The sequence below is a fragment of the Parabacteroides sp. 20_3 genome, assembly GCF_964238835.1.
Classification (GTDB): Bacteria; Bacteroidota; Bacteroidia; order Bacteroidales; family Tannerellaceae; genus Parabacteroides; species Parabacteroides distasonis.
Map to the genome: position 1 here is coordinate 403700 of NZ_CAXSNO010000003.1, position 57671 is coordinate 461370.

Sequence of the window (57671 nt, forward strand, 5' to 3'; positions counted from 1 at the left end):
CTGATGGGAGGAACGGAACGGGTGATTGCCGATCTGGATACGATGTTCGACAAGACGCCTACGGATTTCCTGTGGAACGCTTATTACAATCATGCGAACGAGCCGGTTCATCATGTGCCTTTCTTGTACAATCATTTGGGACAGCCGTGGAAAACCCAGAAATGGTCTCGTTTCATTTGCGATAAGGCGTATAAGAATAAGGTAGAAGGCTTGGTTGGAAACGAGGATGTCGGTCAGATGTCCGCTTGGTATGTATTGGCGGCATGTGGTTTGTATCCGATTTGTCCGGGAGATACTCGCTATGAGATATCCAGCCCGGTTTTTGAGAAGACCGAGATTCAGGTTGGCGAAGGGAATACATTTATCATACGAGCCAACCGAAATACCCCGGAAAACACCTATATCCAATCCGCTAAATTAAACGGGATGGATTATACGAGATGCTATCTTGATTATAGGGATATCATGAAAGGTGGCGTACTAGAATTGGAGATGGGGCCTACACCGGACAAGACTTGGGGCATCGAGTAGAAATCTGTATATTTGTCCCCGTAGTTCCTTGAAAACAAGGCTACGGGGAATTAATCATTAATATTCACTGATATGAATTGGATGAAAAAGGTAGCGGTAGCGTTGGTTTGTTTGCTTCCGCTCGGTTTACAGGCAGCGAAGGTAGATACTTTGCAAGTGAAAAGTCCTTCGATGAATAAAAGTATAGAGGTAGTTGTGGTAAGTCCGGATGTGGCCGCGACGAAAGCGTGTCCGGTGATTTATTTGTTACATGGCTATGGCGGTAACGCTCGTACATGGGTCAGTATCAAGCCGGATCTACCTAAGATCGCTGATGAGAAGGGCATCTTTTTCGTATGCCCGGATGGTAAGAATACGTGGTATTGGGATAGCCCTTTGAACGCTGATGTACGGTATGAGACTTTCATCTCGAATGAGTTGGTGAAATACGTGGATTCCCATTATAAGACAGTGGCCGATCGTAAGGGACGTGCTATTACCGGCTTGAGCATGGGTGGACATGGCGCTATGTGGAATGGCCTTCGTCATAGCGATGTTTTCTCCGCTGCGGGAAGTACCAGCGGTGGCGTGGATATCCGCCCTTTCCCGAAAAACTGGGAGATGAGCGTGCAAATAGGCGAGAAGGCGAAATATCCGGAAAACTGGGAGAAGTACACGGTTATCAATTTGGTTCCAACCTTGAGGAAAGACCAGATCGCTTTGATCTTCGATTGCGGTGACAGCGATTTCTTTTTGGAGGTGAATAAGAACTACCACGAGGCGTTATTAAAACAAGGCATCGACCACGACTTTATCACTCGCCCGGGTAATCATGATTCACAATACTGGAATAATTCTATTGATTACCAGATCCTCTTTTTCTGGAAGCATTTCCTGAAGATGAAGGCCTTGTGATAAGACCGTTTGGCGATTTGACATTCTGACATTTTGTAAACTAAAGTCCCGGAGAACCGATTTTTCCGGGACTATGTACGACTCGTTGCCTAATACGCAAGAAAAAAACAATAATTCGTTCATTGATAATACAATACCGAAAAACCGCCTTTCATTCTAGCGAAAATAATTCATCCTAATTCATATCCATTGACTTCTTCGGGCTATCCGATAGGGTTACGACTGGGTTCTAACCGGGTTACGATGCCTATTCACGACTACTGACAACCCTATTCGTGACTGTTTATAATGCCTAACGGCAGTATTGGCGTCGCCCAACGCGACTATACGTGTAGGCTTTTGTCGCCTTTCGTGCCTGAAAACGGGAATATTCTCACTTAAAAGGGCGTTTTATTGCCCTTCACGTCTACTGGTTGGGGCGATTCAAACGAATGCCTTGTCACGATTCGCATTCGAAAAGAAGCATAAAGAAAGTTTCCCGCTGTTATACTCCATATGTACGCTAATTTTCGTACTTTTGCCTCTTGAATCTTGAATATACGAAAGCGATGAATTATCAGATAGATGCTCCGGGTTCCGCTATCCGGACTACCGTAAAGCTTCCCGCTTCTAAAAGTATCAGTAACAGGGCATTGATCTTGAATGCGCTAAGTTATAGCGCATACGATGTGGAGAACTTATCCGATTGCGATGATACAAATTTGATGGTAAAGGCATTAAACTCGAACGATCGGGATTTTAATGTGGGTGCGGCGGGTACGACGATGCGTTTCCTTACTGCTTTCCTCTCGAAGGTGGTGGGCGAATGGACGATTACGGGAACCGAACGCATGAAGAACCGTCCGATCAAGGTGTTGGTGGATGCGCTGAACGCTTTAGGCGCCCGGATCGAGTACATGGAGAAGGAGGGTTATCCTCCTTTGCGTATTTTCGGAAGCGCCTTGCAAGGCGGAGAGATTTCGCTACCGGGAAATGTTAGCTCTCAATATATATCCGCTATCTTGATGATCGCCCCGTTAACAGAAAATGGGGTTACGTTGCATTTGGAGGGCGCTATTATCTCTAGGCCCTATATCCATATCACCTTGCAATTGATGGAGCAATATGGAGTGAGAGCCTCTTGGACGGAGAATACGATCAAAGTACTTCCCCAAGAGTATAAGCCGATTCGTTTTACGGTGGAATCCGATTGGAGTGCCGCTTCTTATTGGTATGAGATCATGGCGTTATCGAAAAATGCTGAGATCGAATTGTTAGGTTTATTCAAGAATAGCTTGCAGGGAGATGCCGCCGGAGCGAAGTTGTTCGCTCAATTGGGAGTGGGCACTACTTATACGAAACGTGGAGTCGTGTTAAAGCATACTGGAAATATCTGTGAGAAGTTGGTTTATAACTTCGTGAATGAACCGGATTTGGCTCAAACCTTTGTGGTGACTTGCGTGTTATTAAATATCCCTTTCCGCTTTACGGGACTTCAATCATTGAAGATCAAGGAGACGGATCGGATCGAGGCATTGAAGACAGAGCTTCGTAAATTAGGTTATGTGTTGACGGATCGCAATGATAGCATCTTGGAGTGGAACGGTGAACGCAGGGAACCGGAGTCGCATCCGGTAATCGCCACTTACGAGGATCATCGGATGGCTTTGTCATTCGCTCCCGCCGCTTTGGTACGTCCCGAGGGGATAGAGATCGCCCACCCGCAAGTGGTCAGCAAGAGTTATCCCCATTATTGGGAAGATCTTAAGGCCGCTGGTTTCTCTATTAGGGAATCAGCCCTTTAATTTTCAGTTTTCAATTCTCAACTTTCAATTGAATTATGTGGTACATTGTCATAAGTCTTATAGGTCTGGGTGTCGTAGCCGCTATCGCCGGGTATTTCCGGAATAAGAAACTTCAGAAGATGCTGGAACGGGGGGAGATCTCGGAGATCCCCGAGGCACAGGAGATTCCGGAGGTTTGCTGCGGACAACATGAGACTTGCGAGCGGGATAGTTTATTAGCCGCCGTCAGCAAGAAAATCGAATATTATAACGATGAGGAACTGGATCGGTTCCAAGGAGTGGAAGCGGACGCTTACGATGAGGAAGCCGTTGAGGAGTTTAGTGAAGTGCTTTATACCCTCCGGGAAGTGGAGGTGGCCGGTTGGCTCCGTAGCCTGCAATTGCGAGGGATCAATTTGCCAGATGCCTTGAAGGATGAGGCATTCCTGATCATTGGCGAACGCCGTACTCATTAATTTAGGAAACGAATCATATGGATTTATTGCAATATGCCTTTTTTCAGAATGCCTTGATCGGGAGCTTGCTAACCGCTATCGCTTGTGGGATTGTCGGGACTTACATCGTATCCCGCCGGTTGGTATTTATCAGCGGAGGGATCACGCATGCTTCGTTCGGAGGTTTGGGCTTGGGTTTTTATCTGGGAACAAACCCGATCTTGATGGCGATGTTGTTTTCGATCCTCTCTGCCTTTGGCGTGGAGTGGGCGAGCAAGACGCAAAACGTAAGGGAGGATTCCGCTATAGCGGGCGTATGGTCGCTGGGTATGGCTTTGGGCGTGATTTTCATCTTTCTTACCCCGGGGTACGCCCCGAATCTATCCGCTTATTTATTTGGCAATATATTAACGATCTCTACGGCCGATATCTTATGGATTTTAGGGTTGGTGGTATTGTTGATACTCATATTCTCCCTTTTCCTCCGTGAGATTGTTTACGTGGCGTTCGATCGTGACTTCGCTGTCACGCAAGGCCTACCGGTAAAATGGATCGAGTATACGATGATGTGCTTTATCGCCATGACAATTGTTCTTTCGATCCGTTTGGTAGGGATTATGCTATTGATGAGTTTGCTGACCTTGCCTCAAATAACGGTAAACCTGTTTACTTCCGACTTCAAGAAGATCATATGGGGAAGTATCGCGATCGGCTTTCTGGGTTGCGTGTCCGGACTGGTTCTTTCTTATTTCCTGAACGTGCCTTCCGGTGCGTTTATCATCTTGTTTTTGGTGGTCCTCTTTTTGGCCTTGAAAGCAATAAAACCGTTGTTACGGCGTTAATTAAAGAATGAAAAAAGGGTTTTATTACATAGTGGCGTTATTAACGGTACTCTTGCTTTGGTCGTGCAGCACGAAGAAGAACACGAAAGCGAGCCGTTTTTATCATGCCTTTACGACCCGTTATAATATTTATTTCAATGGAAAACAAGCCTTTGACGAGGCACTGAAAAGCCAACAGGACGGATATAAAGAGAACTATTCCGACAGGATCTATATGTATCCGATTAGCGCCCAGCCTAAAGACAAAGCCGAGCCGGGCGGCCCTTTCGACCGGACGATCGAGAAAAGTAATAAAGCTATTAAACTACACTCCATAAAAGCGAAACCGGCCAAGAAACCGGGCTGGCGGAATAATCCCAAACTACGTGCTATCCAAGAACAAGAGGAATATAACCCTTTCTTAAAGAATAGTTGGCTGATCATGGGACAGGCGCAATTCTACAATGCCGATTTCCTGCAAGCCTCCGCTACCTTTTCCTATATAGCCCGTCATTACGCGAAGGACGAGGAGGTCGTGGCCGAGGCCCGTTTGTGGCAAGCCCGTTGTTATTCCGAGATGGGTTGGTTCTATGAATCCGAGGATATCTTGGATAAGATGAACAAGAACGGTATTCCTGCTTCCGCCTTGAAGCAATATGCGGCGGTGTATGCCGATTATTTGATCAAGAACGGGCAGTTCGAGGATGCCATCCCTTATCTGAAGACCGCTATCAAGGCGGAGAAAAACCGGAAGCAACGTACCCGGATGAAGTATCTTTTGGGACAAATCTATGCGGATCAAGAATTAGATGGCTTGGCTTATAAGACCTTTGGTGAGGTAGCCCGTTCGAATCCTCCGTATGAGTTGGAATTTGCCTCACGTATCCGTCAGACAGAAGTATTCTCGGGTACGAATTACTTGAAAGTGGTGAAGATGCTCGAGAAAATGGCGAAAAGCCAGAAGAATAAGGATTATCTGGATCAAGTATACTATGCTTTAGGAAATGTATACCTCAGCCGGGAAGATACGGTGAATGCCATAAAGAACTATCAACTCGGTATCGATAAGAGTACATTGAATGGAATGGATAAGGCGATCTGCCAGATAAAGCTGGGAGATATCTATTTTACGATGCGGGATTACGTGAAAGCGCAACCTTGCTTTAGCGGGGCCTTAGCCGGAATTCAAAAGGAATACAGGGATTATGAACGGGTTTCTAAATTGTCGGCGATTCTGGATGAATTGGTCGTGCATGTAGAAGCGGTCCATCTTCAAGACAGTTTGCAAGCCTTGGCTAAATTACCGGAAGCGGAGCGGTTAGCGATTATCGATAAGAAGATTGAGGAGGTAAAGAAAGAGGAGGAAGAGGCGAAAGCCTTGGCTGAGAAGGAGGCTTATCTGGCCGAGCAGGAAGCGAAAGGCACCGGAATCGACCGTCCCGGTACGGAAACCAACGCTGTTGTCTTGCCGAACGCGTCCGGTGGAGCGTCTTTCTATTTCTATAACCCTCAGACCGTAGCGCAAGGAAAGACACAGTTCCAGCGTAAATGGGGACGTCGTCCGTTGGAAGATCACTGGCGCCGCCGTAAGAAGGAACTCTCTACCTTTAATGAGAATCTGGATGAGGAGATGTTGGCTGAAGGAGATTCCACTGTAGGGCCGGACGGTGAGCCGTTGCCGACCGATTCGATAGGCGGTGACCTGCCGGCTGTTGCCGCCGATGATCCGCATACCCGTGAGTATTACCTACAGCAGTTACCTTTCACGCAAGAGGATATAGACGCCTCTAACATTATTATTATAGATGGCCTTTACAATATGGCGATGATCTATAAGGATAAGTTGGAGGATATCCCCTTATCTGTCGAGGCGTTCGAGAATTTGGAACGCCGTTTCCCGGATAATGAGCACCGTTTGGAGAGCTATTATCAAGTATATTTGATGGCCCTGAAAACCGGAAATACAGCGTTGGCTACCGAGTATAAGAATAAACTAATGAACGCCTTCCCGGAAAGCGATTATGCGGTAGCTGTGGCTGATCCGAATTACGAGTATAATATCCGCATGATGGATGTGGTACAAGACTCGATCTATCAAGCTACTTACGGCCGCTATCTGGAGAGCGATACAGCGTATGTCCGTAAGAGTTTCCGGTACGTAAGCGAGAAATATCCATTGGCTACATTGATGCCTAAATTCATGTTCTTGGATGCGTTATCATATGTGCAGGCCGGGGATGCGGAAGGCTTTAAGAATGCCTTGAAAGCGCTGGTCGAGAAGTATCCGAACGCGGATGTCACGGAACTGGCCGGGGAGATGTTGAAAGGTGTTCTTCGGGGACGTGCCTTGGTGCAGGGCGGTGTGAAAGGTATGAGTTGGAACTTACGATTCGGTTTGGGCGAGGATGGTATGTTATCTGCCGAGGATTCGGCCCGTGTATTTAATCCGGAACGGAACACGCCTTATCAGATGCTTTTGGTATATCCTACGGGTAGCGTAGATCAGAATCAGTTGCTATTCGCCGTCGCCGCTTATAACTTCGCGAACTTCATGGTGAAAGAGTTTGATTTGGCTTTGGAGCAGGCCGGCCCGATCAGTATGCTGGCGATTAAAGGATTCATTAGTTTTGAGGAGATTATCCAATATTATAAGATGATATACGGTAAGGATGGCTATGCTACGGCCTTGAATAAAGCGGTTGCCGTGTTACCGATCTCTGATGATAATTATGAGACCTTGATGCGTGGCAAGACCTTGGATGAATATATCACCTTCTTCGATGAGAGCTTCGGTGAGGAATTACCGGATCTGGCAGGTCGTTGGAAAGCCCGTATGGAAGCCGCTAAGGAGGAGGAGGCGACTGAAGATGAAATGATCACGGAGGAAGAAGCCGAAGTTCCGGAAGAGGAACAACAGCCTGTTCAAGAACCTGTCCGACAGCCCGAGATACAGCCTATACCAGTCGTCCCGGATACGATTGAGGTCCCTGCGTTTGACAAGCCGGAAATCCAGCGTGTCGATACCCTTCGTAAGGATACGGTTCCTGTTGTTCAGCCGGCGGTTGAGGATCAAGGCATGACCTTGAAAGAAATCCAAGAGATCCGTAAACGGGAAGCTGCCGAAGAAGAAGCCCGCAAGGAAGAGGCTCGTAAGGCTTTCGAGGCTCAGCAAAAGGCGGATAAGGAATTACGTGAGCAGAAAGCGAAAGAACAGGAAGAACTTCTCAAGAAGCAAGCGGAGGAAGAACGTGCCCTGTTGAAAGCGAAGGCTGATCGAGAGAAACAGCTGGAAGCCGACCGTAAAGCCAAGCTGAAACAAGCGGAAGCGGATCGTAAGGCGAAACTGAAAGCTCGTGAGGACCTTCGTAAGGAAAAGGAACGTGCTTATAAGCAACGCTTGAAAGAGAAAGAAAAAGAACGTAAGGAGAAGGAACGCTTATACAAGCAAAAATTGAAAGAGAAAGAAAAAGCCCGCAAGGAAGCCTTGCGGGAAAAGGAAAAGGCCGCCCGGGAAAAGGCCCGGAAGCGTTAATTGCATTAGATATTAATAGGTAAGAATTTCCAATCCTGTCTCTGTCATCAAGAAGGTATGTTCCCATTGGGCGGAGGGTAGTTCATCCTCGGTGATGACTGTCCAACCGTCTTCCTCGTCGATAAATACTTTCCAAGTACCCATGTTAATCATAGGCTCGATCGTAAAGACCATACCCGGAACTAAAAGCATCCCAGTTCCTTTCCGTCCGAAATGACAAACTTCCGGTTCCTCATGGAATTCCAGACCGACGCCATGTCCGCATAAATCCCGTACGACAGAGAATCCGTTTTTCTCCGCATGCTTTTGAATAGCGTTGCCTATATCACCGACGAATCCGAACGGCTTCGCCGCTTTTATACCGATCTCCAGACATTCCTTGGCGACCTGTACCAATTTCTGCTTTTCCGGAGATACGTTCCCGATCATGAACATGCGGGACGCATCCGAATAATAACCATCTAAAATCGTTGAGACATCCACATTAATAATGTCACCGTCTCTTAGGATCTCCTTCTCACTGGGAATACCGTGACAAACGACCTCGTTGATAGAGGTACATACACTTTTAGGGAACCCCTCATAGTTTAAGGGGGCTGGAATCGCTCCATGCCCTACCGTATAATCATACACCAATTTATCGATAACAGCTGTAGACATACCTTCTTTAATCTCCTTCTGGATTAAATCCAGCACCCCTGTATTGATCACGCTACTTCTGCGGATGCCCTCAATCTGCTCTGGAGTCTTGATAAGCTTGCGGGTGGGTACTAAATGTCCTTTATTTTGGATATATAGGATTTTCTTGTCTAATTCGGTGAGAGGTTGCCCCTTGATAGGCTTCCAATTGTTTACTGTTCTACGTGACATATTAATTCGTTTTACTCAAAATGTAGTGTAAAGGTATGACTTTTTAAGATACCCTGTCCTGTAGATACTCTTTATTTATCCAAATAGCTCTTCTTGAAGATATCTATACAAAGAAGGAATAAGGATAATAACAACGGCCCGAAGATGATCCCCATAAATCCGAATAAGGACAACCCGATTACGACTCCGAAGACGGTGATTAACGGATGTATATCCGCCAACTTCTTTTGTAGGATAAAACGAATCAGATTATCGACGTTCGTAATGACAAGCAAGGCATAAATAGCCAATCCCAAGGCATGTACCCAATCTCCGTTTAAAGCCATATAAGCCGCCAACGGAACCCAGACCAATGCGGTCCCTACAATGGGAATGATCGTAGCGATACAAGTGAGAAACCCAAATAACAGCGGATCGGGAGTCTGAAAGATAAAGTAACCGATCACCGCTACGATACCTTGTATAACCGCCAAAAGAGGGATACCTATGGCGTTTGATTTTACGATCATATTGATCTCGTTGAGTACCTCATCCTTGTTTTGATCACTGAAGGGGAATAAGGTGTATAGATAGTTTTCCATTTTTCTTCCGCCTATCAGCATGAAGTACAGAATGAAAATCAAGACGACGACATTTACGGCGAAACTGCTTATGCTACCCACTAAAAACTGTCCGATTTGTGGGAGTATAGAGGCCGCTTTTAATAAGTTTCCTCTATCCAGTACATCAAACCCGGTCTTTTCCTGAACTAGATCCGCTATATGTTGGCCTGTATTTAGCAGTACAGTCGGGTCTAAATTAATATTTTGAGTTTTGTTGATTACCAACCAGATCGCCAATGTGATTGGGATTAAGAAACATAAGATTGTTTCCCCCAGTAACAGTAAAGCTGCAAAAGCCGGTCTCATATTTAGCTTTTCTGTCAGATGGAACATCTGTCCACGCAGCAATATATAGATGGTGAATGCTCCAAGTATACCTCCAAGAAACGGGGTAATCTTAAAAAATAGAATTACCCCTAGTCCTAATATAATGGTGATCAATGAGTATCTCCAGTAATGTTCTTTTACGTTTTCCATATACATTCATGCCCTTATTTATCTAAAAACAAGATAGGAGAAGTCATTGTTTATTGGATTTCTTATTCTTTGGAGAGCCGTTTACCTTCGATGAAGGTCTCTTGAATCTCTATATCGTTGTTGAAAATGATGATATCGGCATCCTTTCCTTTCTCCAATGTTCCTTTACGGTCTAAAATACCCATTAGGCGGGCCGGGCTTTCGGAAGCCATACGAACAGCGTCGTGCAATGGAATTTCCGCTTTCTCGACTAGGGTACGGATCAAACGGATTCCGGTAGCTATACTTCCTGCGATAGCTGAGCGATCGGCTAATTTACATACGCCTTCCTCAATAATTACCCGGGAGTCCGGAAAATGTTCCGTACCGTTATCGCAAGTGGCGGCAGCCATTGCGTCCGTGATTAAGGAGGTACGTTCTACCCCTTTGATTTGATATACCAACTTTAAGATTGCTGGTGGTACGTGGATACCATCGGCTACAACTTCAACGGTCATATCTTTCATGAGATAAATACCTTCTACCGTTCCTTCATGTTTATACTCACGGTCTTTATGGACGGAAGTCATGGCATTGTAGAAGTGGGTAGCATGGGTGAATCCGGCTTCGTATGCTTTTTTCACTTGGAGATAATCGGCTGTGGTGTGGGCTAGTGAAACCAACACACCATGAGCTGACGCATATTTACCGAATTCCAAAGCTCCGTCAAGCTCGGGGGCGGCGCTCCAGCGTTTAATACATTGGGTACTGTTTAGTAATTCCTTATATTCTTGGGGATCGGGCGGGTAAATATAATTAGGGTCTTGTCCGCCTTTCATAGCCATATTCAAATAGTTGCCTTCGAGATGTAATCCCATGATACGGGCCCCCTGTTCCGGGTGGTTCATGATGTGCTCGCAGGTCTTGATCGCTTCCCGGAAGGTCTCGATAGGGGCCGCTGCCAATGTAGGATATAAAGTCGTTGTTCCCTGTAAAGCATGTGCTCTTGTGATCGCATAGAACGCTTTCGGGGTAGCTTCCGTGAAATCATGTCCGTTGCCGCCGTGTACATGCGTGTCGATACAGCCGGGAGCCACATAATATCCTTTTGCGTCGATGATCTCCGCATGAGGAATCTCCCGGTTTTGCCCGGTGATCTCCACTATTTTCCCATCCGAGATGATGATTTGCCCGTTTGGTAGGAGGCCCGAAGGAGTTAATACTTTTGCGTTTATGATTTTAAGAAATGCGCTTTCCATATATTTTGTTTTTAGTCTTTTGGAATCAGTAATAAGTTATCCTTATAGGACAACGGGGGATTATATTGGATTTCCCGGTTGCCCCTCGGGGTAGCGGATCGTAAGAGTGGTGACTGGCCGGTTATCTCGTAAATAGCTTGTCCTAATAAAGGATCCTTCAAATCTCCGAATTCAGCTAGATCACTCTTGAATTCATCAATAGCTATATCGGGATGAAATCCGTCTTCATAATCAGCTTCCCGATCCTTATTATAAATATGGAAAGTGACGGGAGAAAGTATCCAGCCATATTTTTTAGATTCATTGTAGATCGTCATACCGACGGTCTTGCCAAAAGTATGCTTACCGATAACCCGAACGTCTAGATAAGATCGTAGCGAGTTAATGATAAGTTCGGAGGCAGAAGCCGTAGTTGAACCTGTCAAAACAAATAGCCGTTGTAGGTTTAAGTTTCCCGCCATGACCTCGGTCGTTTTGAGTAAAGGCAAGGTCTCATTTTTATTGGAGTTTTTATCGTTATACTCCATGATACATAAAGGTTCTCCTAAAACGTTTTCACGGACTAATAGCGAAGCCAGTAATTGGGCGCAATTGACAAGCCCACCCCCATTATAGCGTAAATCAAGTACGAACTCATTGACGTTGCGGCTTTTGAATTTTTCGAAGAGTTGTTGCAAATAAAGATTATAACTTGTGTCGCTATAATCGTATTCATCCGGTCCGGAGGCGAAATGGTTGTACATCAAATAGCCGATTCGCTTATTGCCATATGTGTATACGGAATCTTTTAGGAATGGGGTGTCTTCTACCGTTCGGGATGCGTTCAAGGTAACTCTTCGGGTGGAGACGAATCCCTTGGTGTTTCCTATTTCTTTTCCTAGTTGGAGGGATACGCTGCCTCCGCTTCTCAATACATCATAGTCTTGGATAGAACCCAAGGAGCCGTTTACGCCAAGTATCCAGTCTCCCCGTTTCAATCCGGCTTCTTCGGCGGGTGAATCCTTTAATACATAAAGGACAATGGCTATTTTATAGGTACTGCCTCCGTCTTTAAGGTTGGAAGTCGCGAAATCGAATCCATATGAGTTGTTCGCGTCGTAAATGCTCTTTGTTACGGTCGCTTTCTCTAATTGGGAAAAGTAATGATGGCCTTCAGGAAGATCTTTCCCGTCTTTATCGGATAACAGGCCCTTGAAGAAGGCCTCCGGATCAAGACTAATGTCCAAGGAACTTTTATCCGGTAACTCGGAATACCAAAGATAATTCTCTCGCATTGTTTGCTCGATCCATTGATTCACTTCATTGTCGGTTGCCGGAATGTCAATATCATCTTTCTCGCAAGCGGAGAATGCTAAAAGGCCAAGGATAACGATCGTATAATATTTATAATTCATAGTGGATATATATTAAAAACAGCCCTTCTCTCAATAACGGAAAAGGGCTGTTGATATTGTTAAGGACAAATATACGCTATATTTTCTTCTCGATAACCGCTTGAACAACATTTAATACATAATCGCCCAGCTTTTCACTTTCACTAACCATGTCCATGTAATAAACGCCATCTTGATATTGGTACAGCTTATTGTTGATATCTTCGATATTCCGGCTCTTCAACTGGTTACGATAGTTGTTGATCTCGTTCTCTATGTTATAAGAAGGATTGATGTCATCATGTACGAGTTCCGGTTTATGCAAAATTAGGTTCATGCGATTTAACGCCCCGGATACCAGCTCGAACATATGATCCAAGTGCTTGTTTTGCTCCTCCGTGAATTCGGATTTGAACTCGTTTCTGCGTTTGATACTTCGGGCAAGGTTATTACAAGAATCCGCTATACTCTCGATTTCCGAGACGGCACGTAGCATGATACGGATTTCTTCCTTACTTTCAGAACTCAAACGGCCTTCCGATACTTCAGTCAAGTAATTCGCGATCTCGATCTCCATGCGGTCGCTGATATTCTCGTATTTCTCGACGCGGCTATAAGTCTTGAGGAAGGTCTCCTCATTCTTCTCGTAGAATAATTCTTTCACCATATTAAACATCCTAGCCGTACGCTCGGCGAATAATGAGATTTCTTTATGAGCTTGTAGGATGGAAAGCTCGGCGGTGGATAACATACCTCCCGTGATATAGCGAAGGCGGTACTCCTCGTCTTCCACCTTGGGCTTGATAAGCGTACATACGGTCTTTTCGATCAAGCTTACGAACCAGATCATAATGAAAGTATTACTGATATTGAATGCAGTGTGGAACGCTGCCAGTTTAAAGGATACCGCCACAGCCGGATCACTGACCTTCATTACGTGGGTAACAAACCATGAGACGGCATTCGTGAAAGGGTAGAAGAGCACCAAAACCCACATGACACCGAAAACGTTGAAAACAAGGTGCGCTAATGCGGCTCGTCGTGCTTGTGTGTTTCCGGTTAATGCGGCTAAGTTGGCCGTAATCGTGGTTCCGATATTCTCGCCTAATACCAAAGCGACTCCCAAATGGTAATCGATCCAGCCGTTGGCGCACATAATCAATGTAATAGCCATCGTGGCGGCGGAGGCTTGTACGATCATGGTTAAGATCGCTCCGATAAATAAGAACAAGATGATGGAGAAAAATCCCATATCCGTATAATTCTGCACGAAAGCCAGCATTTCCGGATTCGCTCCGAGGTCCGGGGCGTTTGCCTTTAAACTTTGAAGACCCATGAACAGGAACGCGAAACCAAAAACAAATTCACCAATTGATTTACGAGAGCTTTTTCCTGAGAAGAAGAGTGGGAGAGCGAAAGCTAAAAGGGGAAGGGCGAATGCGGCGATATCGACCTTGAAACCGAGGGCGGAGATAAGCCATGCCGTTACCGTGGTTCCGATGTTGGCACCCATAATGACTCCGATGGATTGGGTCAATGTCAAGAGTCCGGCATTCACGAAACTCACGACCATAACCGTCGTAGCCGATGATGATTGGATAAGAGCCGTTATTAACACCCCGGTGAGCATACCGGTTACTCTGTTCGTGGTCATCGCGGTTAGTATTCGCCGTAAACTGTCACCCGCAAATTTTTGTAACCCTTCACTCATGATCTTCATTCCGTACAAGAACAGCGCCAAGGAGCCGATCAGCCGGAGAAAATCAAAAAAAGAATAGTCCATTTAAATTACGTTTAAGTGGATTGTATATCCGATTAATATTCCTAACTTTAGGGGGCGAATTTACAAATAATAACTGAGATAGTATGTCTGAGACAATAACAATTTACTGCAAAAATAATAATACCTACAAGGATGTACCCATTGGTTCTTCGTTGTTGGACATTTATACGGCGGTTGGCGCTCCGCTTCGGTACAGGCCGATGAACGCGCAAGTGAATAATAAGACGGAAAGCTTGAACTTCCGTTGCTGGCAACCGAAGGATATCGAATTTATCGACTATACTCAATTATCCGGATTGAGAACCTATGTCCGCTCGCTTTGCCATATATTTTCCAAGGCGGTGTATGATATTTGGCCGACGGCGACCTTAAATCTGGAACATCCGGTGTCGAAAGGTTACTATTGCGTGATCCATAACGGCAAGAACATCGATCTGGAGACGATCGAGAAGATCAAGAAACGTATGTGGGAGTTGATTGACGCGGATCTTCCTTTCCTCCATAAGAGTGTCCGTACGGTGGATGCCGCCGTATTGTTCAGGGAGCGGGGTATGAATGATAAGGCTCGCTTAATAGAGACGGCGGGATTGCCTTATACCTCTTATTATGAGTTGGAAGGTTATATCAACTTCTTTTATGGCTGTTTAACCCCTTCGACCGGCTATATCCAATTGTTTGACTTGGAATCGTATATGGATGGCGTTTTGCTCCGTATCCCGAAGCAGACCGATCCGATGGAATTGCAGCCTGTCATCAAGCAGGATAAGATGTTCGAGGCTTATAAGGAACACCTTACATTGCAGCGGACTGTCGGCTTAGATAATGTGGGGGATTTGAATTTAGCGATAGAGAAAGGCCGCTCTCAAGATATAATCCTTGTCTCTGAGGCGATGCAGGAAAAACAGGTTGCCAAGATCGCCGAAAAGATCGCCGATGGATATAAAGAGGGCATCCGTATCGTCTTGATCTCCGGCCCTTCTTCTTCGGGAAAGACTACGTTTTGCAAGCGTTTGCAAGTACAATTGACGACTAACCTGCTTCATCCGGTAGGAATTTCCTTGGATGATTATTTCTTGAATCGGGAAGATACACCGAAAGATGAGCATGGCGAGTATGATTTTGAATCTTTGTATGCGCTGGATTTACCTTATTTTAATAAGGATTTGAAGAAGTTGTTATCCGGGGAAGAGATCGAGCTGCCTAGTTTCAACTTTGAGTCTGGCCGAAGGATTTTCAAGGGAAAGAAGTTAAAACTTCGAGAGAACTCGATTTTGGTAATAGAAGGTATTCATGCCTTGAATCCGGAACTGACGGAGTTTATCGATGATAAATATAAATATCGGGTATATGTCTCGGTCTTGACCTCTATCTCTTTGGATAACCATAATTGGATACCGACGACGGACAATCGCCTGCTGCGCCGTATTATCCGGGATTATCGCTTTAGGGGATATTCGGCGGAAGATACGATCAACCGTTGGCCGAGCGTGCGCCGGGGTGAGGATAAATGGATCTTTCCGTATCAGGAGAATGCGGACGCTATGTTTAATAGCGCCATGTTGTATGAGTTGGCCGCTTTGCGGAAATATGCGGAACCGATCCTAGCGCAAGTACCCGAGAGCAATAAAGCGAATGCCGAGGCATATCGTTTGCTTCGTTTCCTTCGCTACTTTAATTATATCCCTACGGAAGAGTTGCCGGGAACTTCCTTGCTCCGTGAATTCTTGGGGGGAGGAAGCTTCAAGTACTAGGTAGAATCAGACTCTATAAAGCCTTTAAAAAAAGACGTACGTGTTTTTCCGAAAACATGTACGTCTTTTTTTGAAAACACGTACGTGTTTTTATGTTACCCCTTTTTGACAAAATGTTTCGGGGCCCGGATTTAAGCTGTTTGTTATTTGGAGGCCGGGCAATGATCCGTCGGGCAAAAGATCATGCACTTGTTTAGAACTATTATAGTTTAATAGCTGTACTGTTAAAACTAAAAACTTATATTTGCATGTTGATAAATAAGAGGGCGGGTGATTGTCCTGCCCTTACAGTGCAATGATTTAGATTATGTTAAAGCAACAGTTACAACAAAAGTTACAGCAAAAGCTATCCCCTCAGCAGATACAGTTGATACGGCTTCTGGAGCTTCCCGCGATCGAGTTGGAAGAACGTGTGAAGCATGAGCTGGAAGATAACCCAGCCTTGGAGGAAGGAAAAGAGCCTGTTGATGATTTTGAACGAACTGAAAGCGAGGAGGGGGGAGAAGAGATCCCTTCTGTTGATACTGAGACCGACCTTTCTTTGGGAGATTATTTAACGGAAGACGATATACCTGATTATAAGCTACGGGAAATGACCGAGCGTGCGGAACGGAAAGAGGATGTCCCCTTCTCCGTAAGCCAATCCTTGAATGAGTTTCTGTTACAGCAGCTCGGGTTAAGGGATTTACCGGATAAGCAAATGAAAATAGCGGAGTATATCATTGGAAATATCGATGATGACGGTTATTTGCGCCGGGACCTTTCGGCGATAGCGGACGATTTGATCTTCCAAGCCGGACAAGAGGTAGATGAGAAGGAGATCGAGTCTATCTTGAATATCATCCAAGATTTTGAGCCTGCCGGGGTAGGTGCCCGTGACTTGAAAGAATGTCTGTTGATCCAGCTGGATAAGAAGGAGAATACTCCGGTTACAAATTTGGCGATTCGTGTTTTGACCGAATATTTCGAGGAGTTCACCCGCAAACATTACGATAAGATCTTACGAGGTCTCGATATCGATGAGGAAACGTTAAAGAAGGTCATTCACGAGATTACTATGTTAAATCCGAAACCCGGAAGTAGTTGGGGTGGTTCTATGGAAGTGGCGATGAGCCAGATCATCCCGGATTTCGTGGTGGAAGCGCATAATGGAGAGCTTATCTTGAGCATGAATAACCGGGGGGTACCGGATATGCGTATCAACCGGGAGTATGCCGAGATGTTTCAGGATTATACGGCGAATAAGGCGAACCAAACCGCTGAGAGGCGGGATGCCGTACAGTTCGTGAAACAAAAGTTGGATTCCGCCCAGTGGTTCATCGACGCTATCAAGCAACGTAATGAGACCTTGCAGCGTACCATGGAGGCGATTATCTATTTACAACGGGACTTTTTCCTGACAGGCGATGAGGCTACCCTCCATCCCATGATCTTGAAAGACGTAGCGGAGCGTGCGGGATATGATATCTCCACTATTTCCCGGGTAAGTAACAGTAAATATGTGCAAACGAATTTCGGTATTTATCCGTTGAAATACTTTTTCTCCGAGTCTATGCAGACCGATACCGGTGAGGAGATCTCGACCCGTGAGGTGAAAAAGATCATGAAAGAACATGTAGATGCCGAAGATAAACGAAAACCGTTGACCGATGAGGAGTTGGCTACGATCCTGAAAAAAAAAGGGTATGTCATCGCCCGGCGTACGGTAGCGAAATACAGGGAGCAACTGGGGATTCCGGTAGCTCGTCTGAGAAAAGAAATATAAAAGCGTATGAAACTATTCTCGAATATAATATCCTTCGTGTTCCATCCGTTGCTTATGGTGACCTATGGGATCGTGTTGGCGTTGATGTTTACATTTCTCGCCATTTACCCGTTACCTGTGAAGCTGCTGATTGCCGGAGGTACCTTTATTTCGACAGCGATAGTTCCCGGGCTTTTCATCTTCTTATTGGTGAAAAATGGCGCGGCCGGCGATATAGAGCTTTCCGACCGGAAGGAGCGGGTGGTTCCTTATCTGATTTTTATCACTTCCATCTTGGTATGTATCTTTTTCCTGTATAAGATGCTGATGCCGTTTTGGTTGTTAGCGATGCTGATCGGGGCTTGCGTAGCCTTGGTAATCGCCTTATGCATCAATTTTGCTTGGAAGATTAGCGCGCATGCCATTGGTATCGGCGGGTTACTGGGCGGTGTTATGGGAGTGGCGCGTATCCATATGATAAATCCCTACTGGGCTTTTATAGTCGTGTTGATCGTGGCTGGTTTATTAGGTACCTCGCGTATCTTTTTAAAAAGGCATACACCAATGCAGGTATATGCGGGGTTTTGTCTGGGATTTATATGTACCTTTGTAGCCTCATTAATGAGTTATATCTATTTATTCATCTAATAAAAACACTAAAATTATGAATTTTCCTGCAGATTTAAAGTACACAAAAGACCATGAGTGGATTCGTGTAGAAGGTGACGTAGCTTATGTTGGTATTACTGATTACGCTCAAGGCGAGCTAGGTGAGATCGTTTATGTAGACATTACGACAGAGGGGGAGACCGTCGCTCAAGAAGAGGTGTTCGGTACGATTGAAGCTGTTAAGACTGTTTCCGATCTTTTCATGCCGGTTAGCGGAGAGGTTTTGGAAGTAAACGCTGAATTGGAAGACGCTCCTGAATTGGTTAATGAAGACGCTTATGGTAAAGGTTGGTTAATCAAGATTTCTCTTACGGACGCTTCTGAGTTGGAGGAACTATTATCCGCTGAAGACTATCAAAAATTAATCGCTAAATAAGAATGACACCTGTTGTAAGTATTATCATGGGTAGTACCTCGGATCTACCCGTTATGGAGAAGGCGGCTAAGTTCTTGGATGAGATGGAGATCCCGTTCGAGATGCATGCTCTATCCGCACACCGTACTCCCGCTGAGGTGGAGGCTTTCGCCAAAGGAGCTAAAGAACGTGGAATCAAGGTTATCATCGCCGCTGCCGGAATGGCCGCTCATCTTTGCGGTGTGATCGCTTCCATGACGACGGTTCCCGTGATCGGCGTGCCTATTAACTCTACGCTGGACGGTATGGATGCCTTGTTGGCTATCGTACAGATGCCTCCGGGAATCCCTGTGGCTACTGTCGGCATCAATGGCGCTTTGAACGCTGGTATCCTTGCGGTGCAGATGCTTGCCGTCGGCGACGAGCAACTTCAGGAGAAGCTATCCGCTTATAAGGAGGATTTGAAGAAGAAAATCGTGAAGGCTAACGAGGAGTTGGCTAAGGTTTCTTTTAAATACAAAACTAATTAATTGAAAGTTGAAAGTTGAGAATTGAAAATTAAGGAGAAAGTCTCTCTTTAGGTTTTCAGTTCTCAACACTCATTCTCAATTTTCAATTCTCAATTTTCAATTAACAATGGCTTACTTTAATTACAACCGCCGTAAATCATCCGTTGCCCAAATCGGTGACACACCCATGGGAGGTGAGAATCCTATCCGTATTCAATCCATGACTAATGTATCAACGATGGATACGGAGGCGGCAGTAGCTCAAGCGATCCGTATGATCGAGGCGGGAGCTGAGTATGTGCGTTTTACGGCACAGGGGGAACGGGAAGCCCGAAACTTGGGCGAGATTCGTAAACAATTGAATGAACAAGGGTATACGACTCCTTTGGTCGCTGATATCCATTTTAATCCTAGAGCGGCTGATGCCGCCGCCGGTGAGGTGGAAAAGGTACGTATCAATCCGGGAAACTATGTAGATAAGGTAAAGACATTCAGCCATCTTGAATATACGGATGAGGAATATGCCGCCGAGATCGAGAAGATCCGTGAGCGGTTCGTCCCTTTCTTGAATATTTGTAAGGCACATGGCACCGCTATTCGTATCGGTGTGAATCATGGCTCGCTCTCCGATCGTATCATGAGCCGTTATGGTGATACGCCCGAGGGGATGGTAGCGAGTTGTATGGAGTTTCTTCGCATTTGCCGGGAGGAGAATTTCCCGGATGTGGTTATTTCGATTAAGGCTTCCAATACCGTTGTCATGGTAAGGACCGTGCGGTTGTTGGTTCGTACGATGGAGGCCGAGAATATGCATTACCCCTTGCACCTTGGGGTAACGGAGGCGGGTGACGGTGAGGACGGGCGTATCAAGAGCGCTGTCGGAATCGGTACGCTTCTATGTGACGGTATCGGTGATACGATCCGGGTTTCCTTGAGTGAGGACCCCGAGGCGGAAATGCCGGTAGCGCGTAAATTGGTGGATTATATTAGGGAACGGGAAAATCATCGTCCTATCGAGGCTTCGATGGCTCCCGGTTTCGATACGGTGGCGACATGCCGTCGTATAAGCCGTGTGGTGGAGGGTATCGGAGGTACTTTCCCGCCAGTCGTGATCTCCGATCGTAGTAGCGGGGATTTTGAGTTTGATTATTTGTCCTTGCCGGACTATATATATATAGGAAAGGAAGATCCGGATAATTTGCCGGATAATTTCCGTTTATTGGTAGACGCTCATTTTTGGAAAGAGCGTCCGAATGCTTTTCCTTGCTTCATCGCCTCGGAAGCGGAGGAGTTAAAGGATTACGATTGTCCGCTTAAGTTTATCCGTCTGACGTATATGGATCTTACGGATCGTATGTTGGAGATCTTGAAAGCGGATAAGACCGTGGTGGTTTTATTAAGTACACATCATCGGAATGGGGTTGGTTCGCAACGTGCGGCTATGCATAAATTGCTGATGGCGGGTTGTGACGTGCCGGTTGTCTTACATCGTGATTTCCGGGAGACGGATGTGGAGTTGTTGCAACTGAAATCCGCCGCCGATTTCGGTACGCTTTTGCTGGATGGTTTCGGGGATGGCTTGATGCTGCACAATGAGGGATGCGAGGCGGTTGTCTCGGATCGCTGTATGTTCGGGATCTTGCAGGCTACAAGAACCCGTATCAGTAAGACGGAATATATCTCTTGTCCGAGTTGCGGACGTACCTTGTACGACCTGCAAACAACGATCGCCCGTATCAAGGAGGCTACTTCCCATTTAAAAGGCTTGAAGATCGGTATCATGGGCTGTATCGTAAACGGCCCCGGCGAGATGGCCGATGCCGACTATGGTTATGTGGGTGCCGGACGTGGACAAATCAGCCTGTATAAAGGTAAGGAATGTGTCCTAAAGAATATCCCCGAGGAAGACGCTGTAGAACGTTTAGTTCAGTTAATAAAAGAGAACGGGGATTGGGTTAATTAGTTAATTCATTACCTTTGTGGAGATCAAGGATTAGAACCTATTAAGAAGTATGACAGTAAATGAATTGAAATATGTATATATAGAGGAAACCATGAGTGCCTTAGGTAATGAGGAGCTTATGGAAGCGATTCTTGATGCTGTAAGAAAAGTAAAAGTAAAGTTTCAAGAAAGACAAGAGGTTTCTGATAGTTTGTTTGGAGATGTACCGGCATTACCTCATTCGATCGCTCAATTGAAAGAAAGTCTAGGGAGGGCTGAAGAGGATCGTGTCGCTGGACGTTTTACCCCGAGCGAGAAAGTCTTTCAAGAGCTAAGAAATGAATATCCGTTCTTATGCAAGTAGTTTGGCTTGATGAGGCTAAGGTGTTGTTTAAGGAAGCGATATCGTTTGGTTTTCTTGCTTTTGGGGAAAAGGCCGTGATTCGTTTTGTGGACGAAGTGCAGAGAACAAATGAGCGGCTGTCTGTTTTCCCTCGTTTAGGTAAGATTGAACCTGCTTTGAGAGGGCTTGAACGAGAGTATCGCAGTTTGGTTGTTCATAAGAATTATAAGGTTATTTATTATATAGATGATGATATGGTCTTTATCGCTTCGTTTTGGAGCACTCGGTGTAATCCGAATAGTCTCCGTTCGGGAATAAAGAAAATAAGATAATATATGAAAGTAAGAATTATCAATAAATCGCATCACCCGCTGCCGGGTTATGCGACTCCTTTATCTGCCGGGATGGATATCCGGGCGAATTTGTCGGAATCGGTTGTGTTGAAACCGTTGGAACGTAAATTAATCCCGACCGGACTTTATATCTCGCTGCCGGAAGGCTATGAGGCCCAGATGCGTCCTCGTAGCGGGCTGGCTTTAAAGCATGGGATAACCCTGCTGAATACGCCGGGTACGATCGATGCCGATTATCGGGGGGAGATCGGTATCATTCTCGTGAATCTATCTTCCGAGCCTTTTACGGTGAATGATGGTGAGCGTATCTGCCAAATGGTTATAGCCGCTCATAGCCATGTGGATTGGGAACTCGTGGAGACGTTGGATGATACGGAGCGGGGAGCCGGGGGATTCGGTCATACCGGAAAAGAATAAGAATAATAAGGTTAACAAGAATAATAGGATGTTTAAGCAACTGATATATCTCATCTCTTTCCTCTCGTTGGTCGCTGTGCTCCCGGCTGGTGCTACAGAAACGGAGAAGGATCAACGTAAATTCGATTACTTCTTTTATGAGGGCTTGAACTTGAAGAACGCCGGGAAATTTGACGCCGCTTATGATGCCTTCAACCATTGCTTGGCGATTGACTCGACGGCGGCTCCGGTCTTGTATGAGCTTTCTTCTTTTTATGTACAGTTGAACCGTCCGGAGAAAGCGGTCGAGATGTTGAAAAGAGCCGTAGCCAACAGCAAGGATAATTTCACGTATAAAATGGCATTGGCGTCTATCACCCGGAATCTGGGTATGTATGGCGAAGCCGCCGAGGAGTACGAGGAACTGGTTCGTGATTATCCGGAGAAGGAGGAGCTGAATTATTATCTGGCCGATGCCTTGACGCAAGCCGGCGAGATCGGGAAGGCGATCGAGGCTTATGACGCATTGGAGTCGGTTATGGGTATGAACGAGGCGATCTCCATGCAGAAATACAAACTGTACGTCCAGTTGGAGAAACCGGAAGAGGCTTTCAAGGAGATCGAGAAGCTAGCGGCTAAATATCCTATGGAGGCCCGTTACCAGATCGTATTGGGCGATCTTCATTTGGAAAACGGGGAGATGGACAAGGCTTTGGCTTGCTATCAAAAAGCGAATGAGATTGATCCGACTGACCCTTATTATATCGTCTCTATGGCCAATTACTACGAGGCGAAAGGGGATAAGGAGGCCGCCGAGCAACAAATCCGTAGCGCTTTGGTAAACGAGAAGCTGGACGTGGAGACGAAAGTGAACATCCTTTCCCGGTATATCTTGAAACTGCAACAAACGAAGCAGGGAACCGAGAACGCAAACCATTTATTCCAAACTCTTTTGGAGCAACATCCGGAGGATATTGACTTAAAGCTGATGTATGGCGGTCTCTTGATGGCCCAAGGAAAGACAGAGGAGGCGAAATTCCAGTTCCAGTTGGTAACCGAGATGGAACCGAGTAACGCCGGGGCTTGGCAGCAATTGCTGAATTTGGCTTTGAAAGGGGAGGATATCCCGGAGGTCATCCGTATCTGTACGGCTTGTATGGAGCTTTTCCCCGAGTCGCCGGAATATTACTTCTATCTGGGTATCGCTTACTACCAACAACAGAAATATCAAGAAGCCTTGAATACCTATTATGCGGGCTTGAATATCATCCCGAAGGAGAACCTGCCGCTGAAATCTGATTTCTACGGCCAGATCGGTGATATTTATTACCAGATGGGGCAATTGGATCAAGCGTATAAAGCGTACGATGAGGCATTGAAGTACAATGACAAGAACGTGGTCGTACTGAACAACTACAGTTACTTCCTTTCCTTGGAGAAGAAAGACTTGAAGAAGGCGGAGCGTATGAGCGCCCAATGTATCAAGCTGGAACCGGACAACGCCACGTATCTGGATACCTACGCTTGGATCTTCTTCGTACAAGGAAACTATACCTTGGCGAAAATCTATATCGAGAGCGCTTTGGAGAAAGATAAGACAAAGAGCGCCGAACTCGTGGATCATTATGGGGACATCCTTTTCATGAACGGTGATAAGGAAAAAGCGGTGGAGCAATGGAAAAAGGCGAAAGAGATGGGGAAGGATTCCGATATCTTGAACCGTAAGATCGCCGAGCAACAATATATAGAAGACGAGAACGCGAAATGAAAAGAGACTATTTCTTGACCTTCCTGTTATGTGGAGGTCTTTTACTTTCGATGTTGACAGGCTGTAAATCGTCCAAGAAAGTCGGGACGGTGGAATCCGCTAGCGTGAAGGCTCATAATGAGTTCTTCCAGTCGGTGGAGGATCAATCCTTCCAGTTCCGTACCTTGACGGCCCGGCTGAACGTGGATCTGGATATCCCCGGTAAGCAAATGAGTTCTCGGGTGGATATGAAGATGGTCAAGGATAGCGCTTTCCAGCTGTCGGTACAGCCATTTCTCGGGATCGAGATCTTCCGTATCGAGTTGAGCCGGGATACGATCAAAGTGGTAGACCGCATGAATAAACGCTATATGATCGAGAATTATTCCAATTTGCAAGGACAGACTCCGATCGAGTTCAACTTCTATAATTTGCAGGCTCTTTTCACGAATCATCTGTTTATCCCGGGGGAGCAAGGCGTTTCCCGTAAGCATTATAATCGGTTTAAGCTGAATCAAGAAGGTCCGGTCGCCGAGATCAAGACGAAGGATGCCATGGGGTTATTCTATACCTTTAAGGCGGACGGCGAGGAGAAACTTCTCTCTACCTATGTAGCGGATCCTTCCGATCGTTATGCCTTGCAATGGCTGTACGAGGATTTTCGCTTGGTGGATCGGCAGCCGTTCCCGATGTTGATGGATGTGCAGGTGTTGAAGAACGGGAATCCCGAGGGTGGGGTGAAGATCCATTACTCCCGTATCCAACTGGACGAGCCGCTCAAGTTGGATTTCTCGGTTCCTTCTAAATATAAGCGTATTACCTTTGCGCAAGTATTGAAAACGATTACGAATCTGAATCAATAATCTATCATGAGGTACGTCTGGATCGTTCTATTGGCATTGTCTTTATCTACCGTGGTTTACGGTCAGAAATCCGCCGCTGTCCGTCAGTTGGAGCAGCAGCGCAAGGAGGCGTTGGCCGATATCGAGGAGACGAATAAATTATTACAGGAGACGGCCCAGACTGCTAAAACTTCCCTGAACCGTTTGAATCTACTTTCCAAACAAATTCTTTCGCGTAAGAAAGTCATCAGTTTATTGAATCAAGAGCTGGATGAGATCGAGAAAGATATCTTGAATATCCAAGGCCAGTTGCGCACCTTAAAACGGGAACTGGGCGATAAGCAGACGAATTACGGTAAATCGATGCGAGGGCTTTATAAACGCCATAGCTCGCAAGATAAATTGTTGTTTATCCTATCCGCCGAGAGTTTCTCTCAATCCATGCGGCGTATGCGGTATTTGCGGGAATATGCGGATTGGCAGAAGCGGCAAGCGAATGACATCGTTGAAAAGCAGGCCGAGATCAGCCGCAAGCAAGCTGAGATGGAGAAGACCCGTGCCGAGAAGCGTGTCCTTTTAGGAACTCGTCAAGAAGAGAGTAAGAAGCTAGAAAGTGAGGAAGCTTCTCAGAAAGAGGAAGTCCAGCTATTGAATAAGAGACAAAAGGATTTGAAGGCGGATCTCCAAAAGAAGCGTCGTCAAGCCGAGGCTTTAAACCGACAGATAGAGAAGCAGATCGCCGAGGAGATCGCCCGTGCCGAGGCCGAGGCGAAAGCCGCCCGTGAACGTGCGGAACGTGAGCGCCGTGCCCGTGAACAAGCTGCCGCTAAGGGTAAACCCGTACCGGAGAGTAAAAACGAGCCGATCCGTGAGGAACGTGTGGCGGATACGAAAGGGGGCTATGCGATGACAAAGGCGGAGAAGCAATTGTCCGATAACTTCGCCAATAACCGGGGACGTTTGCCGTATCCGGTGGCCGGAAGACATACGATCGTCGCTACATTCGGCGAGCAACAGCATCAGGAGTTGAAATATGTTCGTACCAGTAATAGTGGTATCGATATCCAGACCTCACCCGGGGCGGATGCCCGTGCGGTATTCAATGGGGAGGTAACGCGTGTGTTCGTGGTGCCGGGGTATAATAATTCCGTAATCGTTCGTCATGGTAACTACTTGACGGTTTATAGCAATTTGAGTCAGGTATATGTAAAAGCAGGCGACCGGGTCTCTACCCGTCAAGCGATCGGAAGGATCTATTCAGACCCGGAGGACGGTAATTCCACGATCCTCCATTTCCAATTGTGGAAGGAAAAGACGAAGCTGAATCCGCAGCCTTGGTTGGAATAAAAGCGGTTGTGATATGTTAAAACTATGATGGGCATTATAAGGCTGTTACGATGCCTGTTGTAAGGATGCTAGAATGCCCATTGTAACAACCTTATAATGCCTATTGTAATTTTCTCGTTTAACGCTCGTTCAATACGTTGTATAACCCATTCAGATCGTCGGCACCTACCAAGTCTACACCTTCCTTGATGAAGAAGCGTTTGAACTGCTCGGTATCCGGGGCACCCCACCAACGGAATAGTTTTCCCTCATCGTGGACTTTCCGGATGATCTCACGCATCTTCTGTAGTTGGTCGGCGGGCATCTCACCTTCGCCTTTCCATGTGAAGAAATCGGAGTAATTATCGCTTATGACCGGAGCGAGGGAAGCAGGGATGCCCTGTCCCAGATCCTTTATTTGTCCGTCGAGGAAGGTGAAGCGGCTGTTCTCTTTCGGCAGGCTGCTCTTCGGACGGTCACCGGAAAGGAAGAAGAGGACGGCACCTTCTTTATATTCGCCGTTATCGACGGAACAGAAATATTCCTTGTAAGGCTCCATCTGTTTCTTTAATAGCTTGTACATCTCTTCGCCTTGTGCCTTGCAATCCACCATCAGGTAGAAAGGACGGTCGCTATCGGGATAGACCTTACCTCCATTCGCTTGTATGCGGGCCACGAGCGGCTTGAGGTATAGGTTCTCGAAGGTAATGGCCGGGTTGGGTTCCGGGCGGTCATGGGAAACGTATAGCTCGCCATCGATCAGCCACAGATCGGCCTCCACGCAGTTGAAGCGGAAGGACAAGGCGTCCAGCAGAGGTCTCTCCCGCCAGTAATCATTGTGCGAGAAGGCGTTGTAATGAATCGCGGAGGAGGCTTTCTGAATCGTCTGCTCCGTGGTTGTCTCCGCCACTTGAACTGTGTCCGATCCCTTCGGGGAGGAGCAAGCCGTACAGAGGGCGAGGGAGGTGATAAATAAGGATAGAATCTGTTTCATATACTAATTGTTTTTTGAGTCTAGTTGTAGAGACGGTGCGTGCCCCGTCTCTACAACTGGATGTTTGATGGATTTACTGTTTTATATGGTTCGCGTGCCGGGTTTTACGTTAGCCGTCTTCTGTTTGTCGCCCCAAAGGACGGTTAGTTCCAAGGGGACGTCGCTGGTAATTTCTACCTGCGGCTCTTGGGTAGCGGAAGAACGGGCCTTGACTCTGATCGCTACCAGCCCGTCGAGGCCGAAAGGATAACGGTCGATACCATAAGCCTCCGTCAAGTTCACGTCTACGGTCAATTTCTTCTCGTACACATTGGAGCGGATGCCGAAGATTTGCTCGATCAAGCCGGAGATCGGTGCCAGCCCGCCCCAGCCCACGAAATTCGGGCGAGCCATGAAGCCCGGCTCCTCATGCTCCGGAGCGTAGTATTCCCAGAACGTTCCGGTATTCTTATACACCTTCAGGACATTATCATAATGGTTGCGTGCGATCTCGTAAGCCAATTTACGATAGCCTTGTTGCAATAGGCCGGTAATCACCATATAGTTCGCTCCCGGCCATACGCCACCCTGCCAGTAGCGGCCGTTATCCTTGTATTTAGGATGGTTGGCGGCAAGGGAAGGGACGCGGTGCAGGCGGTTGAATGTCTCCTTGTTATCCAGCTCGGCCACGAAAGCGTCCATGCGTTCCTTGGATAGGACATCGGTCAATAAGGCCCAGTACGCGTAGATTCCCTTGGTGGAGGAAAGGCTTCCGTCGGCGTATTGATCGAAAAGGAAATGTTCCTTCTCGTCCCATAGGTTCTCGTTGATATACTTCTTTAGCATCTTCTGCTCGTCCTCGAACTCCTCGATCTCCTGCCAACGCTCCAGATAGAAACCCATCTCAAGCAGATGCCCGGCGGTGAAGTATTGTTGCAAGCAAACGTCCAGCCAGATCATATGGCCGTGGCTGTATATCGGGTTGTATTTCGGTTCCACCCGGGGCATGTTGTCCATGCCGGTACCCCAACCGCTGGTCCAATACGTACCGTTGCGCCACGTATGGTTTAGCTTCAACCATTTATAATAAGCGCAAAGGGCGGGGAATATCTTGTGTAGGCGGTCTATATCGCCGAACTGCTTATAATAGACGATCTCGCTCCAAGGGAGGATATTCGGTCCGGTGCTGGTCGGATCGTAACGCTCGAAACAGTCCGCTCCGTCCGCCTTGATCTCCCGGCAGATGAAACCGTCCGGATGTTGTTTGGCGTAGAAATTATCTAACGTACGTTGGAAGGGGAAGAAGCGGGTACCGAAACGGGCGAACATCATCATGAAGGCGGAGTCCCACATGAAGATATTGCCGTTGTAGGCGACATCGAGGTAGCTGCATACGAAACCGGAATCCGGTTCCGGGGCCTTGATGTTGCCGATGCCGATTTGCCAAGCTTTCCAGTACATCTCGATTTCCTTCTCGTGTCCGCTCCAAGTCGGGTCCGGGAGGATTTGCTTGGCCTCCTCGAAGGTTCCGGGCGTGATGGTCTCCGGTTTCGCCGTCCGGAACTCGTTCTCGGTCACGAAGGGTTCCTTCAGGTAGGTGTTCTTGTAAGGAAGATTGTACTTGGGTCGTTTCTCTTCCATTTTCTCTTGCGCTAAAAGGTTCCCGGCGGGAACGGAGGCCGCGCCTGCCGCGAGAAGGGATTGCTTTAAGAAGTTTCGTCTTGTTGTCATTCTTTATGATATTTTTATTGGGGGAGAGAGGGAGAAGGCGCGCCTCAGTCGGTGAACACGGTCCTCCCGGTCGGGTACCGTAGTACTGCTAGTCAAGTACTGCTGTCCTCTCAGCCAAAGTACTGCGGTACTTGGGCAGGGGTACTGCGGTACCCGACCGGGAGGATTGCGGTACTTGACTAGCGGGATAGCGGCCTGTTATACTCTCCATCGGATGAATACTGTTTGATTATAGATTCAGGAGCTTTTTGATCTTCCAGAAGATATCCGTATTCTCGAAGATACCCGTGAAGTTCTCGGCGCCCGGGCCGAAAGCGTAAACGGGAACCATGACACCGCTGTGGCTACCGGTGGAGAATTTACAGACGATACGGCCCTCGTTCAGATCCCCGTCCACCAAGGTAAGGCCACCGGTCTCGTGATCGGCAGTTACGACAACCAATGTCTCACCGTCTTGGGCGGCCCATTCGAAGATACGTCCGATCGTACGGTCGAAATCATGTGTCTCTTGCATCAACAGGTCGATATCGTTGAAATGTCCGTAATCATCCAATTGGGAGCCCTCTACCATCAGGAAGAAACCTTCCGGGTTTTGTCCCAGCAGATCGATCGCTTTCATCGAGGCACGAGCCAAGAGATCGCCTCGCTCGGCGGGAAGCGGGGTATCTACGGTATCGGTAACGCAGAATACCTTGCCTTTTTGAATTTTCGCCAGTTCCTCCCAGCTACGGGGAGTCTGGTAACCTTTCTCCCTTAATTCCTTGAACAAATCACGTCCGTCTGCACGGTTCTCGAATAGCTTGGAGCCGCCGCCGAATACGTAATCGACGCCACAGTTCACGTAATCCGCTACGATCTCGGCCTCGGCGTCGCGATCCGTATTGTGGCAGCAGAAGTCGGCGGGCGTAGCGTCCCATAGGCGACAGGTAACGGCGATGCCGCTTGACAGGCCTTTCTTGTTCGCCAAGGTAGCCAGAGATTCCAAGGGTTTGCCTGCCGGGTCTACGCCTACCATATGGTAGTTCGTTTTATGGCCGGTGGCCAGTGCGGTACCTCCGGCTCCGGAGTCGGTGATGAGGCGGTTGGCGCAATAGGTTTTCGAGAGGCCGGTGTATTGGGAGTTGTCCAGCCAGAGCTTGCCCCGGTTGGCGGTCCAAGCGGAATACATGTGCATAAGGCTCATGCCGTCGCCGATCATGAGGATCACGTTCTTTATTTTCTTTCCGGTAGGGGGGACTAGTTTCTTGACCTCGTAAGGTTTCTCTAGTACATACGTTTGTTCTTTGTCTCGGCGACTTTGTGCCGCGGCCTCCGGAACGATCATGCCGGATAGCAGGATGGCTAAGGAGGATAGCACGGATAGAGTTGTTCTTCTCATATGATTCAGTATTTAATATTATCAATTTATATAAAGGTTCTCTGTTGGGATCGCGTCTAGTTTGGACATGCTTGGCGTACGCCAGCTCCAGCCTAGGTACTCACCCTCGTAATCCTCGAAATAATGCAAGGCGAAGGGGTGGTAGCCTTTTTGTAAGGGGATGCGTCCCGTCGCTTCGATAGCGGCGTGGGAGGCATCATTGTCCACTACCTTTTCTTTGCCGATATAGAGGACGCTACCGTCATCCGAGCGGGTACTGAACTCATAGACTCCATCTTCCGGGGCGTATATATATCCGGTGAAGATATAACCGAAATGATCCGGCAATTTAGCGTTCAGGATAGAAGGCTCAGGTATTGTTCCGGTCTCGACTACCTTCGCCTTTTGTAGATCGGCTACCCATTGGAACTCTCCTTCGTAATAAGTATAAGCTACCCCATGCTTCGTAGGCTGTATGGATAATGCGGGGCGTAATACGGCTTTTGTGGCTTGGATCGAGTACGTACGGCTGGGTACGAATCCCTTTTTATATCCTTTGGCCTTGATAATCGTGGTCTCTTTTAAGACGAATGGCTCGCTGTATACGGGAGCGTTCTCATCCGGTTCCGATCCGTCAAGCGTGTAATGGATAACCGCCTCGGGTGTCGTGGATTTTAGTTCCGCCGTAATCTCACCTTCAAACAAATCCAGATCATTCGCTATGTAAGGGATAGAGACGGTAGGTTGCTCCGTATAGGAATAGGGAGCGTACTCGGGAGCGGTTCCCCAACGCTTGTCCGGTGTTGCCGAGAGCGTAAAGTCCAGTGTGCCTCCTTGCATCAACTGGTCGTAGGTGATGTAGCAATGCGATATCTCCTCGCCGTTTAAGGTAACCTTCGTGATATACTTGTTCTTATCCGGCTGGTTGGCGGTAATGACCAATGTCTTGCCATTGCCCAGCTTCATGTTCGCCTTATCGAACAACGGGGTCGTTAGGATAAACTGGTTGCTACCCGGACATACGGAGTAGAAGCCGAGGCTGCTCAAGATATACCAAGCGGACATCTGGCCGCAATCCTCATTGCCGATGATGCCTTCCGGCGTGGGCTGGTACATCTCGTCCAGCAAGCGACGGGTCCATTCCTGTGTCTTCCAGGGCTGGCCCACATAGCTATATAGGTAAGCCATGTGATGGCTAGGCTCGTTGCCATGCGCGTATTGACCGACCAATCCGGTAACGTCTACCAGATCGCCGACTACCTCGGAGGTAACCATAAATAAGCTATCCAGATCAGCGATGAACGCCTCCCGGCCTCCGGACAACTGGGTCAATCCATATACGTCATGCGGGGTAAAGAAACGATATTGCCAGGCCGTAGCCTCCGTATAGGAACGTCCGATGGCGAATGGATCGAAAGGAGTCTCCCAATTCCCATCCTGCCGTTTGCCCCGGAAGAACCGGGTACTACCGTCGAATACGTTGATAAAATTCTGGGAGCGCTTGATGAAGGTCTCATAATCATCCATATGTCCTAAAGCTTTCGCCATTTGTGCGATACACCAATCATCGTAGGCAAATTCCAATAGGCAGGAAACCGATTCTTTCTTGATATTCGTCGGGATGAAGCCTTCCTTTATATAATAATCCGCTCCTTTCTTATTCTTCTCCGCTGAGATCTTCATCGCTTCGAGAGCGTGTTCCGCGTCATATCCGCGAATACCTTTTAAATAAGCGTCCGCTATAATCGATGTGGAGTGATAACCGATCATGGTCCCGGTCTCGCCCGCCGATAAGGGCCATAACGGAAGCTCGCCGCTGGCGTCGTACATATCCAAGAGAGACTGTACCATATCATTCACCAAGGTAGTATCCAACAGAGTCATCATCGGATGCCAGGCCCGAAAGGTGTCCCAAGTGGAGAAGGTGGAGAATTGGCGGCGACCTGCCGGGATCGTCGCTACGCTCATGTCGTGACGGCGGTATTGTCCGTTCACGTCGCTCGCTATATTCGGGATGATCTTGCTATGGTATAGCGCCGTATAGAAATTCGTGCGCTCGGCTTCGGTGCCTCCTTCTACCGTGATAACGTCCAGCTCTTTTTCCCAATCGGAGCGTGTCGCTTGATGGATGGCATCGAAATCAAAGCCATAGGAATCCGTCTCTTGCTCAAGGTTCAGACGGGCGTTCTCCTCATTTACGATCGATACCCCGACTTTGCAGACGATGGGTTTTCCGGTAGTCGTATCGAAGGTAAGTACGGCTTGCCGTTCGGAAGGCTGTTCCATGGAAGAGAAGGGTTGCGAGAACTGCGCTACAAAGAAGACATATTGATTGTCTACCCAGCCCCGGGTACGCCGCATACCGGTAAGCTCGTTATCCCCGGTTCGCTTCACCCAGCCCTCGTACATATATTCGTTATCCAATAAATGGTCCATATCGACCACCAACGTAGCCTCTGTCTCTTTTTTATAGGTATATCGGTGTATCCCGACATGCGGGGTCGTGGTAAGTTCCGCTAATACACCTGCCTCCTTGAGATTCACCGAGTAGTAGCCCGGGGAAGCCTTCTCGTCCGAGTGCGAGAACACTAAAGGTGTCTGGAGAGACGGGCGGAATAGGATATCGCCTAGGTCGATACATCCCGTACCGCTTAAATGGGTATGGGAGAAACCCATTAAGGTAGAATCGCTGTAATGATAGCCAGAACAAGCGTCCCAGTTACCTTTCCGGGTGTCTGGGCTTAGTTGGACCGCTCCGTAAGGAGCCGTGGCCCCGGGATACGTGTGTCCGTGAAATCCCGTGCCGATAAACGGATTCACGGAATCGATGGGGGATTGTGGAGCTTGGCTACAGGCCGTGAATAAGGCTATTATTCCTGTACACAAGCAAGAAGAAAGCGTTTGAATTAATCTCATGGTATATTTTTTGTTTAATATATAGTATACAATAGGCAAAGGTAAGCTACCTATTTGAGATATGCGTTTTTACCCGGTAGAAAATAACATGGGCTGTTTCATTTTCTGAGACAGCCCGTAATGAATCTTATTCGTACCTTGATCGGTTTAAAGGAGCCGGTTAATATCCCTCGTTCTGCTTCAATTGACCATTCGATTTAGTAATCTCTTCACTTGGATACGGGAATACCATCATATGCGCTTGATAGGCGTTTTTGTTGGTGTAATCTTCATAACCAATAATCGTGAACGCGGATTCCGGATTCGCCCGGTCTTCATATCTGCGGATACGTGGATGTGCGTTCAACTCTTTATCGGCCAATGTCTTTATGTCGGTATTGGAAGAACGGTTCCAACGCTTTAAGTCGAATAGATGATCTGTAAACTCAAAAGCCAATTCACAACGGCGTTCGTGATATATATCCTTCATCGTGGCGGTGCCGGCAAGCGGTGTCAAGTTGGAGCGTAGGCGGATACGGTTGATGTCTGCGGTTGCTTTATCGGCTTGACCTGTCATTAAATATGCCTCGGCACGGAACAATAACATTTCTGCGAAACGGATGATCGGGAAATTGACACGGACCGTAGGCCAGTCTCCGTTAGCACTCACGGCTCCTTCACCTACAGGGTCTGAGTATTTGAAAGCGTCCATGTATTTATTGATCATGAAACCAGCTTCAAGGTCGGAGGTAGACCAGAATTTGCGTGTCTCGCCGAAGAACGGGAACTCTTGGTTGTATTCCAAGATTGAGCGTACTAAACGGTCATTACCTTTACCATCTTTCGCCATTTCTTCGTAGATGTCGTAAGAGGGCTTCATCTGCCCCCAACCATTATATTTGCCCCATCCTTTGTTCTCAAGGATAATGCCCGGGAATTCGGTACCGCCCGGTAGTGCGCCGCCGATACTCGGAATAGTCCAGAGATATTCGGCATTCCAATAATCTTTCAAGTCAGACGAGAATAGTTCCGCGAATGTAGGAGCTAGATCTCGATTGTAGTTGTTCTCCAATTGATTGACCATCTCGATGACGTTGTTCCATTGGGTAGCATCCCAAGTAGCCCAGTAAGCATAAGTTTTCGCTTTGAACGCCACGGCAGCAGCCTGATGTGCCCGGCCCCGGTTGTCGGCGTCATAGGATTCGAAGTTTGGAAGGTAGGCGATTGCCTTGTCCATATCTTCGATGATCAGTTTATAATTGTCCATAACGGTAGCTTGCTGAGGCGGTATGGAGTTGTCGTAATCGTCGGGGAAGTCCTCGTAACGTACGAAAGGTACTCCTTGTTTATCCGTACCGTACCGATAAGCGATCAGATAATGTGCCCAGCCGCGACTGAAGTAAGCTTCGCCCAAGCTGCGTTTCTCGACGGCGGTCAGCGTCGTTCCCTTTTCTTTCTTCACTAATTCTTGGATGATCCAATTCGCACGGGACATAGTAGAATACATACGGCTGAATACATCTCTTAGAGGAGATTCATCACCAGTATAGGCTAAGGTCGCCAAAGAGTTATAACCGCGTGTACGTCCCCAAACAATGTCGCATGCGGCTCCCTGTTCCCAGAATAATTCACGGCCGTAACAACCCTCTTGATGGAATCTTTCATATAATCCGTCAATGGCATCAATGGCCTGTTGATCATTCAAGAAATAGGAGGTTGTAGTTGCGTTTCCTTCCGGCTGAACGTCGAGGAAGTCGCTACAAGAACTACAAACCAATGCGGATAATGCTAATACTGTAATATATCTTTTCATTTTGATCCTTTGTTAATATGAATATCTTTTAAAATACCCGATTAGTATGTCAATTTGACTCCGACAGAGAATACGCGTGAAACCGGATACTTCAAGGCATCCCAACCGCCGGTTTCCGGGTCCATTCCTGAGTAGTTCGTGATCGTGAAGAGGTTCTCACCGCTAAGGTAAACAGACATCATGCTGTTGCGTTCTTGCAGGTGAGCGCATTTCCTGATAACATCACTCAAGTCATAGGATACGGTGAAGTTCTTCAAACGTAAGTAAGAAGCATTCTCCAGATACCAATCAGACGGTGTGCTAAAGTTGCTATTTGGGTCGTTTTTCGATAAGCGTGGAATATTCGACCCTGTATTCGACGGACTCCAAGCGTTCATGATCTCTTTTGAGCGGTTGAAGTTTCCTTCTACATCGCTTAAAGCCATATATTTACCTACATATAAAGCTTGTGCTCCACCTACGCCTTGGAACATAGCGCTTACGGAAAGCTTCTTCCAAGTGAATCCTCCGGAGAATGAGAATGTAGTTTTAGGTGTAGCGCTACCGCAGTATTGACGGTCTTCATCATTGATAACTCCATCACCATTGGCATCGACGAATTTCAAATCGCCGGCTACAGCGTCCGGTTGGATTCGTTTTCCGTCTTTGTTTACATAAGCGGCTGCCTCTGCGTCGCTTTGAAAAATGCCGTCAGTCTTGATCAGATAGAAAGAGGCCAGCGGTTCTCCTTCGGCTGTTTGATACATATATGGAAGGTTACGATAACTACCATCGAAATATGCATCATTTTTGGTGATACCTGTCCAAACGCCCGGGGTTCCGTCTGTGTTTTTTACCCCAATATCAGAAACCCAGTTCTTTAGATAAGAGAAGTTTCCGGAAACGAAGTACGACCAATCTTTATTTACCTGTTGGTTCCAATTGATTTGCGCCTCGAAACCTCGGTTGCGGACTTCACCTTGATTGACTAACATGGCATCGATACCGATCGTTCCCGGCCAGTTCATCGTTTGCGACTGGATCAAGTTGAACGTGCGTTTGTCGAAATAGTCGAATGCCATGCTCAAGCGATTGTCGAACATGTTCACATCTAGGCCTAAGTCCCATTGCTCGGAAGTTTCCCATGTTAAGTTGGGATTTAATGCGGTAGAGTTATAGACGAAGTTTCCCCAAATCTTGTTCGATTCTACGCCGTACTGTGCCTGCTCCGACCAGAAAGTTTTACCTAATAAGGCGGATTTATAATTGTAACCGATAGATCCCAGATTACCGACACGTCCCCAAGAAGCACGGATCTTCAATAAATTCAGTGTCTCGCTCTTCGGGAAGAAAGATTCATTAGAGATTTTCCATCCGGCTGTTACGGCAGGGAAGTCGCCATAGTTATTATCTTTAGGTAGACGGCCTGCGTAATCACGACGCCAAGAGGCTGTAACGAAGTAACGATCGTTGAAGGAATAAGCCAGACGGGCGATCAAGGATACGTTTGCGTCAGGACCGGTCAAATAATCGGTAGCGGAAACGGAATTCGCATAGGATAGATATTGTAAATAATCGGATTCGTCAGATAAATCTTTTCCATTAACCTCTAGCCCTCGCTTGCTGTAATGATCGGCCGTAGTGGATAGTAAGACACCCAGGGTGTGCATGTCATTAAACGTATTGTCGTAAGTCAATGTGTTTTCCGTTTTCCATGCGTCTGCACGGTAAGTCGTTTCATCCAGATTATTTGTCAAGGAGGGTTTTCCCACCTCGTCACGGATCGGACTGAAGTTCTTATATAGATTATTCTTCAGGTTGTAAGTGAAACGGCTCGTGAACTTTAAGCCGGTAACGATATTCGCTAGTTCCAGACTGGTCGTACTCCAGATGTCACTGGTTCGGTCATAGCGGTTTTCCGCTTCCAGCAAGCGAACCGGATTGACAGCGTCTCCGTGGATATCCGCGAAGTTGGAGCCATATTTGGCGATGTAATCCGGGTCTTCGGTCGTTGTTCCACCGTAAGTACCATCCAGCGGATTGTAAACCGTAGCGCTGGCAGGCATATACATAGCCGCCGCGACAACTCCCGTATAACCACTGTCGGTATCTTTTGAACGGCTTTCGTTGTTTTTCCAAACCACGTCTTCGGTGATGGTCACCCATTTATTCAATTTGAATTTACCGTTGTAACGAAGTGAAAGGTTCTTGTTGAAAGTATTGATCAATACACCTTCATCGTTATCGTAAGCAAATGAAACACGGTTGGAGGCATTCTCGGAACCAACATTCAAGGCTACGTTATGGCGTTGGTAGAAAGCGGTGCGGAAGATCTCGTCCATCCAGTTGGTACGTGTGGTACCTACCCATGGGTTCTTGGTCAAATCCCAACCGGTCGGCAATGTAAGCCCCGCGTTTGCGTAAGACAGTTTTCGCATCTCGAGTTGCTCTTCCGCATTTAACGGCTCGATTACGTTGCTAGCTTTACGAACACCGAAAGTCGCATCATAGCTCAACGAGGTCTTGCCCTCTTTCGCCTTCTTGGTGGTTACCAAGATAACACCGCCGGCTCCGGATTGCGCTCCATAGATAGCGGCAGAGGCAGCATCTTTTAAGACGACAATCGTCTCGATATCATTCATAGAGGCGATGGGTGCGCCGGGAACACCGTCAACAACCCATAATACGTTATCGCCATTCTGTGAGCCCTGTCCACGGATCACGATTGAGGGTGTAGCCGTTGGGTCTCCACCGTTCGCTTGTACGGTAACACCCGCTAACTGCCCTTGCAACATACTTTCGGTAGAGGTAACCGGACGGGCCACCAAGTCTTCCGTGTTGTTCAGCACGCCCACGGAAGCGGAGAGATCTTGTTTGCGTTGCCCCGCTCCATAACCGAGTACGACTACCTCATCCAATTTCTGCGTATCTTCTTCTAGGATGATGTTGAAGGTCGTTTTCCCGTTTATCGGGATACTTTGCGTCATATAACCGATATAACTGATCTCTAAGATAGCGTTTTCCGGAACTTCCAGTAGGAAATCTCCATCGAGCCCGGTGATTACTCCGTTTGTCGTCCCTTTTACGATCACGTTCGCGCCAATTACAGGAATCCCCGCCTGGTCTTTGACGATACCGGAAATCTGTTTCGTACTTTGTTGGTAGATGCTGGGACTCGGAAGTTCTAAGCCCGATGATTGCCCAAAGACGGGAGAAGCTTGAGCGGTTTGGGTACCTGCCACTATGCCACATAAAGACATCCCTACGCATAGATGCTTGACAGGGATGAAATCATAAAGCCGTTGTTTCATGTTTGCGTATTTTAGTGTTTATCTAAATCTGCCGCAAAAGTAGGCGTAATATGTGCGAGTATAGTGGAAGGTCTTATGAAGTGTTTGTGAATAAAATGTTGCAAAGCTGTTGCAGCCTTACTGCAACGCACGTGCAGTGTTACTGCGACAGGCGTGCAGTAACATTGCAATGCGGGTTGCAGTAATCAGAAATCAAAGTATCGTTTAGCGTTGTTGTAACTGATGTCCTCCACCATCTGTCCAATGAAGGAAAACTCGGAGGCGGGCAATAAGCCTTTCTCTATCTCATTGCCTAGCATATTACAAAGGATCCGGCGGAAATACTCATGACGGGGATATGACAGGAAGCTACGGGAATCTGTCAGCATACCGACGAAACGGCTTAAAAGCCCGAGGCTGGAAAGCGCATTTAATTGATCTTCCATGCCTTTGATCTGATCGAGGAACCACCAAGCCGCTCCATATTGCATCTTCCCGGGTACACTGCCGTCGTTGAAATTGTAGGCATTGGCTACCATCAACTCAGTGTCGCGGGGATTCAGGTTGTAAACGATCGTTTTCGCTAACAGCCCTTCTTGATCTAAACGGCTGAAAAAGCGGTTCATGGAAACAGCTACCGGCTGATCATCGATAGCGTCGAAACCTGTGTCTGCTCCTAATAACTTGAACATCCGTTTGTTATTATTCCGATTTGCGCCGATATGGAATTGTTGTACCCATCCACTCCGGGCATCCATCACCGCCAATTCGTATAGCAATGCCGAACGGTATTTGCGAACTTCCTGCTCCGTGAGCGATTTACCCATACGAGCCTTGAGGAAGATCACCTCAATCTCCTGCTCGGTATAAGGTTCGGCATAGAAAGTATCCAACCCGTGGTCCGATAACCGGCACCCTTGGGCGGCGAAGAAATCATGTCGTTTTTGTAAAGCCTCCAATAAATGCTTGTAGGTGAGGATGGTCTTATCGGCGGCGGCCTCCAGCTTGGACAAATAGTCATTTAGCGCCTTGATATTATCGATAGCGAGTACCTTGTCCGGTCGCCATGCCGGATATACACGGGTGTGGCATCCGTTTGAACGTATTTTTTGATGGAATTCCAATGAGTCTATAGGATCGTCGGTCGTACAAACGATCTCTACGTTCATCCGTTTCATGATGTCTTGCGCACGATATTCGGGGGTACGTAGTTTATCCGTACAAGTCGCATAGATTTCCTCGGCGGAAGCCGGATTCAAGACTTTATGGATTCCGAATATACGGCTAAGCTCCAGATGCGTCCAATGATAAAGCGGATTTCGCATCGTGTAAGGCATCGTCTCGGCCCATTTAAGGAATTTCTCGTAAGGAGATTTATCTCCGGTGATATATTCCTCGGGAATACCGTTCGCTCTCATCGCCCGCCATTTGTAATGGTCTCCGCCCAGCCATATCTCCGTAAGATCCTCGAATTGGTGATTCTCCGCTATTTGCCGGGGATCCAGATGGCAATGGTAATCAATGATGGGCATCTTCGCCGCATGCTCGTGATATAACTCACGGGCCGTGTCGGTCTGGAGCAAGAAATCTTGATCTAAAAAGCTTTTCATACTTGGCGATACTTTTGAATGATAGATAAGGCGTCGCGGCATAAATCGGTAATGGATTGCCAATCGTTTCCCGCTATCGCTTCTTTGGGGAAGAGTTTGGACCCCATTCCTACGCAGGTCACGCCGGCCTTGAACCAAGCGGATAGATTCTCCTCTGTCGGCTCCACGGCACCGGTCGCCATGATTAGGGTCCATGGCATGGGCGCCTTTATGTTCTTGACAAATGAGGGACCTCCTACATTTCCGGCGGGGAATATCTTGCAAAGGTCGCAACCTGTTTCTTGGGCAAAGCCGATCTCGGATACGGAACCGCAGCCGGGCGTATAAGGGATGAGGCGACGGTTACATATCTTCGCTATCTCCGGGTTAAACAGCGGACCGACTACGAAGTTTGCCCCTAGCTGTATGAATAAGGCGGCTGTGGCCAGGTCTACGATAGAACCTACGCCCAATACTAATTCCGGACATTCCTTGGCGGCGTATTTTACCAGTTCGCCAAATACCTCGTGGGCGAAATCTCCCCGGTTAGTAAACTCGAAGGCTCTGACGCCTCCCTCGTAACAGGCTTTTACAACTTGTTTTGCGATCTCTACCTCTTTATTATAATAGACGGGCACCATTCCGGTTTGGATGATAGCCTGTAATGTTTGTATTTTATTGAATCGAGCCATATTGGGAATTAAAAATTGAAAATTGAGAATTGAAAATTAGCGGGAGACACGGCCGGAGGTGTCGCCGGACATGAGTTTTTCTACTTCCTCTACGGTTACTTGGTTGAAGTCTCCGTAGATCGTGTGTTTCAGGCAGGAAGCCGCTACCGCGAAGTCCAAGGCTTTCTGGTCGTCACCGGGGTAGGAGAGCAAACCGTAAATAAGGCCTCCCATAAAAGAATCGCCTCCACCTACACGATCTACGATATGGGTGATGTCATACCGGCGGGATTCGTACAACCGGTTGTCGGCGTATAGCACTCCGCCCCATGTGTTATGATTGGCATTGATGGAGCCTCTTAGCGTGATGATAACTTTCCGGGCACGTGGGAAGTGAGCCATTAATTGGGTACATACCGACTGGAAAGAAGCGGCGTGTACCTCGCCTTCCGTGGCGGCGGCGTCGAAACCTTCGGGCTTGATACCGAAGACTTTCTCGGCATCTTCCTCGTTTCCTAGGATGATATCGCATCCGGCTACTAGTTCCGGCATGACCTCATGGGCTGTCTTACCGTATTTCCAGAGATTTTTCCGGTAGTTGAGGTCGCAGGATACCGTGATGCCCAATCGGTTTGCCGCCTGTATCGCTTCCAAGCATACGTTGGCGGCACCTTCGGATATGGCTGGCGTGATACCTGTCCAGTGAAACCAAGAGGCATCTTTGAATACCTCGTCCCAATCGATCATCCCCGGTTGGATCTCGGCGATGGAAGAATGAACCCGATCATATACCACCTTGCTGGCACGAGCGACCGCTCCGGTCTCCAGAAAATAAATGCCTAACCGTTCCCCTCCGTAAATGATCTTGGATGTTCCGATACCCTGTTTGCGTAATTCCATAACGCAGGCACGGGCGATGTCATTTTTGGGTAAACGGGTTACAAACTCAGTCTCTATGCCATAGTTGGCGAGTGAGGCGGCGACATTCGCTTCCCCTCCGCCAAAAGTAGCGTTGAACTGATTGGCTTGGCAAAAGCGTAAATAGTCCGGAGTAGCCAGCCTAAGCATGATCTCTCCGAAAGTTATGACTTTCTTACTCATGGTGGTATAGTATTATGTTTTTCGCAAATGTAAGGGTTTATTTCGAATAATGTATAGCGTGTGTGCGAAAACATAGGCTTTTTTATTCCACCTCCCGGACAAAACGCCCGATTTCGAAAGGAGTCTTAGGGGCGCTAACACTGGTGTAGAAAGGAAGCAGGTATTTGACAAAGCCTTCTTCTACCTCTAAATTGGGAAATCCTAGTTTATAGATACCAAAGCGAGAATCATAATCCTTGATCGAATCTTCTCGAAGTTCTGTATACCGATGGGATAAATAGTCTGGTTCATAGTGCCAAATATTTAATGTGACCTATTGACAAAGATACGATAAGTTTCTTGATTTAGGATATAGAGTCCGGAAAAACAAAAAAGCCGCTAGTCCCAATATGGATGCGGCTTTTTTTGCTCCTCAATGAAACAATCTCACGATTCCCCCCTTGCAAAGACTTGTTAACCTTAGATCTAAAATACTATGAAAAAAACTCGATGCAAATATAAAGGGTTTTATAATATGCGTCAATAGTATTTGTAACATTTTATTGTAAAAATATCGCAAATAGGTTTCAATTTGATATATATCAAGCTTGTTATTCTGAAATTCCGTACTTTTTAGGAATATTATTCATAATTTCGAATAATTCGTTAACAGTCTCCGCACGTAGCATGGCGATCCGTGTTTGCTTGAAATCGGTAATACCTTTGAAGAGCGGAGTAGCTGCCAGATGACGACGAATATGTAAGATTCCCCTACGTTCGTCCAATCGTTCCACGCTTTGCTCCACTTGTTTTTTTAGGATATCCAGATACCAAGAGAAAGGCTCTTGCGGCAATAATTCCCCGGTCGTAAGATAGTGTTTTACCTCCCGGAAGATCCAAGGGCGGCCTATGCTAGCCCTACCGATCATTACGGCGTCTACGCCATAGTCCTCGAAACGCTGCTTGCATATCTCGGCGGAAGTCACGTCGCCATTCCCGATGATAGGGATTTGCATGCGAGGGTTATTTTTTACGGCACCGATCAAGGTCCAATCCGCCTCGCCCGTGTACATTTGCGCCCGTGTACGTCCGTGGATGGAGAGGGCGGCGATACCGCAATCCTGTAGTTGCTCGGCCAGATCCACGATAACACGGTTGTCGGCATCCCATCCTAAACGGGTTTTCACGGTGACGGGGATGTTCACGGCTTTCACTACTTCTTTCGTGATTTCCAGCATCAACGGGATATTGCGTAGCATACCGGCCCCGGCTCCCTTGCCTGCTACTTTCTTTACGGGGCAACCAAAGTTTATGTCTAAAATATCCGGACGAGCTTCCTCGCAAATACGTGCGGCCTCTACCATCGAGGCTACGTCCTTACCGTAAATCTGGATAGCGACCGGACGCTCATCATCGGAGACATTTAGTTTTTGCTGTGTTTTGTTCACACTGCGGATCAACGCGTCGCTCGATACGAACTCCGTATATACCATGTCCGCCCCGAAGCTTTTGCACATCAAACGAAACGAGATATCCGTCACGTCCTCCATAGGCGCCAAGAATACCGGACGCTCCCCTAAATCTATTGAACCAATCTTCATACCTTCTGTTTGCTAACTAAATAGAGATTACAAAAGTACTTCTTTTTGGGGAATAATTTTTACATCTCGTAAGATGATCGGTGGATGGAACAGGCGTTTTTAATAATCCGGATCATTTATGATATATTGATAGAGCTCGGATTGCCCCGCTTTATTTAGGATCTTGTGCTTCTCCAACTGGAACTATTCTTTCATGATGGGATGGAGGGTTTGTGCTTATAAGAAATCTTCTCAAATATTATTCGTACCTTTGCTACCGTAATATTAAAATATATAACCTTGAAAGAGAAGGATTTTGAAATAATGGCGCCTGTCGGTTCCTATGAATCGTTGATGGCTGCTATACAAGGAGGGGCCGACTCCATTTATTTCGGTATCGAGGGATTGAATATGCGTTCTCGCTCGTCGAATAATTTCACGACGGAGGATTTGCGTAAGATCGTCGCTATTTGCGGGGAACATGGTATCAAGAGTTATCTCACGGTTAATACGGTTATTTATGGTGAGGATCTTCCGTTGATGAGGGAGATCATAGACGCCGCTAAGGATGCGGGTGTCTCCGCCATTATCGCCGCCGATGTGGCCGCTATGAGTTACGCGAATAGCATCGGGCAAGAGGTGCACTTATCCACGCAGTTGAATATCTCGAACGTGGAGGCGTTGAAGTTTTACGCCCGCTTCGCCGATGTGGTCGTATTGGCTCGCGAGTTGAACTTAAAGCAGGTGCATGAGATTTATCAGGAGATCGTGAAGCAGCAGATCAAAGGCCCGAAAGGGGAATTGATCCGCATAGAGATGTTCGCTCACGGGGCTTTGTGCATGGCCGTGTCCGGTAAATGCTATTTGAGTTTGCATGAGATGAACGCTTCCGCCAATCGGGGGGCTTGCATGCAAATTTGTCGTCGTGCCTATACGGTGCATGACAAGGATAGCCAGATCGAGCTGGATGTGGAGAATCAGTATATCATGTCGCCGAAAGACTTGAAGACGATTCATTTCATGAATAAGATGATGGATGCCGGCGTACGTGTGTTCAAGCTGGAGGGGCGTGCCCGCGGGCCGGAGTATGTGCGTCTCGTGACCGAATGTTATAAAGAGGCGGTCAAGGCCTATTGCGAAGGTACCTTCGATGAGGAGAAGGTAGCGGTTTGGGACGAGCGTCTGCGCAGGGTCTTTAATCGCGGTTTCTGGGATGGCTACTATCTGGGACAACGATTGGGTGAATGGAGCAGTAAATATGGCTCCGGTGCTACCCGTAAGAAAGTGTACGTGGCACGGGGTATCAAATACTTCAGCGGAATCGGTGTCGCCGAGTTTGAGATGGAGTCCGGTTCCTTGAGAGTAGGCGATGAGATCTTGGTAACAGGTCCCACGACCGGAGCCGTTATGCAGACCGTCGATGAGATCCGGGTAGACCTGAAACCGGTGGAGGAGACCGTGAAAGGGGAACGCTTCTCGATAAAGATGTCCGAGAAGATCCGCCCGTCCGATCGTCTTTATAAAATGGAGAAAGTACAAATCGAAAAAGAACTACGATAATGAAGGAATATATTTTTAAACTGACAGACAAGGTTCGCGATTATGAGTGCGATTTGCAAGGCGTGGTGAATAACTCCAATTACCAACATTATATGGAGCATACCCGGCATGAGTTTCTGGAGTCGTTGGGTGAGAACTTTGGCGCCATGCATGAGAAGGGCATCGATGCTTTTGTGGCCCGTGTGGATATCCAGTTCAAGAACTCCTTGCGGAGCGGCGATCGGTATACTTCTTGCCTGAATGTATATAAGAAAGGGGTGAAACTGGTGTTCGAGCAAGATATTTACCGGGAATCCGATGGGGCGCTGGCTACTAAAGGAGTCGTGGAATCCGTTGTCGTAGAGAATGGCAAATTAACCAGAGGAGAATATTTCGATGAGATGCTAAAGCGAATAGAATCAAAACAAGCATAAATGACAGACAAACAGATTTACCAAATTGGCCTTACTATGATTAATGGGGTGGGAGATATCCTAGCCCGCCATCTTCTGGAAGCGTTGGGGGATGCGGAGGCCGTGTTTACGGAAAAGCGCCAGTCGCTAGAGAAGATACCGGGTATCGGCGATTCGATTATCGCCGAGATTAAGCGGGCGGATGTGCTCTTACGGGCAGAGAAAGAATTGGCTTTTGCCCAAAAGAACGGTATCTCTATCTATTTCTTGAAAGATATGAATTATCCGGAACGTCTGCGGGAATGCCCGGACGCTCCGGTTTTATTTTATTTCAAGGGGAACGCAGATTTAAACGCCGCCCATATCATCAGCGTTGTGGGTACTCGTAGGGCCTCCGCTTATGGGCAGGAAGTGACCGAGCGTTTATTGCGGGATTTGTCCGTGAGTTTCCCGGATCTATTGGTCGTTAGCGGACTCGCTTATGGCATCGATATTTGTGCCCATCGGAATGCGTTGAAGAACCAATTGCCCACGGTGGGCGTATTGGCGCATGGTTTGGATCGTATCTATCCTCCCGTGCATCGCTCTACGGCGATCGAAATGTTGGATCGGGGAGGTTTGTTGACCGACTTTCCTAGCGGGACGAATCCGGATCGGCAGAACTTTATCCGGCGAAACCGGATCGTAGCCGGTCTGGCGGATGCCACGATCGTTATTGAATCAGCGGAGAAAGGAGGCTCTTTGATCACGGCGGATATCGCTTTCTCGTATGGCCGGGATGTCTATGCCTTTCCGGGCCGGGTAACGGATATCAACTCTAAGGGATGTAATAGCTTAATCCGGCAGAATAAAGGAGGCTTGATCACTTGCGCTGACGATTTAATCATGGCGATGCGTTGGGATGTCGCTCAAAAGACAGACGCGTTACCGGTCCAAACCCAATTATTGTTTCCGGAGAACGAGGAGAGTGAACGGATCTTGTCGTTCTTGGAGACGCAAAAGGAATCTCATATCAATGAATTGTCCGTAGCCTTGAATCTTCCGGTACATCAATTATCTTCTCTGCTCTTTGAGTTGGAATTGGATGGAAAGATAAAATCGATGCCGGGAAGCATCTATAAACGAATGAAACCCCTATAAATAATTAAAGCCTGTCTCACGACAAGCCCTAACCAAACTTTGTTAACCTTAAATCTAATACTATTATGAAAAAACCACAATGCAAAGATAAGCTTGTAAAGCCCCTTTGTCAAGGGTTTTGAGTATAACTTGTGTTAAACAACATGCCAGTCCGGTGTAAAAAATGTTTTTGAATTTGAAACTATACAGAATATGCGCAAAATCTTCTAAAATTAACAATTTGGATATTGTTTGTAATCCTTGATCTGCACAGTGCTTGTATATATGGAGGAGGTTTATCCATACTAAAAAATCCTTGTAAGCGAACTTACAAGGATTTCTGGATTTGTGCGGCTGAAGGGACTCGAACCCCCACGCCGTGAAGCATCAGATCCTAAGTCTGACGTGGCTACCAATTACACCACAGCCGCATTGGAATCGTGTGCAAAGGTAATGCTTTTTTATAAACTTGCAAATATTTGCGTTGTTTTTTTAGCGAAACCTTATTTCTTCTCGGTCTCGGACAAGAGGTGGGTGATCGCCGCCTCGATAATCGTATCTTTACCTTTCTCGATATCTTCTTGGGTCATAGAAATCTTATATGTAGGATCGATACCGAATTCCGTATGCTGTTTGTTTACATCCAGCATGGGAGACGCGGAGAAACGGACACCCCAGCCGTTGGGCAACTCGGAGTTGAAGGGGAAACCACTACCGCCTCCGGTGCGATCTCCCATCGTCGTTACATAAGGCATCATGCGTACTTTCTGCACGAAATCGTTGGCGGCGCTGTAGCAATGACGATTCGTTAAGACCACAACAGGGCGTAACCAGCGGATACGCTCGGAAGGTGAGAGATAAAGGGGATAAGGTTCGGAAAAGTCATCGTGCCCTTTACCCGTCTTATGTTGGATATAGCCGGTCAGTATCTTTTCCTCCAAGAAACGAGAAGCGATGCGATCGGCGTTTGATAACATGCCACCGCCATTATCCCGGATATCGAAGATCAAACCTTTGCAATCCTTGAATTGATAGAATATGTGATCCAAACCGCTTTCGCCGGCCGAACTGGAAAAGCTACCGTAATAAATATACCCGATCTGACCGTCACTCAATGTCGTGTATTTAAGCCCTCCGGCGATCGAGTAGTTCCTTCCGAGATAATTCTCTTGTATGTCTGAGTCGAAATTATCCGGATAATCGAGGTACCAATCCCAATAGCGGGACATATTGAAGGTGGATATCAAATTGGTATGCCCGTCTTTCAGCTCGTTTAGCATATCGCCTAATACGTCAAATAGGACGTATTGGTTCATCGTATCGCTTATCTGCGTCTTATAACGGTCGTGAACCTCGTTCCAATCAATGTCCTTGTATTCGAAGAAGCAGTAATTCTCATCCAATATTTTCCAAAGCGCCTCAAAGTTCTCCTGTGGGGAGGCCACGTATTCGTCCGATTTCTCACATCCGGTAAACAGGAATCCGAGAGATATACATATATATATAAGGTATCGTTTCATTTGATTTCCTTTTAATAATAAGCGCTTTTGAACCGCTGGGTATTCTTTAGGCGTTTTCCTCCGAAAGAGATGAATTCTTTCACGAGGCCGATCATAAAAGAGTGAGATATTATATGAGACTGTATCCCATTGACATCCGTACGGTAAGAGCTGTTTAGGTAACCTGCCCGTATCGTAAAATTACAAACCGGGAAATCGACCGTGAAAAAGTTCTTCATGGCGAATTTATTATGGAAGGAATTGAATTGCACCACTCCCGAAGCATTCCCTAGGTTGAAGATCTCGTAATACGATTGCCCGTAATGGGGGGAGAATAAAACACCGGCGAAGGGGATCGTGAACTGGTAGCGCAGCGTCATAGGATATTCCTTGACGCGTAACTTATAGATCGCCATGGCGGAGATGTTCAAATCGATATCCGCTTTCGCCGAGGCCGGGTTATTTCCGTTGCGGGTATTGTATATAAAACCACCCATGCCATGCACGGCACCACCCGCCAGAAGATTTAAATCCGGCAATACCGTGGGCAAATGATAATAGTAACCCAACGTATAATCGATAAAGCCCGCGAAATCCGTAGCGGTAGAGGCAGCATTATCCGTGCTAGCCAGATCGACGCTTATGATTTGCTGTCTGGATACCCGATAGTTTGCCAGCCGGACCCTCTTCATCCGTTCATTCATTACCCGTAATCCGGGGCCTGTATATTTCTTATCTTCCATGCTGGGAGATAAATAGGTGTCCATTAGGTTGTAGCTTCCTATACCGACCATGGTCCCGCTGTTGATAGACCAAGGGATCTCGTCTCCATCGGACTGGGCCTTGGCCGGTGACGCGAGAAACAGCAGGAACAAACCAATCAAACAGGTGATAGCTTTCATAGGTTATTCGTCAAACAATTTCATCTGTCCCGTAATTTCATCGATAATATCCGTGGTACTCTGCCCGTCGTCAGTGTCGTTTCCCTCCTCATTGCCTTCGGTATCGTCTGATTCCGATGCGTTTTCGGAAGGGACGAAACGATTCGGTTCCAGCTCATTGATTGTCTCGACCTCAAATGTAGAGATTCGTTTACCTTTGGCTTTGAAGCCTTTCACCGCGATAAATTCGTCGGCATCGAGGACGAGAGCCTCCCGGAAGGCGTCATGGCCTCCGAAGATCACCTCGATACGAGGATAGACCTCATCCGTAAGCAACATCAAGCGGTTCTTCGGATTCTCTCCTAGGAAATTCTGCTTCCGGGTGTTTACCTCCAGCAGGAATCGTTTGATATAATAATATTTCTGATCCGCATCGTATAATACGGCAGTCCATATCTTGCTCGGCTGGTATTTCTCGATGACCATGATATTGGACTCGTAGTGATTGCTAAGGTCAAAATTCGTGACGTAGAAATCGCCGTTCGGCAGGATCACTAATATTTGATCGTTGCTATGGAACTCGCCTAGCTCTTCTCCCCGTCCATCGTAATTTAACCGGAGTACGTCCCAGTCGAACCATACTTCCCGGCCTCCCAAGGTGGAAGAGCCTTTCTGCTTGAGGCTGATCTTGTGCACTTCCGCTTTCGTCAGGATATTACCTTGAGAACCCCGTCCCTTAATGGCTATCTCGCTGAAGTTCTTTTCGAAGACGAGTAGTTTCTGCCGGGGTTTGGGTTTCAGGATTACCTTGACGGTCTCCGCCTCTCCGTTCGGGTTTGCGCTGAAGTAAAGGACACGGGAGTTTTCCGTACCTTTGGTCAGGTCGTATTCCCGATCGCGTGTAGCGCCTGTGACGGCGAAGCGTTTGATGTAATTATATCCGAATTTACCGTCCCGGTATATGACGTTGTAAATCGTCCGGTTGTCGTTACGCTTAAATACGTTGACATATAGAATATCCTTACCGATAAAGATCTTATCCGCTACCTTGACGATCTTATAAGTACCGTTGCGATAGAAGATGATGACATCGTCTATATCCGAGCAGTTACATATGAACTCGTCCTTTTTCAGTCCCATGCCGATGAAACCTTCTTGACGGTTGATATACAATTTCTCGTTCGCCTCTACGACCTTGGTCGCCTCGATCGTGTCGAAATTGCGTATCACGGTATGGCGAGGGTAAGCCTTGCCGTATTTCTCTTTCAGCATGGTAAACCAATCGATGGTATAGTCGACGATATGTTCCAGCTTATCGTTGATCTTGGCGATTTGTTCCAAGGTCTGGGCGATGAACTCGTTACTCTTGTCGGAGTTGAACTTTAGGATACGTCCCATTTTGATCTCCATGAGCTTCAGGATATCGTCCCGGGTAACCTCACGGATAAATCGGGGCTTGAACGGCTCTAAACGAAGGTCGATATGGGATATCGCCTCGTCCATGTTCTTGGCGTTCTCGAACTCCGGATCTTTATAGATGCGCTCCTCGATAAATATCTTTTCAAGGGAGGCGAAGAACAGGGCCTCCTCTTGCTCTTGTTTCTGGATCTTGAGCTCTTCCCGTAAAAGCTCCAGCGTACGATCCGTAGAGTGGCGAAGCACATCGCTGACCGTAAGGAAATGCGGCTTGTCCTCCTTGATCACGCAACAGTTCGGGGAGATACTGATCTCACAATCCGTAAAGGCGTATAAAGCATCGATGGTCTTGTCTGAAGAGACCCCCGGAGCGAGATGCACCAAGATCTCTACATCCTTGGCGGTATTATCGTCTACCTTCTTGATCTTGATCTTTCCTTTATCGTTCGCTTTTAGGATGGACTCGATCACGGTAGAGGTTGTTTTTCCATACGGGATCTCCGAGATCACCAATGTCTTATTATCGAGCTTGCCGATTTTCGCACGGACTTTCACCGATCCACCCCGTTCTCCATCATTATATTTGGCTATGTCGATAGAGCCTCCTGTCTGGAAATCCGGGTATAACGCGAATTCCTCTCCCCGTAGATAGGCGATGGAAGCATCTAATAACTCATTGAAATTATGAGGGAGTATCTTGGAAGACAGGCCTACGGCGATACCTTCCACGCCCTGTGCCAGCAATAAAGGGAATTTTACCGGTAAGGTAACCGGTTCCTTATTACGTCCGTCGTAAGAAAGCTGCCAAAGGGTTGTCTTGGGATTGAATACGGTCTCCAAGGCAAACTTGGAAAGGCGAGCCTCTATATAACGAGGAGCGGCGGCTCCGTCTCCCGTCAGGATATTACCCCAGTTTCCTTGGCAATCGATCAATAGATCCTTTTGTCCCAATTGCACCAAGGCATCTCCGATAGAGGCGTCTCCGTGAGGGTGGAACTGCATCGTATGACCTACGATATTCGCAACCTTGTTATACCGCCCGTCATCCAACCTCCTCATGGAGTGCAGGATACGTCGTTGTACGGGTTTCAGTCCATCGTTGATATGCGGAACGGCCCGTTCCAAGATCACATAAGAAGCGTAGTCTAGGAACCAGTTTTGGTACATCCCAGACAAATGATAGGTCGTGACACGTGTATCCCCTTTCCCCGGGACTTTATAGTCGGAATGGGTATTCGCCTCTTCCTCCGTAGCCTCGTTATCTTGGGTATCACTATTTATATCCTCAATTTCCTCGTTTTCCTTATCCTCGATATAATCGTCTTCTTTATCTTCCGGTCTCATAAAATCCAGTTCTTTCTACACAACGCTATTACGCCAAATTGCTAACAGGGTGTAAATATAGCAAATATTCGGCAGTTTTTATAAGAATGAGGCTTTTACGAGAGTGAGTTTGCGTTAAATAAAGAGATTTTATAAAATAAATATTTAGGTGGTAGGGGTTTTTCAGAATCTTTTGTCTTATCAATAACAATTGATATTTACATATAAAAGAATAATGATATGAAGAAGCTGATTTTATTTGTGTTATGCGCTTTGAGCGGCTTGGTGGTGAGCGCTCAATCACGCTGGGGGATTACTCCGGAGGGTGGATTTGCTGCGGTTAATCGTGTTGGAATGGGCTCTAGCTGGCGTGCGGGGGTTAAGGTAGGCGTTGGTGTATCTTACCAGTTTGAACCGGGATGGATTGGATTGAAATCCGGTCTATATTATGCGAATAGAGGGTATTCGTTGGGAGATTATCCGAGAACGACGGAGTCTGCTACGTATGTCTTGAAAGAGATGATGACCGGTGGTATCACGCAACATTTTTTGCAATTGCCCGTGATGGCTGATTTCTCATGGAAAGTGTCGAAAGAGGTACGTATGCATTTAGCGGTCGGTATGTATGCCGGTGTATCTGTCAAGAATGATACGAATTGGGGATCTTCGTTTACGATGGGGTATTCGAAGGAGCCGCAGGCGCTTGGTAAATATGTCAAATCTACTGGCCTAGGGTATAGTTATGGTTATGGCCATTCGGGATATGATGAGGCTGAAAGCGCCGATCATCCATTTCGAGACGTGAATTCTTTTGATTGGGGATTGACAACTTCTTTTGGTATAGAGGTGAATAACTGGGTGATGAATCTGGGGTATGATCTCTCTCTAGGTGATGAGGGCGGTAACTATAAGATCGATGGCGATAATTTCTCTCTGTATGAGGTAAGAAGTGTCGGTGCCAATTACAATACGATGAGTCTGACGGTTGGGTATAAGTTCAAGCTTTAACGGCAAATCACTCATAGGATACGAATCTGACGAATATTCGGTGTCTTTTTTTAATAGATACGCAGCTTTTGAGATTGTTTGATCATCTATAACTTATAGAAACTTAAATAAATAAGATATTATGAGAATCATCAATCCGATAGGTGGGATCATCCTGCTTTTTGTCTTGCTGGGCACTCTGGGGTGTAGCGAGGACTCATTTCAAGATGAGGCTAAGCCGGTGATTTGTCCTAGTGTTGTTTATCCGGAGGGAGCTAAATTGGCACGAGTTTGGTACGGTGCGGGTATTTCCTCTCCTCTGAGTCTAGCGAAGGAATATGTGTACGATGAGTCGGGACGTATCTCCAAGGTATTACATCCATTGAATACGGAGGATGGAGAAGGATACTTGATTGGCTACGTTGAATATGTTTATGACGAGTGGGGTTTTTTGTCTAAAGAAGTTTACTTCAACAGAAACCTAGATCAGACGTATCATAATTTGTCTACGCTTCATTATAAGTATGATGAACAAGGCCGGAAAATAAAGGAGATTACTGAATATCCGGTTATTGGCAAGAGCAAGGTGACAGTCTTTTCTTATAAGAATAATCTTCTGGAACGGAAAGTTGAGTACGACGAACTCGGCCGGAAGCTTACTTATACGGACTATGAGTACGATGAGGCAGGGTTGTTGACAAAAGAAACGATTCGTGATCCCGAAACGTCCGAGGTTCTCCGATATAGCGAGTATCGCAATGAGAACGGATTGAACATGGAGATCATGGTTTATGCCGACCTTCCGACAGAAAAAGAATCCATAGAGCTTCGTCGGATCACGAAGTCCTATGATCAGAATGGCAATCTGCTTCAATTAGTCTCTGAAGAATTGGCTTCTTCTAGCTCCCAGTCGAGTTTCTCGGAGTCCTATGAGTATATTTGAAGGCGTTCGTGATGACTTTATTCGATATAGAATGTCATCACGAATGTTTTTTCCTTCGTATAGGGCGCCTATTCGTCCAATCCTTGTTCGTTCGGATTTCCGGTCTTCATGAAATACCCTTATACAATAAGACCCCTTCCGTAGTTGTTCTCACTCCTTGTACTTTTCCTCCGGTAATTTGAAAATTCTTTTAGTTCTTATGGTTTTCTATATTTGCCATAAATATAACAAAAAATGCAGAGCGTAGCGTAGGGATTAAAAGCAAAAGTGGGTTTCTCTTAGAGGTAACAAAAGTTTCATACTGAGGAAACTTTAGTTTCCCTATAGAGAAACAAAAGTTTTCCGCTTATTAAACTTTTGTTTTCATATGGAAAAACTTTTGTTTTTTTAGGCTAAAAAACTACAAATGACTAGATGTTAATATTTTATCCGTGTTGAAAGGAGATCGGATAATGCTATATGGTGAGTGTGGAGGAGCGTTGTGTTAGGTGATGGAAAAGTGGTAAATAGCAGTAAATAGTGGTAGATAGAGCTAGATAATTGTAGATGTTTTTTATCTACCACCATTAGTTAATCATCCTAAGACCAGATGAATGCAGGGATAGTTGTAGATGTTGTAGCAAATAGGCTTATAAACTATATGAGAGAATTGAAAGTCAAAGCGATAAACAAATAACTTTCAATTCTCCATGTTTCAATTAAATGGTATAATATTGTTCCCATCCTTTGCGAGGCGGCAAACCACACAGCATCTTATTCGCCTCCGGATCGTTCGTGATCTGTTTCGTGTCACGATCGAAGACGAGCTTGCGGTTCAAGCGCTGGCTTAATACGCCGAGACAGAATACCTGACTTAATGGGCCGGCGATAGAGAACGGTGAGCGGGTTTTCTCCTTACCCATACAACTTAGCAGGAAGTTCGCGAAATGGTTAGACGGGCTTTTCGGCACTTCCGGTAAGCGGGATTCCATCTCTTTCGCTTTCTCATCCGGGATGATAGATAAGGTACTTCCATGAGAACCACCCTTGAAGGTTAATTCTTTCGAGTAGATTTCCTTGCCCGGGTTCAACTTCGCCGGTTGTATCTTGCCGCCGGCTACGGTCGGGATATTCGGGTCGAGCTCGGAAACACCGTAACCTTCCGGGACGGAGGGGATATTGTCCAGTCCATCGTACCAAGTGATATCCACGGCCGGCATATTCCCTCTTTCTGGGAATTTAAACAAAAGGGTGGATGACATCGGGAAGAAGAACGGGTTATGGTCTTTCAAATAAAGCGGATTTATTTCTGTAGGCAATCCTAAATCTAGGAATTCATGTGCCGTATCCAAAATATGCGCTCCCCAGTCTCCTAAGACACCCATTCCGAAGTCGTACCAACAACGCCATTGTCCCAAATGGTAGTCATGGTTGTAATCATGATATTGAGCTACGCCGATCCATGTGTCCCAATCCATCGTCTCGGGAACCGGTTCTCCCATAGGCATATGCCTAATATTCGGGTTCCATCCGTGCCAGCGACGCGGATTATTCATATGGGCGGTAATGGCGGTAACATCCTTGATAATACCGGCCTCTTTCCATGCCTTGAATTGGAAATAGTTCGCCTCGGAATGTCCTTGGTTACCCATTTGGGTGACAACGCCGTATTTCTTCGCTCCACGCATCATGATCTCTATTTCTTGGAATGTGCGGGCCATCGGTTTCTCTACATATACATGTTTGCCGTGCGCCATCGCCTCGATCGTGATCGGGAAGTGGGAATGATCCGGCACACCTACGCTTACGGCATCGATCTTGTCCGCCATCCGGTCGAACATCGTGCGGAAGTCTTGAAAACGGGCCGCTTTCGGGAACATGTTGATAATCTCTTGCGTGTGAGGGGCTCCCATGTCCACGTCGCAGAGAGCTACTACGTTACACAGACCTGTGTTATACAATTCCTTGGCGATCTCGCCCCCTCGTTGTCCGATGCCGATGAACGCGATGTTTACCCGGTCATTAGCGCTGATTAGCGGGGAAGTAGGTAGAACACGTCCGTGGGCGGGTGTCCAGAACGACGGGATGGCCGATACTGCCGATAAGGCTAGCGCTCGCTTAAGGAACGAGCGGCGTGAGATTTCTTCTGATTTCATGGTATTATCTTGTTTAAATTATACTGTTTGCGCAAACACTAATGATTTACGTCGTAAATATACAAAACTTTCTATAGTTACGGAAAAAATCATTTACTTTGTAACCTCATAAAGGAGACCATGTGCTAATGTGCCACTCAGGCGGGTCTCCGATGGACTTATCATTGGCACATTGGCATATTAACAAAATTGGCAAATTATTAGATTATGGCACAAGAAGATGTATTTAAGAAATTAGTTTCACACTGTAAGGAGTATGGTTTCGTATTTCCCTCCTCAGAGATTTATGACGGTTTGGGAGCGGTATACGATTATGGCCAGTATGGTGTTGAGTTAAAGAACAATATAAAGAAATATTGGTGGGATAGCATGACTTTGCTGCATGAGAATGTGGTGGGTATTGATTCCGCTATTTTTATGCACCCTACTATCTGGAAAGCTTCCGGCCATGTTGACGCTTTTAATGATCCGTTGATCGATAACAAGGACTCGAAGAAACGTTACCGTGCGGACGTTTTGATCGAAGACCATTTGGGCAAGATCGAGGAGAAAATGAATAAGGAAGTGGCGAAAGCCGCAAAGAAATTCGGTGACGCTTTCGATGAGGCTAAATTTCGTGAGACGAATCCTCGTGTATTGGAGCATCAAGCGAAATGGAATGAGATCCATGAGCGTTATAGCAAGGCGATGAACGAGTCTAACTTCGAGGATCTTCGCCAATTGATCTTGGATTGCGAGATCGTTTGCCCGATTTCCGGAACTCGTAACTGGACGGAGGTTCGCCAGTTTAACTTGATGTTCTCTACGGATATGGGTTCTACCGCTGATGGAGCGATGAAGGTTTATCTTCGTCCGGAGACGGCCCAAGGTATTTTCGTGAACTTCTTGAATGTGCAGAAGACTGGCCGTATGAAGATCCCGTTCGGTATCGCCCAGATCGGTAAGGCGTTCCGTAATGAGATCGTGGCTCGTCAGTTTATCTTCCGTATGCGTGAGTTCGAGCAAATGGAGATGCAATTCTTCGTTCGTCCGGGTGAGGAGATCGAGTGGTTTAAGAAATGGAAGTCTACTCGTTTGAAATGGCATCAAGCCCTAGGTTTGGGCGATGAGAAGTATCGCTATCACGATCATGAGAAATTGGCTCACTACGCTAATGCGGCTACGGATATCGAGTTTGAAATGCCGTTCGGATTTAAGGAAGTGGAGGGTATACATAGCCGTACGAACTTCGACTTGAGTCAGCATGAGAAGTTTTCCGGTAAAAAGATCCAATATTTCGATCCGGAGTTGAACCAGAGTTACACTCCGTATGTAATCGAGACCTCGATCGGTGTAGACCGTGTGTTCTTGAGCATCATGGCGGGTTCTTACTGCGAGGAGACGTTGGCGAATGGCGAGAGCCGTGTGGTATTGAAGTTGCCCGCAGCCTTGGCTCCGATCAAATTGGCCGTATTGCCATTGGTGAAGAAAGATGGCCTGCCCGAGAAAGCTGAGGAGATTATAAATATGTTGCGTTTCGACTTCCGTTGCCAATACGACGAGAAGGATTCTATTGGTAAGCGTTATCGCCGTCAGGATGCGATCGGTACCCCGTATTGTATTACGGTAGACCATGACACCTTGAAGGATAATTGCGTAACGATCCGTTTCCGTGACACGATGGAGCAAGAGCGCGTAAGCATCGATAAGCTTCACGATATTATCACGGAGAAGGTGAGCATGAAGAATTTATTGAAAAAGGTAATAGAGTAAACGAATGAAGAAGTACTGGCATATTGCGTTGATGTTGTTTTGCGTGCTCATGATCACCTCTTGTGGGGATGATGATGAGGCACTAGAGGTGGATGAGGTTTGGAAGGTCCAGAATGAGGAGGCTTTTCAAGCCCAGATGCTGGTTCCGGGTTTCGAGCAATTGAGTTCTCAAAGTAATGCCGGATTTATCCTTTACAAGGTCTTGAAGACTGGGGAGAGTAAGGAGCCGATTTATTATACGAGCAAGGTGGAATGTTATTATAAAGGGACGTTTATTGATGGAACGGTTTTTGATGATAAATCGTTTGAGGCAGGTGCCCCTGCCGAACTTACTGTTTCTGAGATGGTAGATGGTTTTGCTACAGCGTTACAGAATATGCACCCAGGAGA

44 protein-coding genes, 1 tRNA gene and 1 pseudogene (2 of these 46 running past the window's edge) are annotated in these 57671 nt (G+C 46.9%); 25 read left to right on the top strand and 21 right to left on the bottom strand.

Annotation, left to right across the window (positions count from 1 at the left end; translation table 11 throughout):
* The 6 genes from ACESPU_RS08450 to ACESPU_RS08475 form a co-directional block, all read left to right on the top strand.
* A protein-coding gene (locus tag ACESPU_RS08450; RefSeq protein WP_373133297.1) for a GH92 family glycosyl hydrolase crosses the window boundary here: on the top strand, positions 1-531 show its 3' end. The gene continues 1806 nt to the left of window position 1, outside the view; 531 of the gene's 2337 nt are visible here — the last part of the coding sequence; the start codon falls outside the window, past its left edge; it ends in the stop codon at positions 529-531.
* Between the two features lie 72 nt (positions 532-603).
* A complete protein-coding gene (locus ACESPU_RS08455) occupies positions 604-1425 on the top strand; it encodes an alpha/beta hydrolase (protein ID WP_373133271.1) in 822 nt (273 codons plus the stop codon).
* Positions 1426-1973: 548 nt separating this feature from the next.
* Positions 1974-3209 carry a 3-phosphoshikimate 1-carboxyvinyltransferase gene (locus tag ACESPU_RS08460; RefSeq protein ID WP_009275210.1) on the top strand — a complete coding sequence of 412 codons (1236 nt, stop codon included), beginning with the start codon at positions 1974-1976 and terminating at the stop codon, positions 3207-3209.
* Between the two features lie 35 nt (positions 3210-3244).
* Positions 3245-3664 carry a hypothetical protein gene (locus ACESPU_RS08465; RefSeq protein WP_005860099.1) on the top strand — a complete coding sequence of 140 codons (420 nt, stop codon included), beginning with the start codon at positions 3245-3247 and terminating at the stop codon, positions 3662-3664.
* Positions 3665-3681: 17 nt separating this feature from the next.
* Entirely contained in the window at positions 3682-4485 is an 804-nt protein-coding gene (locus ACESPU_RS08470; RefSeq protein WP_005863493.1) for a metal ABC transporter permease, read from the top strand.
* Between the two features lie 7 nt (positions 4486-4492).
* A complete protein-coding gene (locus ACESPU_RS08475; RefSeq protein WP_373133272.1) occupies positions 4493-7996 on the top strand; it encodes a hypothetical protein in 3504 nt (1167 codons plus the stop codon).
* Between the two features lie 12 nt (positions 7997-8008).
* Here ACESPU_RS08475 and map read toward each other — a convergent pair whose 3' ends face one another.
* The 5 genes from map to ACESPU_RS08500 form a co-directional block, all read right to left on the bottom strand.
* Complete coding sequence (gene map, locus ACESPU_RS08480) at positions 8009-8866, bottom strand: type I methionyl aminopeptidase (protein ID WP_087344667.1); 858 nt, start codon at positions 8864-8866, stop codon at positions 8009-8011.
* 71 nt (positions 8867-8937) lie between these two features.
* Complete coding sequence (locus ACESPU_RS08485) at positions 8938-9951, bottom strand: AI-2E family transporter (protein ID WP_005863489.1); 1014 nt, start codon at positions 9949-9951, stop codon at positions 8938-8940.
* Positions 9952-10007: 56 nt separating this feature from the next.
* On the bottom strand, positions 10008-11183 hold the full coding sequence (nagA, locus tag ACESPU_RS08490; protein ID WP_022191854.1) for an N-acetylglucosamine-6-phosphate deacetylase: 1176 nt from the start codon (positions 11181-11183) through the stop codon (positions 10008-10010).
* An 11-nt stretch (positions 11184-11194) separates the two neighbouring features.
* Positions 11195-12577, bottom strand: coding sequence for a S41 family peptidase (locus ACESPU_RS08495; protein WP_373133273.1), 1383 nt, complete (start codon positions 12575-12577; stop codon positions 11195-11197).
* 76 nt (positions 12578-12653) lie between these two features.
* Positions 12654-14339, bottom strand: a complete 1686-nt coding sequence (locus ACESPU_RS08500) for a Na/Pi cotransporter family protein (RefSeq protein ID WP_005863486.1) — start codon at positions 14337-14339, stop codon at positions 12654-12656.
* Between the two features lie 83 nt (positions 14340-14422).
* On the opposite strand from ACESPU_RS08500, the gene ACESPU_RS08505 reads away from it, so the two are divergent.
* The 12 genes from ACESPU_RS08505 (at position 14423) to ACESPU_RS08560 (ending at position 26337) form a co-directional block, all read left to right on the top strand.
* Positions 14423-16090 (top strand): nucleoside kinase, encoded by a 1668-nt coding sequence (locus ACESPU_RS08505; RefSeq protein WP_373133274.1) that lies wholly within the window; start codon positions 14423-14425, stop codon positions 16088-16090.
* A 307-nt stretch (positions 16091-16397) separates the two neighbouring features.
* Positions 16398-17855, top strand: coding sequence for an RNA polymerase factor sigma-54 (gene rpoN / locus ACESPU_RS08510; protein WP_373133275.1), 1458 nt, complete (start codon positions 16398-16400; stop codon positions 17853-17855).
* Between the two features lie 6 nt (positions 17856-17861).
* Positions 17862-18482: a hypothetical protein gene (locus tag ACESPU_RS08515; RefSeq protein ID WP_005863464.1), complete on the top strand. Its 621-nt coding sequence runs from the start codon at positions 17862-17864 to the stop codon at positions 18480-18482.
* A 16-nt stretch (positions 18483-18498) separates the two neighbouring features.
* The gene (gene gcvH / locus ACESPU_RS08520; protein ID WP_005863462.1) at positions 18499-18879 is read left to right on the top strand and encodes a glycine cleavage system protein GcvH; all 381 of its coding nucleotides are present in this window, start codon (positions 18499-18501) and stop codon (positions 18877-18879) included.
* Positions 18880-18881: 2 nt separating this feature from the next.
* A complete protein-coding gene (gene purE / locus ACESPU_RS08525; protein ID WP_373133276.1) occupies positions 18882-19388 on the top strand; it encodes a 5-(carboxyamino)imidazole ribonucleotide mutase in 507 nt (168 codons plus the stop codon).
* Between the two features lie 106 nt (positions 19389-19494).
* Positions 19495-21330 carry a 4-hydroxy-3-methylbut-2-en-1-yl diphosphate synthase gene (locus ACESPU_RS08530; protein ID WP_373133277.1) on the top strand — a complete coding sequence of 612 codons (1836 nt, stop codon included), beginning with the start codon at positions 19495-19497 and terminating at the stop codon, positions 21328-21330.
* A 49-nt stretch (positions 21331-21379) separates the two neighbouring features.
* Entirely contained in the window at positions 21380-21673 is a 294-nt protein-coding gene (locus ACESPU_RS08535) for a hypothetical protein (protein WP_005863458.1), read from the top strand.
* On the top strand, positions 21664-21984 hold the full coding sequence (locus tag ACESPU_RS08540; RefSeq protein ID WP_044545172.1) for a type II toxin-antitoxin system RelE/ParE family toxin: 321 nt from the start codon (positions 21664-21666) through the stop codon (positions 21982-21984). The genes ACESPU_RS08535 and ACESPU_RS08540 overlap by 10 nt, the downstream gene beginning before the upstream one ends.
* Before the next feature lie 3 nt (positions 21985-21987).
* Complete coding sequence (gene dut / locus ACESPU_RS08545; protein ID WP_022192384.1) at positions 21988-22422, top strand: dUTP diphosphatase; 435 nt, start codon at positions 21988-21990, stop codon at positions 22420-22422.
* A gap of 28 nt (positions 22423-22450) precedes the next feature.
* Positions 22451-24169, top strand: a complete 1719-nt coding sequence (locus tag ACESPU_RS08550; RefSeq protein WP_217773606.1) for a tetratricopeptide repeat protein — start codon at positions 22451-22453, stop codon at positions 24167-24169.
* Entirely contained in the window at positions 24166-25011 is an 846-nt protein-coding gene (locus ACESPU_RS08555; RefSeq protein ID WP_005860032.1) for a DUF4292 domain-containing protein, read from the top strand. The genes ACESPU_RS08550 and ACESPU_RS08555 overlap by 4 nt, the downstream gene beginning before the upstream one ends.
* Positions 25012-25017: 6 nt before the next feature.
* Positions 25018-26337 (top strand): murein hydrolase activator EnvC, encoded by a 1320-nt coding sequence (locus ACESPU_RS08560; RefSeq protein ID WP_158532722.1) that lies wholly within the window; start codon positions 25018-25020, stop codon positions 26335-26337.
* Positions 26338-26455: 118 nt separating this feature from the next.
* Here ACESPU_RS08560 and ACESPU_RS08565 read toward each other — a convergent pair whose 3' ends face one another.
* The 11 genes and pseudogenes from ACESPU_RS08565 to dusB form a co-directional block, all read right to left on the bottom strand.
* Positions 26456-27310 (bottom strand): phosphatidylinositol-specific phospholipase C/glycerophosphodiester phosphodiesterase family protein, encoded by an 855-nt coding sequence (locus ACESPU_RS08565; RefSeq protein WP_158532721.1) that lies wholly within the window; start codon positions 27308-27310, stop codon positions 26456-26458.
* Positions 27311-27391: 81 nt separating this feature from the next.
* On the bottom strand, positions 27392-29020 hold the full coding sequence (locus ACESPU_RS08570; RefSeq protein ID WP_227713670.1) for a trehalase family glycosidase: 1629 nt from the start codon (positions 29018-29020) through the stop codon (positions 27392-27394).
* Positions 29021-29249: 229 nt separating this feature from the next.
* On the bottom strand, positions 29250-30398 hold the full coding sequence (locus tag ACESPU_RS08575; RefSeq protein ID WP_121960697.1) for an alkaline phosphatase: 1149 nt from the start codon (positions 30396-30398) through the stop codon (positions 29250-29252).
* 21 nt (positions 30399-30419) lie between these two features.
* Positions 30420-33293 carry a GH92 family glycosyl hydrolase gene (locus tag ACESPU_RS08580; RefSeq protein WP_048927010.1) on the bottom strand — a complete coding sequence of 958 codons (2874 nt, stop codon included), beginning with the start codon at positions 33291-33293 and terminating at the stop codon, positions 30420-30422.
* Positions 33294-33453: 160 nt separating this feature from the next.
* Positions 33454-35085: a RagB/SusD family nutrient uptake outer membrane protein gene (locus ACESPU_RS08585; protein WP_048927011.1), complete on the bottom strand. Its 1632-nt coding sequence runs from the start codon at positions 35083-35085 to the stop codon at positions 33454-33456.
* Positions 35086-35126: 41 nt separating this feature from the next.
* Entirely contained in the window at positions 35127-38375 is a 3249-nt protein-coding gene (locus ACESPU_RS08590) for a TonB-dependent receptor (protein ID WP_048927012.1), read from the bottom strand.
* A 185-nt stretch (positions 38376-38560) separates the two neighbouring features.
* Positions 38561-39964: a glucuronate isomerase gene (gene uxaC, locus ACESPU_RS08595; RefSeq protein WP_048927013.1), complete on the bottom strand. Its 1404-nt coding sequence runs from the start codon at positions 39962-39964 to the stop codon at positions 38561-38563.
* Positions 39961-40635, bottom strand: a complete 675-nt coding sequence (locus tag ACESPU_RS08600) for a bifunctional 4-hydroxy-2-oxoglutarate aldolase/2-dehydro-3-deoxy-phosphogluconate aldolase (RefSeq protein WP_373133278.1) — start codon at positions 40633-40635, stop codon at positions 39961-39963. The genes uxaC and ACESPU_RS08600 overlap by 4 nt, the downstream gene beginning before the upstream one ends.
* A gap of 36 nt (positions 40636-40671) precedes the next feature.
* Positions 40672-41715 carry a sugar kinase gene (locus ACESPU_RS08605; protein WP_048927014.1) on the bottom strand — a complete coding sequence of 348 codons (1044 nt, stop codon included), beginning with the start codon at positions 41713-41715 and terminating at the stop codon, positions 40672-40674.
* An 88-nt stretch (positions 41716-41803) separates the two neighbouring features.
* Positions 41804-41959, bottom strand: a pseudogene (locus tag ACESPU_RS08610) (AAA family ATPase); the annotation flags it as partial.
* Between the two features lie 346 nt (positions 41960-42305).
* Complete coding sequence (dusB, locus tag ACESPU_RS08615) at positions 42306-43295, bottom strand: tRNA dihydrouridine synthase DusB (RefSeq protein ID WP_057326091.1); 990 nt, start codon at positions 43293-43295, stop codon at positions 42306-42308.
* Between the two features lie 279 nt (positions 43296-43574).
* Between dusB and ACESPU_RS08620 the strand changes: the two genes are divergently transcribed.
* The 3 genes from ACESPU_RS08620 to dprA are packed head-to-tail and all read left to right on the top strand — an operon-like array spanning position 43575 to position 46366.
* Positions 43575-44834: a peptidase U32 family protein gene (locus ACESPU_RS08620; RefSeq protein ID WP_172618166.1), complete on the top strand. Its 1260-nt coding sequence runs from the start codon at positions 43575-43577 to the stop codon at positions 44832-44834.
* Positions 44834-45247: a thioesterase family protein gene (locus ACESPU_RS08625; protein ID WP_005860009.1), complete on the top strand. Its 414-nt coding sequence runs from the start codon at positions 44834-44836 to the stop codon at positions 45245-45247. Before ACESPU_RS08620 ends, ACESPU_RS08625 begins: the two co-directional genes overlap by 1 nt.
* Positions 45248-46366, top strand: a complete 1119-nt coding sequence (gene dprA / locus ACESPU_RS08630; RefSeq protein WP_122144082.1) for a DNA-processing protein DprA — start codon at positions 45248-45250, stop codon at positions 46364-46366.
* Between the two features lie 328 nt (positions 46367-46694).
* On the opposite strand, the gene ACESPU_RS08635 is transcribed toward dprA, so the two are convergent.
* The 4 genes from ACESPU_RS08635 to ACESPU_RS08650 all read right to left on the bottom strand — a co-directional run bounded on the left by ACESPU_RS08635 (position 46695) and on the right by ACESPU_RS08650 (position 51485).
* Positions 46695-46776: transfer RNA gene (locus ACESPU_RS08635), tRNA-Leu, on the bottom strand.
* Between the two features lie 72 nt (positions 46777-46848).
* On the bottom strand, positions 46849-47865 hold the full coding sequence (locus ACESPU_RS08640; RefSeq protein ID WP_122144081.1) for a S41 family peptidase: 1017 nt from the start codon (positions 47863-47865) through the stop codon (positions 46849-46851).
* 11 nt (positions 47866-47876) lie between these two features.
* Positions 47877-48746: a DUF3316 domain-containing protein gene (locus tag ACESPU_RS08645; RefSeq protein ID WP_122115124.1), complete on the bottom strand. Its 870-nt coding sequence runs from the start codon at positions 48744-48746 to the stop codon at positions 47877-47879.
* A gap of 3 nt (positions 48747-48749) precedes the next feature.
* The gene (locus ACESPU_RS08650; RefSeq protein ID WP_005863421.1) at positions 48750-51485 is read right to left on the bottom strand and encodes a DNA gyrase/topoisomerase IV subunit A; all 2736 of its coding nucleotides are present in this window, start codon (positions 51483-51485) and stop codon (positions 48750-48752) included.
* Positions 51486-51704: 219 nt separating this feature from the next.
* On the opposite strand from ACESPU_RS08650, the gene ACESPU_RS08655 reads away from it, so the two are divergent.
* Together ACESPU_RS08655 and ACESPU_RS08660 are read left to right on the top strand one after the other, a co-directional pair.
* Positions 51705-52472 (top strand): porin family protein, encoded by a 768-nt coding sequence (locus ACESPU_RS08655; protein WP_005863419.1) that lies wholly within the window; start codon positions 51705-51707, stop codon positions 52470-52472.
* 121 nt (positions 52473-52593) lie between these two features.
* On the top strand, positions 52594-53394 hold the full coding sequence (locus ACESPU_RS08660; RefSeq protein WP_227154496.1) for a hypothetical protein: 801 nt from the start codon (positions 52594-52596) through the stop codon (positions 53392-53394).
* A gap of 698 nt (positions 53395-54092) precedes the next feature.
* Here the strand turns inward: ACESPU_RS08660 and ACESPU_RS08665 are convergent.
* Positions 54093-55529, bottom strand: a complete 1437-nt coding sequence (locus ACESPU_RS08665; RefSeq protein WP_122115123.1) for a Gfo/Idh/MocA family oxidoreductase — start codon at positions 55527-55529, stop codon at positions 54093-54095.
* Between the two features lie 207 nt (positions 55530-55736).
* Here ACESPU_RS08665 and ACESPU_RS08670 point away from each other — a divergent pair, with 207 nt between their 5' ends.
* Positions 55737-57281, top strand: coding sequence for a glycine--tRNA ligase (locus ACESPU_RS08670; protein WP_057326092.1), 1545 nt, complete (start codon positions 55737-55739; stop codon positions 57279-57281).
* A 4-nt stretch (positions 57282-57285) separates the two neighbouring features.
* A protein-coding gene (locus tag ACESPU_RS08675; RefSeq protein ID WP_005859990.1) for an FKBP-type peptidyl-prolyl cis-trans isomerase crosses the window boundary here: on the top strand, positions 57286-57671 show its 5' portion. It continues 133 nt past the right edge of the window; 386 of the gene's 519 nt are visible here — the first part of the coding sequence; the start codon lies at positions 57286-57288; its stop codon lies beyond the right edge, outside the window.

Bases quoted from the DNA above. Each gene is read 5' to 3' on its own strand.
- ACESPU_RS08455 (WP_373133271.1), top strand. From the start codon at position 604: ATGAATTGGATGAAAAAGGTAGCGGTAGCGTTGGTTTGTTTGCTTCCG.
- ACESPU_RS08460 (WP_009275210.1), top strand. From the start codon at position 1,974: ATGAATTATCAGATAGATGCTCCGGGTTCCGCTATCCGGACTACCGTA.
- ACESPU_RS08465 (WP_005860099.1), top strand. From the start codon at position 3,245: ATGTGGTACATTGTCATAAGTCTTATAGGTCTGGGTGTCGTAGCCGCT.
- ACESPU_RS08470 (WP_005863493.1), top strand. From the start codon at position 3,682: ATGGATTTATTGCAATATGCCTTTTTTCAGAATGCCTTGATCGGGAGC.
- ACESPU_RS08475 (WP_373133272.1), top strand. From the start codon at position 4,493: ATGAAAAAAGGGTTTTATTACATAGTGGCGTTATTAACGGTACTCTTG.
- map (WP_087344667.1), bottom strand. From the start codon at position 8,866: ATGTCACGTAGAACAGTAAACAATTGGAAGCCTATCAAGGGGCAACCT.
- ACESPU_RS08485 (WP_005863489.1), bottom strand. From the start codon at position 9,951: ATGTATATGGAAAACGTAAAAGAACATTACTGGAGATACTCATTGATC.
- nagA (WP_022191854.1), bottom strand. From the start codon at position 11,183: ATGGAAAGCGCATTTCTTAAAATCATAAACGCAAAAGTATTAACTCCT.
- ACESPU_RS08495 (WP_373133273.1), bottom strand. From the start codon at position 12,577: ATGAATTATAAATATTATACGATCGTTATCCTTGGCCTTTTAGCATTC.
- ACESPU_RS08500 (WP_005863486.1), bottom strand. From the start codon at position 14,339: ATGGACTATTCTTTTTTTGATTTTCTCCGGCTGATCGGCTCCTTGGCG.
- ACESPU_RS08505 (WP_373133274.1), top strand. From the start codon at position 14,423: ATGTCTGAGACAATAACAATTTACTGCAAAAATAATAATACCTACAAG.
- rpoN (WP_373133275.1), top strand. From the start codon at position 16,398: ATGTTAAAGCAACAGTTACAACAAAAGTTACAGCAAAAGCTATCCCCT.
- ACESPU_RS08515 (WP_005863464.1), top strand. From the start codon at position 17,862: ATGAAACTATTCTCGAATATAATATCCTTCGTGTTCCATCCGTTGCTT.
- gcvH (WP_005863462.1), top strand. From the start codon at position 18,499: ATGAATTTTCCTGCAGATTTAAAGTACACAAAAGACCATGAGTGGATT.
- purE (WP_373133276.1), top strand. From the start codon at position 18,882: ATGACACCTGTTGTAAGTATTATCATGGGTAGTACCTCGGATCTACCC.
- ACESPU_RS08530 (WP_373133277.1), top strand. From the start codon at position 19,495: ATGGCTTACTTTAATTACAACCGCCGTAAATCATCCGTTGCCCAAATC.
- ACESPU_RS08535 (WP_005863458.1), top strand. From the start codon at position 21,380: ATGACAGTAAATGAATTGAAATATGTATATATAGAGGAAACCATGAGT.
- ACESPU_RS08540 (WP_044545172.1), top strand. From the start codon at position 21,664: ATGCAAGTAGTTTGGCTTGATGAGGCTAAGGTGTTGTTTAAGGAAGCG.
- dut (WP_022192384.1), top strand. From the start codon at position 21,988: ATGAAAGTAAGAATTATCAATAAATCGCATCACCCGCTGCCGGGTTAT.
- ACESPU_RS08550 (WP_217773606.1), top strand. From the start codon at position 22,451: ATGTTTAAGCAACTGATATATCTCATCTCTTTCCTCTCGTTGGTCGCT.
- ACESPU_RS08555 (WP_005860032.1), top strand. From the start codon at position 24,166: ATGAAAAGAGACTATTTCTTGACCTTCCTGTTATGTGGAGGTCTTTTA.
- ACESPU_RS08560 (WP_158532722.1), top strand. From the start codon at position 25,018: ATGAGGTACGTCTGGATCGTTCTATTGGCATTGTCTTTATCTACCGTG.
- ACESPU_RS08565 (WP_158532721.1), bottom strand. From the start codon at position 27,310: ATGAAACAGATTCTATCCTTATTTATCACCTCCCTCGCCCTCTGTACG.
- ACESPU_RS08570 (WP_227713670.1), bottom strand. From the start codon at position 29,020: ATGACAACAAGACGAAACTTCTTAAAGCAATCCCTTCTCGCGGCAGGC.
- ACESPU_RS08575 (WP_121960697.1), bottom strand. From the start codon at position 30,398: ATGAGAAGAACAACTCTATCCGTGCTATCCTCCTTAGCCATCCTGCTA.
- ACESPU_RS08580 (WP_048927010.1), bottom strand. From the start codon at position 33,293: ATGAGATTAATTCAAACGCTTTCTTCTTGCTTGTGTACAGGAATAATA.
- ACESPU_RS08585 (WP_048927011.1), bottom strand. From the start codon at position 35,085: ATGAAAAGATATATTACAGTATTAGCATTATCCGCATTGGTTTGTAGT.
- ACESPU_RS08590 (WP_048927012.1), bottom strand. From the start codon at position 38,375: ATGAAACAACGGCTTTATGATTTCATCCCTGTCAAGCATCTATGCGTA.
- uxaC (WP_048927013.1), bottom strand. From the start codon at position 39,964: ATGAAAAGCTTTTTAGATCAAGATTTCTTGCTCCAGACCGACACGGCC.
- ACESPU_RS08600 (WP_373133278.1), bottom strand. From the start codon at position 40,635: ATGGCTCGATTCAATAAAATACAAACATTACAGGCTATCATCCAAACC.
- ACESPU_RS08605 (WP_048927014.1), bottom strand. From the start codon at position 41,715: ATGAGTAAGAAAGTCATAACTTTCGGAGAGATCATGCTTAGGCTGGCT.
- dusB (WP_057326091.1), bottom strand. From the start codon at position 43,295: ATGAAGATTGGTTCAATAGATTTAGGGGAGCGTCCGGTATTCTTGGCG.
- ACESPU_RS08625 (WP_005860009.1), top strand. From the start codon at position 44,834: ATGAAGGAATATATTTTTAAACTGACAGACAAGGTTCGCGATTATGAG.
- dprA (WP_122144082.1), top strand. From the start codon at position 45,248: ATGACAGACAAACAGATTTACCAAATTGGCCTTACTATGATTAATGGG.
- ACESPU_RS08640 (WP_122144081.1), bottom strand. From the start codon at position 47,865: ATGAAACGATACCTTATATATATATGTATATCTCTCGGATTCCTGTTT.
- ACESPU_RS08645 (WP_122115124.1), bottom strand. From the start codon at position 48,746: ATGAAAGCTATCACCTGTTTGATTGGTTTGTTCCTGCTGTTTCTCGCG.
- ACESPU_RS08650 (WP_005863421.1), bottom strand. From the start codon at position 51,485: ATGAGACCGGAAGATAAAGAAGACGATTATATCGAGGATAAGGAAAAC.
- ACESPU_RS08655 (WP_005863419.1), top strand. From the start codon at position 51,705: ATGAAGAAGCTGATTTTATTTGTGTTATGCGCTTTGAGCGGCTTGGTG.
- ACESPU_RS08660 (WP_227154496.1), top strand. From the start codon at position 52,594: ATGAGAATCATCAATCCGATAGGTGGGATCATCCTGCTTTTTGTCTTG.
- ACESPU_RS08665 (WP_122115123.1), bottom strand. From the start codon at position 55,529: ATGAAATCAGAAGAAATCTCACGCCGCTCGTTCCTTAAGCGAGCGCTA.
- ACESPU_RS08670 (WP_057326092.1), top strand. From the start codon at position 55,737: ATGGCACAAGAAGATGTATTTAAGAAATTAGTTTCACACTGTAAGGAG.